This window comes from Brevundimonas intermedia, assembly GCF_004614235.1.
GTDB lineage: Bacteria > Pseudomonadota > Alphaproteobacteria > Caulobacterales > Caulobacteraceae > Brevundimonas > Brevundimonas intermedia_A.
Genome location: NZ_SPVH01000006.1, coordinates 168,482 through 224,670 on the forward strand (window position 1 = coordinate 168,482; position 56,189 = coordinate 224,670).

51 protein-coding genes, 4 tRNA genes and 3 rRNA genes (2 of these 58 running past the window's edge) are annotated in these 56,189 nt (G+C 65.4%); 37 read left to right on the forward strand and 21 right to left on the reverse strand.

All coding sequences use genetic code 11. The features are described 5' to 3' along the window. Positions 1-1,418, forward strand: the 3' portion of a protein-coding gene (locus EGY25_RS07170; protein ID WP_135194336.1) for a PLP-dependent aminotransferase family protein. It extends 37 nt beyond the left edge of the window; the window shows 1,418 of its 1,455 coding nt (coding positions 38-1,455); its start codon lies beyond the left edge, outside the window; the stop codon is at positions 1,416-1,418. 3 nt (positions 1,419-1,421) lie between these two features. Here EGY25_RS07170 and xth read toward each other — a convergent pair whose 3' ends face one another. The 4 genes from xth to EGY25_RS07190 all read right to left on the reverse strand — a co-directional run bounded on the left by xth (position 1,422) and on the right by EGY25_RS07190 (position 5,090). Continuing rightward, a complete protein-coding gene (gene xth / locus EGY25_RS07175; RefSeq protein ID WP_135194337.1) occupies positions 1,422-2,219 on the reverse strand; it encodes an exodeoxyribonuclease III in 798 nt (265 codons plus the stop codon). A gap of 217 nt (positions 2,220-2,436) precedes the next feature. After that, positions 2,437-2,940: a hypothetical protein gene (locus EGY25_RS07180; protein ID WP_135194338.1), complete on the reverse strand. Its 504-nt coding sequence runs from the start codon at positions 2,938-2,940 to the stop codon at positions 2,437-2,439. A gap of 48 nt (positions 2,941-2,988) precedes the next feature. Then, positions 2,989-3,921, reverse strand: coding sequence for a Gfo/Idh/MocA family protein (locus tag EGY25_RS07185; protein ID WP_135194339.1), 933 nt, complete (start codon positions 3,919-3,921; stop codon positions 2,989-2,991). A 5-nt stretch (positions 3,922-3,926) separates the two neighbouring features. Then, positions 3,927-5,090 carry a DegT/DnrJ/EryC1/StrS family aminotransferase gene (locus EGY25_RS07190; RefSeq protein ID WP_135194340.1) on the reverse strand — a complete coding sequence of 388 codons (1,164 nt, stop codon included), beginning with the start codon at positions 5,088-5,090 and terminating at the stop codon, positions 3,927-3,929. Between the two features lie 175 nt (positions 5,091-5,265). On the opposite strand from EGY25_RS07190, the gene EGY25_RS07195 reads away from it, so the two are divergent. The 3 genes from EGY25_RS07195 to EGY25_RS07205 all read left to right on the forward strand — a co-directional run bounded on the left by EGY25_RS07195 (position 5,266) and on the right by EGY25_RS07205 (position 7,803). Beyond that, entirely contained in the window at positions 5,266-6,351 is a 1,086-nt protein-coding gene (locus EGY25_RS07195) for an AGE family epimerase/isomerase (protein ID WP_135194341.1), read from the forward strand. After that, on the forward strand, positions 6,348-6,857 hold the full coding sequence (locus EGY25_RS07200; protein WP_135194342.1) for a D-glycero-alpha-D-manno-heptose-1,7-bisphosphate 7-phosphatase: 510 nt from the start codon (positions 6,348-6,350) through the stop codon (positions 6,855-6,857). The genes EGY25_RS07195 and EGY25_RS07200 overlap by 4 nt, the downstream gene beginning before the upstream one ends. A 64-nt stretch (positions 6,858-6,921) precedes the next feature. Further along, positions 6,922-7,803: an alpha/beta fold hydrolase gene (locus EGY25_RS07205; protein WP_135194343.1), complete on the forward strand. Its 882-nt coding sequence runs from the start codon at positions 6,922-6,924 to the stop codon at positions 7,801-7,803. On the opposite strand, the gene EGY25_RS07210 is transcribed toward EGY25_RS07205, so the two are convergent. Continuing rightward, the gene (locus EGY25_RS07210; protein ID WP_135194344.1) at positions 7,800-8,774 is read right to left on the reverse strand and encodes an ABC transporter ATP-binding protein; all 975 of its coding nucleotides are present in this window, start codon (positions 8,772-8,774) and stop codon (positions 7,800-7,802) included. The genes EGY25_RS07205 and EGY25_RS07210 overlap by 4 nt on opposite strands. A gap of 186 nt (positions 8,775-8,960) precedes the next feature. Between EGY25_RS07210 and EGY25_RS07215 the strand changes: the two genes are divergently transcribed. From EGY25_RS07215 to polA, 5 genes are all read left to right on the forward strand, one after another. After that, positions 8,961-9,254, forward strand: a complete 294-nt coding sequence (locus EGY25_RS07215; protein WP_135194345.1) for a hypothetical protein — start codon at positions 8,961-8,963, stop codon at positions 9,252-9,254. A 55-nt stretch (positions 9,255-9,309) separates the two neighbouring features. Next, positions 9,310-9,549: a zinc-finger domain-containing protein gene (locus tag EGY25_RS07220; RefSeq protein ID WP_135194346.1), complete on the forward strand. Its 240-nt coding sequence runs from the start codon at positions 9,310-9,312 to the stop codon at positions 9,547-9,549. Between the two features lie 97 nt (positions 9,550-9,646). Further along, complete coding sequence (locus EGY25_RS07225) at positions 9,647-10,087, forward strand: VOC family protein (RefSeq protein WP_135194347.1); 441 nt, start codon at positions 9,647-9,649, stop codon at positions 10,085-10,087. Further along, on the forward strand, positions 10,087-10,704 hold the full coding sequence (locus EGY25_RS07230) for a DUF6655 family protein (RefSeq protein ID WP_245159387.1): 618 nt from the start codon (positions 10,087-10,089) through the stop codon (positions 10,702-10,704). Before EGY25_RS07225 ends, EGY25_RS07230 begins: the two co-directional genes overlap by 1 nt. A gap of 37 nt (positions 10,705-10,741) precedes the next feature. Continuing rightward, positions 10,742-13,678, forward strand: a complete 2,937-nt coding sequence (gene polA, locus EGY25_RS07235) for a DNA polymerase I (RefSeq protein WP_135194349.1) — start codon at positions 10,742-10,744, stop codon at positions 13,676-13,678. Positions 13,679-13,685: 7 nt separating this feature from the next. On the opposite strand, the gene EGY25_RS07240 is transcribed toward polA, so the two are convergent. The 3 genes from EGY25_RS07240 to EGY25_RS07250 all read right to left on the reverse strand — a co-directional run bounded on the left by EGY25_RS07240 (position 13,686) and on the right by EGY25_RS07250 (position 18,267). After that, complete coding sequence (locus tag EGY25_RS07240; protein ID WP_135194350.1) at positions 13,686-14,753, reverse strand: type I restriction endonuclease; 1,068 nt, start codon at positions 14,751-14,753, stop codon at positions 13,686-13,688. Positions 14,754-14,837: 84 nt separating this feature from the next. After that, positions 14,838-15,989, reverse strand: coding sequence for a hypothetical protein (locus EGY25_RS07245; protein WP_135194351.1), 1,152 nt, complete (start codon positions 15,987-15,989; stop codon positions 14,838-14,840). Positions 15,990-16,095: 106 nt separating this feature from the next. Further along, positions 16,096-18,267, reverse strand: a complete 2,172-nt coding sequence (locus EGY25_RS07250) for a TonB-dependent receptor domain-containing protein (protein WP_135194352.1) — start codon at positions 18,265-18,267, stop codon at positions 16,096-16,098. Between the two features lie 159 nt (positions 18,268-18,426). Between EGY25_RS07250 and EGY25_RS07255 the strand changes: the two genes are divergently transcribed. Together EGY25_RS07255 and EGY25_RS07260 are read left to right on the forward strand one after the other, a co-directional pair. Beyond that, on the forward strand, positions 18,427-18,630 hold the full coding sequence (locus EGY25_RS07255; protein ID WP_135194353.1) for a twin transmembrane helix small protein: 204 nt from the start codon (positions 18,427-18,429) through the stop codon (positions 18,628-18,630). Between the two features lie 2 nt (positions 18,631-18,632). Beyond that, entirely contained in the window at positions 18,633-19,205 is a 573-nt protein-coding gene (locus EGY25_RS07260) for a cob(I)yrinic acid a,c-diamide adenosyltransferase (RefSeq protein ID WP_135194354.1), read from the forward strand. A 3-nt stretch (positions 19,206-19,208) separates the two neighbouring features. Here the strand turns inward: EGY25_RS07260 and EGY25_RS07265 are convergent, their stop codons facing one another. Then, positions 19,209-19,553: a hypothetical protein gene (locus EGY25_RS07265; protein WP_135194355.1), complete on the reverse strand. Its 345-nt coding sequence runs from the start codon at positions 19,551-19,553 to the stop codon at positions 19,209-19,211. Between the two features lie 116 nt (positions 19,554-19,669). Here EGY25_RS07265 and EGY25_RS07270 point away from each other — a divergent pair, with 116 nt between their 5' ends. The 10 genes from EGY25_RS07270 (at position 19,670) to EGY25_RS07315 (ending at position 27,999) form a co-directional block, all read left to right on the forward strand. Continuing rightward, positions 19,670-20,434, forward strand: coding sequence for an electron transfer flavoprotein subunit beta/FixA family protein (locus EGY25_RS07270; protein WP_135194356.1), 765 nt, complete (start codon positions 19,670-19,672; stop codon positions 20,432-20,434). A 1-nt stretch (position 20,435) separates the two neighbouring features. Continuing rightward, on the forward strand, positions 20,436-21,365 hold the full coding sequence (locus EGY25_RS07275; protein ID WP_135194357.1) for an electron transfer flavoprotein subunit alpha/FixB family protein: 930 nt from the start codon (positions 20,436-20,438) through the stop codon (positions 21,363-21,365). A gap of 75 nt (positions 21,366-21,440) precedes the next feature. Then, a complete protein-coding gene (locus EGY25_RS07280; protein WP_135194358.1) occupies positions 21,441-21,731 on the forward strand; it encodes a DUF167 domain-containing protein in 291 nt (96 codons plus the stop codon). A 50-nt stretch (positions 21,732-21,781) separates the two neighbouring features. Continuing rightward, positions 21,782-21,982 (forward strand): hypothetical protein, encoded by a 201-nt coding sequence (locus EGY25_RS07285; RefSeq protein ID WP_135194359.1) that lies wholly within the window; start codon positions 21,782-21,784, stop codon positions 21,980-21,982. Between the two features lie 674 nt (positions 21,983-22,656). After that, a 16S ribosomal RNA gene (locus tag EGY25_RS07290) occupies positions 22,657-24,117 on the forward strand. Between the two features lie 207 nt (positions 24,118-24,324). Then, positions 24,325-24,401 (forward strand) — tRNA-Ile (locus EGY25_RS07295). Positions 24,402-24,482: 81 nt separating this feature from the next. Next, positions 24,483-24,558, forward strand: a tRNA-Ala gene (locus EGY25_RS07300). Between the two features lie 200 nt (positions 24,559-24,758). Further along, a 23S ribosomal RNA gene (locus tag EGY25_RS07305) occupies positions 24,759-27,544 on the forward strand. 171 nt (positions 27,545-27,715) lie between these two features. Continuing rightward, positions 27,716-27,830 (forward strand): 5S ribosomal RNA (rrf, locus tag EGY25_RS07310). Together the 16S, 23S and 5S rRNA genes with 3 tRNA genes alongside form the textbook arrangement of a ribosomal RNA operon. A 92-nt stretch (positions 27,831-27,922) precedes the next feature. Further along, positions 27,923-27,999 (forward strand) — tRNA-Met (locus EGY25_RS07315). A gap of 483 nt (positions 28,000-28,482) precedes the next feature. On the opposite strand, the gene EGY25_RS07320 is transcribed toward EGY25_RS07315, so the two are convergent. Continuing rightward, positions 28,483-29,892 (reverse strand): SLC13 family permease, encoded by a 1,410-nt coding sequence (locus EGY25_RS07320; RefSeq protein ID WP_135194360.1) that lies wholly within the window; start codon positions 29,890-29,892, stop codon positions 28,483-28,485. Between the two features lie 89 nt (positions 29,893-29,981). On the opposite strand from EGY25_RS07320, the gene EGY25_RS07325 reads away from it, so the two are divergent. Next, entirely contained in the window at positions 29,982-30,809 is an 828-nt protein-coding gene (locus EGY25_RS07325) for a hypothetical protein (RefSeq protein ID WP_135194361.1), read from the forward strand. A gap of 3 nt (positions 30,810-30,812) precedes the next feature. Here EGY25_RS07325 and EGY25_RS07330 read toward each other — a convergent pair whose 3' ends face one another. After that, complete coding sequence (locus tag EGY25_RS07330) at positions 30,813-31,337, reverse strand: MarR family winged helix-turn-helix transcriptional regulator (protein WP_135194200.1); 525 nt, start codon at positions 31,335-31,337, stop codon at positions 30,813-30,815. A 64-nt stretch (positions 31,338-31,401) separates the two neighbouring features. Between EGY25_RS07330 and EGY25_RS07335 the strand changes: the two genes are divergently transcribed. The 3 genes from EGY25_RS07335 to EGY25_RS07345 are packed head-to-tail and all read left to right on the forward strand — an operon-like array spanning position 31,402 to position 36,071. Beyond that, the gene (locus EGY25_RS07335; protein WP_135194201.1) at positions 31,402-33,177 is read left to right on the forward strand and encodes an N-acetylglutaminylglutamine amidotransferase; all 1,776 of its coding nucleotides are present in this window, start codon (positions 31,402-31,404) and stop codon (positions 33,175-33,177) included. Then, entirely contained in the window at positions 33,167-34,936 is a 1,770-nt protein-coding gene (gene ngg / locus EGY25_RS07340; RefSeq protein WP_135194362.1) for an N-acetylglutaminylglutamine synthetase, read from the forward strand. The genes EGY25_RS07335 and ngg overlap by 11 nt, the downstream gene beginning before the upstream one ends. Positions 34,937-34,946: 10 nt before the next feature. Beyond that, the gene (locus EGY25_RS07345) at positions 34,947-36,071 is read left to right on the forward strand and encodes an osmoprotectant NAGGN system M42 family peptidase (RefSeq protein ID WP_135194363.1); all 1,125 of its coding nucleotides are present in this window, start codon (positions 34,947-34,949) and stop codon (positions 36,069-36,071) included. 271 nt (positions 36,072-36,342) lie between these two features. Here the strand turns inward: EGY25_RS07345 and EGY25_RS16505 are convergent, their stop codons facing one another. Beyond that, the gene (locus tag EGY25_RS16505; RefSeq protein ID WP_167762509.1) at positions 36,343-36,504 is read right to left on the reverse strand and encodes a hypothetical protein; all 162 of its coding nucleotides are present in this window, start codon (positions 36,502-36,504) and stop codon (positions 36,343-36,345) included. Positions 36,505-36,818: 314 nt separating this feature from the next. On the opposite strand from EGY25_RS16505, the gene EGY25_RS16510 reads away from it, so the two are divergent. After that, on the forward strand, positions 36,819-36,959 hold the full coding sequence (locus EGY25_RS16510; protein ID WP_167762510.1) for a hypothetical protein: 141 nt from the start codon (positions 36,819-36,821) through the stop codon (positions 36,957-36,959). A 145-nt stretch (positions 36,960-37,104) separates the two neighbouring features. On the opposite strand, the gene EGY25_RS07350 is transcribed toward EGY25_RS16510, so the two are convergent. The 4 genes from EGY25_RS07350 to EGY25_RS07365 form a co-directional block, all read right to left on the reverse strand. Continuing rightward, positions 37,105-39,138 (reverse strand): TonB-dependent receptor, encoded by a 2,034-nt coding sequence (locus EGY25_RS07350; RefSeq protein WP_135194364.1) that lies wholly within the window; start codon positions 39,136-39,138, stop codon positions 37,105-37,107. A gap of 179 nt (positions 39,139-39,317) precedes the next feature. Continuing rightward, positions 39,318-39,394 (reverse strand) — tRNA-Arg (locus EGY25_RS07355). A 175-nt stretch (positions 39,395-39,569) separates the two neighbouring features. Next, complete coding sequence (locus tag EGY25_RS07360; protein WP_135194365.1) at positions 39,570-40,364, reverse strand: SDR family oxidoreductase; 795 nt, start codon at positions 40,362-40,364, stop codon at positions 39,570-39,572. Next, entirely contained in the window at positions 40,361-40,666 is a 306-nt protein-coding gene (locus EGY25_RS07365; RefSeq protein ID WP_135194366.1) for a 4a-hydroxytetrahydrobiopterin dehydratase, read from the reverse strand. Before EGY25_RS07365 ends, EGY25_RS07360 begins: the two co-directional genes overlap by 4 nt. Positions 40,667-40,814: 148 nt before the next feature. Here EGY25_RS07365 and EGY25_RS07370 point away from each other — a divergent pair, with 148 nt between their 5' ends. From EGY25_RS07370 to EGY25_RS07385, 4 genes are read left to right on the forward strand one after another with little or no spacing between them, the layout of a single operon-like run. Beyond that, positions 40,815-41,516: a Crp/Fnr family transcriptional regulator gene (locus EGY25_RS07370; RefSeq protein ID WP_135194367.1), complete on the forward strand. Its 702-nt coding sequence runs from the start codon at positions 40,815-40,817 to the stop codon at positions 41,514-41,516. A gap of 51 nt (positions 41,517-41,567) precedes the next feature. Then, entirely contained in the window at positions 41,568-42,356 is a 789-nt protein-coding gene (locus EGY25_RS07375; protein WP_135194368.1) for a class I SAM-dependent methyltransferase, read from the forward strand. Next, positions 42,344-43,924, forward strand: coding sequence for a 2-polyprenylphenol 6-hydroxylase (gene ubiB / locus EGY25_RS07380; RefSeq protein WP_135194369.1), 1,581 nt, complete (start codon positions 42,344-42,346; stop codon positions 43,922-43,924). Before EGY25_RS07375 ends, ubiB begins: the two co-directional genes overlap by 13 nt. Positions 43,925-43,938: 14 nt before the next feature. After that, positions 43,939-44,415, forward strand: coding sequence for a hypothetical protein (locus tag EGY25_RS07385; RefSeq protein ID WP_135194370.1), 477 nt, complete (start codon positions 43,939-43,941; stop codon positions 44,413-44,415). A gap of 4 nt (positions 44,416-44,419) precedes the next feature. Here the strand turns inward: EGY25_RS07385 and EGY25_RS07390 are convergent, their stop codons facing one another. From EGY25_RS07390 to EGY25_RS07410, 5 genes are all read right to left on the reverse strand, one after another. Then, positions 44,420-45,004 carry a hypothetical protein gene (locus EGY25_RS07390; RefSeq protein ID WP_135194371.1) on the reverse strand — a complete coding sequence of 195 codons (585 nt, stop codon included), beginning with the start codon at positions 45,002-45,004 and terminating at the stop codon, positions 44,420-44,422. Positions 45,005-45,087: 83 nt separating this feature from the next. Then, a complete protein-coding gene (gene arfB, locus EGY25_RS07395; RefSeq protein ID WP_135194372.1) occupies positions 45,088-45,495 on the reverse strand; it encodes an alternative ribosome rescue aminoacyl-tRNA hydrolase ArfB in 408 nt (135 codons plus the stop codon). Then, entirely contained in the window at positions 45,492-45,950 is a 459-nt protein-coding gene (locus tag EGY25_RS07400; protein WP_135194373.1) for a YaiI/YqxD family protein, read from the reverse strand. Before EGY25_RS07400 ends, arfB begins: the two co-directional genes overlap by 4 nt. Before the next feature lie 84 nt (positions 45,951-46,034). Next, entirely contained in the window at positions 46,035-47,375 is a 1,341-nt protein-coding gene (locus EGY25_RS07405; RefSeq protein WP_135194374.1) for an amidohydrolase family protein, read from the reverse strand. Next, positions 47,375-48,853, reverse strand: a complete 1,479-nt coding sequence (locus tag EGY25_RS07410; protein WP_135194375.1) for an amidohydrolase — start codon at positions 48,851-48,853, stop codon at positions 47,375-47,377. The genes EGY25_RS07405 and EGY25_RS07410 overlap by 1 nt, the downstream gene beginning before the upstream one ends. A gap of 151 nt (positions 48,854-49,004) precedes the next feature. Between EGY25_RS07410 and trmB the strand changes: the two genes are divergently transcribed. The 7 genes from trmB to infB form a co-directional block, all read left to right on the forward strand. Then, the gene (gene trmB, locus EGY25_RS07415) at positions 49,005-49,721 is read left to right on the forward strand and encodes a tRNA (guanosine(46)-N7)-methyltransferase TrmB (protein ID WP_135194376.1); all 717 of its coding nucleotides are present in this window, start codon (positions 49,005-49,007) and stop codon (positions 49,719-49,721) included. A 98-nt stretch (positions 49,722-49,819) separates the two neighbouring features. Further along, positions 49,820-51,760: a methyl-accepting chemotaxis protein gene (locus tag EGY25_RS07420; RefSeq protein ID WP_135194377.1), complete on the forward strand. Its 1,941-nt coding sequence runs from the start codon at positions 49,820-49,822 to the stop codon at positions 51,758-51,760. A 71-nt stretch (positions 51,761-51,831) separates the two neighbouring features. Then, complete coding sequence (locus tag EGY25_RS07425; RefSeq protein WP_135194378.1) at positions 51,832-52,335, forward strand: DUF1993 domain-containing protein; 504 nt, start codon at positions 51,832-51,834, stop codon at positions 52,333-52,335. Positions 52,336-52,485: 150 nt separating this feature from the next. Further along, the gene (gene rimP, locus EGY25_RS07430; RefSeq protein WP_135194379.1) at positions 52,486-53,085 is read left to right on the forward strand and encodes a ribosome maturation factor RimP; all 600 of its coding nucleotides are present in this window, start codon (positions 52,486-52,488) and stop codon (positions 53,083-53,085) included. Continuing rightward, the gene (gene nusA, locus EGY25_RS07435) at positions 53,085-54,839 is read left to right on the forward strand and encodes a transcription termination factor NusA (RefSeq protein ID WP_135194380.1); all 1,755 of its coding nucleotides are present in this window, start codon (positions 53,085-53,087) and stop codon (positions 54,837-54,839) included. Before rimP ends, nusA begins: the two co-directional genes overlap by 1 nt. A 30-nt stretch (positions 54,840-54,869) precedes the next feature. Further along, complete coding sequence (locus EGY25_RS07440; protein ID WP_135194381.1) at positions 54,870-55,529, forward strand: RNA-binding protein; 660 nt, start codon at positions 54,870-54,872, stop codon at positions 55,527-55,529. 107 nt (positions 55,530-55,636) lie between these two features. Next, positions 55,637-56,189, forward strand: the 5' portion of a protein-coding gene (gene infB, locus EGY25_RS07445) for a translation initiation factor IF-2 (RefSeq protein WP_135194382.1). It continues 2,480 nt past the right edge of the window; 553 of the gene's 3,033 nt are visible here — the first part of the coding sequence; the start codon lies at positions 55,637-55,639; its stop codon lies off the right edge, out of view.

Below are 56,189 nucleotides of genomic sequence, written 5' to 3' on the forward strand. Positions count from 1 at the left end.
GCCATCTCGGCGCCTGGCGCGCGCCGGGCGCCGGGGCCGCCTATCGCCAGCTGGCGGAGGCGGTACGACTGCTGATCCTGGACGGTCGACTGCCTTTGGCGGCGCGGTTGCCGGGCGAGCGCGAACTGGCGCAGGCGCTGGGTTTGAGCCGCACGACCGTGTCGGCCGCCTATGGACGACTGCGGGATGACGGCTTTCTGACGGGCGGGCAGGGGGCGGCGGCGCGCACAAGCCTGCCGGCCGGGCCGGGACCAGGGCGAGAGGCGGCCCCAGAAGTGTTCACCAAGTCGGGCCTGATCGATCTGACCGCCGCCGTCCTGCCGGCCGATCCGAATGTCCATGCCGCCTATGTGCGTGCGCTGGAGCGATTGCCGGCGAACCTGCCCGGTCACGGTTACGAGACGGCGGGACTGGAGGAGCTGCGCGAAGCGGTGGCGGCGGGATACCGGCGGCGCGGCCTGGCGACCTCGCCGGGGCAGATCCTGATCACCCACGGCGCCCACAACGGCCTGGTCCATCTGCTGCGGCTGACGACGCGGCCCGGCGCCCCGGTGGTGTTCGATCATCCCACCTATCCCCAGGCCATCGACGCCATGCTGGCGGCGGGCGGTCGCGCCGTGCCGGTGGCCTTGCCCGACGGCGAGAACGAGGAGGGCTGGGACGTCGAGGGGCTGATCTCGGCCTGTCGCAGCAGCGGCGCGGCGATGGCCTATCTGGTGCTGGACCACAACAATCCGACGGGACGGATGATGCGGGCGTCGGATCGGACGCGGCTGCTGGCGGGGTTGAAGGGGTCCGAAACCTTGCTGGTGCTGGACGAGACTCTCGTCGAACTGACCTTGAGCGGACCCCCGGCGCTCAGCGCCTCCGCCGTCGATGCGCCGCGCATGGTTCGGCTGGGCTCGATGTCCAAGAGCGTCTGGGGCGGCCTGCGAATCGGCTGGATCCGCGCCGACCGGGCGGTGATCCAGCGCCTGGCCCAGAGCCGCGCCAGTTTCGACCTGGGCGTGCCGATTCTGGAGCAGTTGGCGGCGGTCGAGCTGTTGAGCGACGGCGGAAAGGCGCTGGCCGTGCGACGGCCCCTGCTGCGGGCGCGACGTGATCATCTGCGCGCGCGGTTGGCCGAACGGTTGCCCGACTGGGCCTGCCCGCGACCGGCCGGCGGCCTGTCGCTATGGGCGCGGTTGCCTGCCCCGATCAGTTCTGCCCTGACGATCCGGGCCGAGGCCGAAGGCCTGCGCCTCGCCGCCGGTCCGCGATTCGGCGTCGACGGCGCCTTCGAACGCCGCCTGCGCCTGCCCTACACCTTGCCGGAAGACCAGCTGGACGAGGCGGTGACCCGCCTGGCCCGCGCGGCGAAGAAGGCCGGCCGAGGCGCAAAGACCGTAACGGCGACCAAGCCGGTCGCCGTCTATTAGGGATCAGACGCTGAGATCGACCGTCACGGGCGCATGGTCACTCGGCCGTTCCCATTCGCGGACGTCGTCGTGGATGCGGGCGGTGTCTTTGACTACGGCCGGCGTCAGACCGGGCGAGGTCCAGATGTGGTCAAGGCGCAGGCCGCGGTTGGACTTGCGGAAGTCGGCGGCGCGATAGCTCCACCAGCTGGCCAGTTTCTGCGGCTCTGGGAAACGGTCGCGCAGGACGTCTGCGAAACCGCCCGTTTCCTGAAGCCGGTTCAGGGTTTCGACCTCCAGCGGGGTGTGGCTGACAATCTTGGACATGTAGCGGTGGTTCCACACGTCGCCCTCGCCCGGCGCGATGTTGAAATCGCCGGCCATGACCAGGGGGCGGGACTTGTCCTGCTTGGCCACGATGGCGGTCAGCTGTTCGTAGAAGTCCATCTTGTGATCGAACTTGGGGTTCAGCGCGCGGTCGGGCACGTCGCCGCCGGCGGGGATGTAGAAGTTCTGGACATCGATCCCCGCGACGCGGGCGGACACACAGCGGGCGTGGCCCAGCTTGCAGACCTGGAAGGTGTCGCTGTCCTCAAGCGGCAGGCGGCTGGCGATGGCCACGCCGTGCCAGCCCTTCTGGCCCGCGACGCGCAGATGGGGCATGCCCATGTCCTCGAAGGCGCCGCGCGGAAACTGGTCCGTGGTGCATTTGATCTCCTGCAGCATCAGGACATCGGGCGCGCGCTCTTCGACGAAGCGCGCGACCTGGTCGATGCGCAGGCGGACGGAGTTGATGTTCCAGGTGGCGAGGCGAAGGGTCATCCCTCCGTCTAGCAGGCGCGCGGCGTAAAAAAAGCCCGGCCGCAACGGGCCGGGCTATGGGAGGTTCGTCTCTCTCGCCGCCGGGGAGGGGATATTGTCCGTGGCGGTAGAACGGCCGCCGCCGTTCATGTGCCCAAAGTGTCACTCGCGAACATAAAAGTCAAACCGTCACAGTCAACGCTTGCGCGTGCCCATTATGAAACAGTCCGAGGTCGGATCAGTCCGGCGTGTTGCGCGTCAGAGGGGCCGTCGCCCATTCTCCACGCCATTCGTAGGTCAAGGTCACGCAATGGCGATAGGCGCCGTCCGACCACCGTCCGACCGCCTGCATGGTTAAAGGGCGCGGCGCCCGCACCCGGCTCATGATCAGCCAGACTTCGTCGGAGCCGGGGCACAGGGCGCGAGCCAGCCCGCGGCCGTCGCCGTCCTGATCCACGCCATAGATGTCGTTCTCCTCGGCGCCCGGCGGCAGGGCGCGTCTCGCCGCATCGGGGCCGCCACGCGTGAAGCCGGCCGTGCCGCGCGCCGAGGTGGAATAAAGCTTTTCGACCTGGACCGCGCCGAACAGGCCGCGCCGGACCTCCAACGTCACGCCCTTGGTCAGGGCCTGGGTGATACGGTCCGACGCATTGTAGGACAGGAACCGGGTGTCGGCCTGAGCCGGCGCAGCGGCTGAAACCACTGCGGCGAGAGCGAGGGCGGAGGCGATGAAACGGCGCATGCGTCCCTCTTCGTCAGGCTTTGCGGCGAGAACTAGGCTTCGCCCCGATCAGTGCTCGCCAAGGCAGCGCAGGGCGACTTCCAGATTGCGCAGGCCGTCCTCGCCGGTGACCGCCGGTGTTTCGCCTGTCTTGATGGCGTGGGCGAAGGCTTCCAGTTCCTTGCGAAGGGGCTCGGCCGGCCAACTGTTCAGCATCCGGGTGGAATAGGAGCCGTCGGGCTGCTGTCCGAAATATTCGGTGACCTGGCGGGTGATCAGGTCGGCGACGATGAATTTGGTCTTGGTCGCGACCTGAAGCGTGCGGGTCTTGTAGGGGGTGACCCAGTTGGTGGTGATGTGGGCGATCACCCCATTGTCCAGCCGGAACTGCAGCAGGGCCGTGTCCTCGCGGTCGGCGCGGGTGCGGGCCAGTTGCGGCTGGACCTCGACGATTTCGGAGCCGGTCAGGTGGCGGATGATGTCGATGTCGTGGACCGCCAGGTCGATGACAACCCCGACCTCGCCCATGCGCGGCGGGAAGGGGCCGACGCGGGTGATCTGGATCGAGATGATCTCGTCGTCGGCGACGGCGCGCTTGACCGTCTCGACCGCCGGATTGAACCGCTCGACCTGGCCGACCATCAGGACGCGGTCGTTGGCTTTGGCGGCGTCGATCATGCGCTGGGCGTCAGCGACGCTGGCGGCGATCGGTTTCTCAACCAGGACGTGGACGCCCTTTTCCAGCAGGGCCACGCCGATCTCGGCATGGAAGCGGTTGGGCGTGGCCACGATGGCGGCGTCGAGACCGGCGTCGACGAAGGCTTGGGCCGTCGTGACCGCGTTCGCCTCATAGGCGGCGGCGACGCCCTCGGCGGTCACCGCGTCGGGATCGAAGACGGTGGTCAGGTCGAACTCGCGCATCTCCGAGGCGACGCGCGCATGGTTGCGGCCCATGACGCCGACGCCGGCGACGCCGATCTTGAGGGCGGGAGTGTTCGGCATCAGGTTCAACCCTTGTAGCTGGAGACGGCGGCGATGACCTTGTCCTGGGTCGCCTCGTCCAGATCGGCGTGCATCGGCAGGCTGATGACCCGGTCCTTGAGCCGTTCGGTTACGGGAAGGCCGCCCTCGCCGCGCGGGAAGCGCTGATAGGCCGGCTGAAGATGCATGGGCACCGGATAATAGACGGCGGTGGGCACGCCCTGATCCTTGAGGTGGGCCGCCAGACCGTCCCGATCCTCATGCTCGACCGTATATTGGGCCCAGATCGAAACGCCGCCGTCGATCACATGGGGCACGGCCGCGACGTGGGGCGCCAGCTTCTCGTTGTAGCGCGCGGCGATCCGGTTGCGCCATTCGATCTCCTGTCCGAAGACGTTCAGCTTCTCGATCAGGATGGCGGCCTGGATGGTGTCCAGGCGGCTGTTCATGCCGATGCGCATGGCCAGGTATTTGGGGTCGTGGGCGAACGCTGCGGCGCCCGCCTGAAGGTCCTTGGCGACGACCTTGCCGTGGACGCGCAGCGAATCCATCTCCTGCGCCAGGTCGTCGTCGTCGGTCAGCACCGCCCCGCCGTCGCCATAGCAACCCAAGGGCTTGGCCGGAAAGAAGCTGGTCGTGGTGACGTCGGCCCATTTCAGCGGGTGGTCGCCGTTCAAGGTGCAGCCGAAGCCCTGTGCCGAATCCGAGATCAGCTTCAATCCGTGGCGGTCGCAGATCGCGCGGATGGCGGGATAGTCGGCTGGTTGGCCGAACAGATCGACGGCGATGACCACCTTGGGCGTCAGGCGACCCTCGGCCTTGACCGCCGCGATGGCGGCTTCCAGGTGCGCGGGGTCCATATTGTAGGTGCGCGGATCGACATCCACGAACACGGGCGAGGCGCCCAGCCAAGGCACGACCTCGGCCGTGGCGGTGAAGGTGAAGCTGGGGCAGAAGACCGCGTCGCCCGTCCTTATGCCCCAGGCGATCAGGGGCAGGATCAGGGCGTCCGTGCCGTTGCCGCAGCCCAGGGCGTGTTTGGCCTGACCGAAGGCGGCGAGGTCGGATTCGAACTGGCGGACCTGCGGGCCCATGACCCAGGCGCCGCCGACGACGGCCTCCTGAACGGCGGCCTCGATCTTGCCGGCGAGACGCAGGCGCTGGGCCTGAAGGTCGATGAAGGGGATCATGAGGGACGCTCTCCACGGGGGATCGGGCGGCGGCTCGACAAGGACGGGCCGCGAATGTCGGGCCGTCCTAGCAAGATCGCGCGCAGGGGCCAAATCGCGCGGCGTCACATCGCGTTGCCCTTTGCTACCGCTTCATACCCTTGGCGCCCGCCCGGTTGCGCCTTAAGCCGACACAATGATCACGCTCGCCGCCGCCCGGATCAGGGTCTCGAACTGGCTGTTCGACCATGCCTTGCCGCTGTGGGCCGACAAGGGCGTGGACGCGCAAGGCCGCTTCTTCGAGCAGCTTCACTTCGACGGTCGACCCGTCACGGGCGTGCGCCGCCGCACCCGCGTTCAGGCCCGCCAGATCTATGTCTTCTGCGAAGCGGCCGCCCTGGGTTGGGAGCAGGGACGAGCCCCGGCCCTGGCGGGGCTAGACTGTATGATCTCGACCTTTCGCAGGGACGACGGTCTCTGGGTCGCGGCGACCGACGACGCCGGCGCGGTGATCGATGAGACACCTGATCTCTATGACATGGCGTTTGTGCTGTTCGCCCTTGCGGCCTCGCATCGGGTGCTGGGCGATCCGCGTGCGTGGCCGTTGGCGCTGGAGACCGTGACGGCGATCAATTTCAAGATGGCGTCGCCGCATGGCGGTTGGGAGGAGGGCCTGCCGCCGCGCCTGCCGCGCCGCCAGAACCCGCATATGCACATGCTGGAGGCCATGCTGGCCTGGCAGGCGACTGCGCCCGATCCGGCGTTCGAGGCGGCGGCCCAGGTTTCGCTTGATCTCTGTCGGCGTCATTTCCTGATCGACGGGGCGGTCCGGGAGTATTTCACCGACGATTGGCTGGTGGACCCCAAAGAGGGTCACGTCATCGAGCCGGGCCATCTGCAAGAATGGGCTTGGCTCTTTAAGCAGGCGGGTGATCTCGGCCCAGGTGCAGGCGTGGCCGAAGGGCTTCATCGCCGCGCGGTGGCGCAAGGCCGTTGCGATGGTTTCACCATCCGCGAGATCGACCCGTCCGGCGCGCCTCTGGACGCCGGTCGTCGGCTGTGGGCCCAGACCGAAGCCATTCGCACAGGCCTGAGTTTTGGCGACGCCGCCACCCCGGTCCTGATCGCCAAGGTCTTCGAGACCCATCTGGCCACCGACGTTCCGGGCCTGTGGGTGGACAGTTATGATGCTGACGGTCGGTCGCATGACCAGGCCGTACCGGCGTCCAGCCTGTACCACCTGATGACGGCCTTTTCCGAAGTCCTGAGATACGAAGCATGAACCGTATTCCCGCCGCCTTTCTGGATCGGGACGGCGTGCTGATCGAGGACAGCGGCTATCCGCATCGGCCCGAGCATCTGAAGCTGATCCCCGGCGCGGCGGCGGCTGTGCGACGCATGAAGCAGGGCGGCTATCGCACCGTCATCGTCACCAATCAGTCGGGCGTGGCGCGGGGTCTGTTCAGCGAGGCTCAGATGAACGCCTTCAATGACTTGCTGGTCGCCCGGCTGGCCCAGGACGGCGCCGTCATCGATGCGGTCTATGCCGCGCCCTTCCACCCCGATGCGGTCGAGGCGCGTTATCGCCATCCCGATCATCCCGACCGCAAGCCTAACCCCGGCATGTTGCTGCGCGCCATCGCCGAGCAGGATCTGGACCCGCCGCGATCCTTCATCATCGGCGACCAGAAGCGCGATCTGCAGGCGGGCGAGCGGGCAGGCGTGGCGGGGTTCCTGTTCGAGGGCGGCGATCTGGACGCCTTCGTGCGCGATGTGGTGGGTCTCTAAAGACCGGGCGTCGCATTTCCTTGCCCGGTGAATTACTCTGATCGAAAATCGGAGGAGATCGCCAATGAACGCGCCTTATCCATTCGTCGAACGGCGCTGGACCTCGCCGGATGGTCTCAGCCTGTTCGCGCGCGACTATGCGCCCGGTCCCGGCGTCGCGCGTCCGCCGGTCATCGCCATCCACGGCCTGACCCGCAACAGCGCCGATTTCGAAGCCATTGCGCCCTTATTGGCCCAGAGCGGGCGGCGGGTGCTGGCGGTGGACGTGCGCGGGCGCGCCCGGTCGGATCGTGCGCCCGACCCCATGACCTATATGCCCGATGTCTATGCGAAGGATGTGTTGGCCCTGATGGAGCAGTCGGGGATCGACCGTGCGATCTTCCTTGGCACCTCCATGGGCGGACTGATCACCATGGCGCTGGCGGCTATGAAGCCCAAGGCGGTGGTTGCGGCGATCCTGAACGACATCGGGCCGGAAGTGGCGCCGGAAGGGTTGGCGCGCATCGCCGCCTATAGCGGTCAGCCGGTCGAGATCGGGTCGTGGGCCGATGCGGCGGCCTATGCGAAGCGGATCAATGCGGTCGCCTTTCCGCACTATTCGGAAGCGGACTGGGACGCCTTTGCCCGGCGCGTCTTCCGCCAGCAGCCGGATGGGGAGATCGGGCTGGACTACGACCCGGACATCGCCGTGCCGATCCGCGCGGCGGGGGCCAAGGCGCTGGTTCCCAACCTGTGGCCCATGTTCCGGCGGCTGGCGCGCAAGAGGCCGACCCTGCTGGTGCGCGGCGCCAACTCGGACCTGCTGAGCGCCGACATCGCCGGGCGGATGAAGAAGGCCGCGCCATCCATGGCCTATGTCGAGGTTCCCGGCATCGGCCACGCCCCCATGCTGGACGAGCCGGAGGCCCGGGCGGCGATCTTCGAGTTCCTGTCCGAAGTCGATTAGTCCTTGGTGGGATCGACCTGCGACGCATCCCCATAGGTCAGGGCCAGGAAGACGTCCTCCAGGTCCGGATCCTCGGTGGTGATGTCGGCGATGGTGACGCCGGCGGCGCGGACGGCGTTGATCACCTGTTCCACCGACGACTGACCCTTCTTGTAGGTCACGGCGAAGGCGCCGCCCGGACGAGGCGTGACCTGGAAGCCGTCAAGGATCGGCGGAGTCATCTGCGGCGTCTCTGGGGTCACGACCACATTGCGGCTGTCCAGACGACGCAGAAGCTGCGGCGTCGGTTCGCAGGCCACGACCTCGCCCCGGTTGACGATGGCGATGGTGTCGCAGAGCTCCTGCGCCTCTTCCAGGTAGTGGGTGGTCAGGACGATGGTCACGCCCTCGGCGTTGATCTGGCGAACATAGGCCCACAGCTGGCGGCGCAGTTCGACGTCCACGCCGGCCGTCGGTTCGTCCAGGATCAGGATCGGCGGATTGTGGACCAGGGCCTTGGCCACCATCAGGCGACGCTTCATGCCGCCGGACAGGGCGCGGACATAGGCGTTGGCCTTGTCCGACAGACCCAGTGCCGCCAGCAGTTCGTCCGACCGGCGCTCGTTCTTGGGCACGCCATAAAAGCCGGCCTGGACCTCCAGCGACTCGCGCGGGGTGAAGAAGACGTCGGCGACGATCTCCTGCGGCACGACGCCCAGGGCGGCGGCGGCGTCGCGCGGCTCCTTGTCGATGTCGCGACCCCAGATTTTCACCGAGCCTTCCGACTTTTTCACCACCCCGGCCAGGATGTTGATCAGGGTGGACTTGCCGGCGCCGTTCGGCCCCAGTAGGCCGAAGACCGAGCCGCGCGGAATGACCAGATCGACCCCGCGCAGGGCCGTCTTGGGCGCGGCCTTCTTGGAGCCGGCATAGGTCTTTTTCAGCCCGTGTACCTCAATGGCGTTGTCGGGCAGGGCGGGGGTCTCTGACATGATCGGCTATTCACTCGGGCGGGACGGCGAGCGGCATAGGTAGGGCGCGCGGCCGCATTCGCCAACCTGTCCCACGGCGATGATGCGACAAGTGTGCCTGTCCTTGTGTCAATGATGCTTGACTAACTAGAAATCGATGTCTAGGTTGCTTGTCATAAAGACAACCTAGCTTGATGGAGACAGCCAATGACAACCGTTCAAAAAGCCAAGACGCCCCTGACCCGCACCCGCCTGATCGGCTTCGTCGCCATGGCCGTCTGCGCCATCGGCTACGTCGGCGGGGGACTGGCGCTGCTGGCGGGCAAGACCGGTCAGATCGAGATGACGCATGCCGCCATCGCCGGAGCCGCCTTGTTGGTCATCGGCGAAATCGGCCTGTGGGTCGGCGCCGCCTGCCTGGGTCTGACCCTGTTCAAGAAGCGCAAGGCGATGCTGAACCGTCTTCTGGGCCGTCGCCCGGCGGCGCCCACCGAGGTTTGACCTTCGGGGCCGGTCCGCCTAGGAAGCCCGCAAGCCTTCCACACCGGACCGCATCATGCCCCCCCGCCATTCCGACGCCATCATCCCGCCGCCCGAAGAGATCGTGGTCTCCACCAAGCGCGTGGCCTGCGACGGTGGCGGTGGTGCGCTGGGTCACCCGCTGGTCTATATGGACATGGGCGAGGACGACTTCATCGAGTGCGGCTATTGCGACCGGCGTTTCGTCCTGTCGGCCCATCCGCAAGACGAGAACGAATATCTGAGCCCGGCGGCCCGCGCGCCCGAGGCCCACTGAGCCCGAGGCCTACTGAGTTCGTAACCTCAGTTCAGTCGCGGTGTGACGGCGTCTGGGTCTATAGAGCGCTAACACGCTGTTCGGACGGAGACGAGCCTTGCGCTATCTGCACACCATGGTCCGGGTAAAGGACATCGACGCCTCGCTGCATTTCTACTGCGACCTGTTGGGTCTACAGGAGGTGCGGCGCACCGAGAACGAGGCGGGGCGGTTCACCCTGGTCTTCCTCGCCGCGCCCAAGAACCTGGCGCAATCGGCGGCGGAACGCTGTCCTGAAGTCGAGCTGACCTTCAACTGGGACCCGGAAGAGTACCAGGGCGGCCGCAACTTCGGCCATCTGGCCTACAAGGTCGATGACATCTACGCTGCCTGCCAGACGCTGATGGACGGCGGGGTGACGATCAACCGCCCGCCGCGCGACGGCAACATGGCCTTCGTTCGCTCGCCCGACGGCATTTCCATCGAACTGCTGCAGGAAGGCGCGCCGCTGGCGCCGGCCGAGCCCTGGGTCTCGATGCCCAATACCGGAGCATGGTGATGCGTGCGGGGCTATCGCTGGCCTTGGCGGGGTTGGCCCTGACCCTGTCGGCCTGCGCCTCGACCACCGAGAGCAATACGGGCCGCACGGCGACGGAGCAGCTTCTTCTGGCGCGGGCGTCGGACAAGGCGGTCGAAGGCCTGGTCTTGCCGCTGCCGCTCGGCGCCTCGGTCTTCGTCGATGACGCCTATTTCCAGGGCGAGGGCACGCGCTACGCCGTCAGCGCCATTCGCAGCGGCATCTCCGACGCCGGTTTCAGCCTGGCCCGCAACAAGGACGAGGCGAATGCGGTGTTCGAGATCCGCGCGGGCGCCCTGTCGCTGGAGCAGATGCGGCGCGTGTTCGGCATTCCCGAGATGCGGATCCCGATCAATGAGACGCTGAACGTCGTCTCCCTGCCGGAACTGTCGGTCTACAGCCACCGCGACCGGGTCGGCGTCGCCGAGTTTTCGGGCTTCCTCTACGAGGCCAAGACGGGCGCGCCGCTGGGCGCCGTGGTGCCGATGATCGGGACCTATCGCATCCGCAGCCACAAGGCCTTCATGGTGGTGGCCTGGGGCCAGCAGCAGGCTCAGCCGGGTCAGCGCGATCCCGGATCGAGCTGGACCGAATTCTGACGCTGACGCGGGGGCTTTCGACCCCTATGTTCCGGCCATGACCGAGACCGCTGCGCCCGAAACGACCGAGACCGAACATCCCCAAGATCGGGCCCTGACGCAGGACGGCCCCGCGTTGCGGCTGTGGATGATCGACGCCTCGGCCTATATTTTCCGCGCCTATCACGCCCTGCCGCCGCTGACGCGTAAGTCCGACGGCCTGCCAGTGGGCGCGGTTCAGGGCTACTGCAACATGTTGTGGAAGCTGCTGCAGGACATGAAGGGGGCGGATGGCCCGACCCATTTGGTTGCGATTTTTGACCATTCGGAGAAGACGTTCCGCAACACCCTGTACGACCAATACAAGGCCCACCGTCCGCCGCCGCCCGAGGATCTGATCCCGCAGTTTCCGCTGGTGCGCGAGGCGACGGCGGCGTTCGGGGTGCATTGTGTGGAACTGCCGGGCTACGAGGCCGACGACCTGATCGCCACATACGCCTGCAAGGCGCGCGATGCGGGCGGCGAGGCGGTGATCGTCTCGTCCGACAAGGATCTGATGCAGCTGATCGGCGGCGGCGTCGTGATGTGGGATCCGATGAAGGACCGGCGTCTGGCCGAAGCCGAGGTGTTCGAGAAGTTCGGGGTCGGGCCCGAGAAGATGGTCGATTTGCAGGCCCTGATCGGCGACAGCGTCGACAACGTGCCCGGAGCCCCCGGCATCGGGCCGAAGACGGCGGCCCAGCTGCTGGACGAATACGGCGATCTGGACACACTTCTGGCCCGTGCAGGCGAGATCAAACAGCCCAAGCGGCGCGAGACCCTGATCGCCTTCGCCGATCAGATCCGTCTGTCGCGCGAACTGGTGCGCCTGACCTGCGATGCGCCGGCGCCCGAGCTGATCGACGACTTCGCCGTGCGCGATCCCGATCCCGAAATCCTGTCGGCCTTTCTGGAGACGATGGAGTTCCGCTCGCTTCAGCGCCGCGTCGGTGACGGCAAGGCCGGCCCCAGCGACGTCTCGGCCTTTGCGCCCAAGCGCGCGCCGAACTTGAACGCCCCCGTCGCCACGCCGCGTTACGGACAGGTCGTGGAAGGCCCGGCCGAGGTCCAGACCTTCGATCTCGCCGTCTATGAATGCGTCCAGACCGAAGAAGCGCTGGACCGTTGGATCGCGCGGGCGACCGAGGTCGGCGTCGTCGGCTTCGACACCGAGACCGACGCCCTGTCGGCGACCCATGCGGGCCTGTGCGGCGTGTCGTTGGCCGTGGGGCCGAACGAGGCCTGCTACATCCCCCTGACGCACGAGCACGAGCCGCAGGCGAACGACGGCGGCCTGTTCGGTGAACCGGAAGAGGCGCGCGAGCCGATCCATCAGCTGGAAAAGCCCACGACCCTGGCGAAACTGAAGACGCTGCTGGAAGACCCGTCGGTTCTGAAGGTGTTGCAGAACGCCAAATACGACATCGCCGTCATGGCGCGCCGGGGCATTCGCGTCGCGCCCTATGACGACACCATGCTGATCTCCTACGTTTTGGAGGGCGGGCTGCACGGGCATGGGATGGACGAGCTGTCGCGCCTGCACCTGGGCCACGAGCCGATTCCGTTCAAGCGGGTGGCGGGGACCGGCAAGAACCAGAAATCCTTCAAGCACGTCGCCCTGAAACCAGCGGCGGAATATGCGGCCGAGGATGCGGACGTGACGCTGCGGCTCTGGCGCATCCTCAAGCCCCGATTGGCGCGCGAGGGACTGTCCACGGTCTATGAGACGCTGGAACGCGGCATGCCGACCGTGCTGGCGGACATGGAGCTGAGCGGCGTCCGCATCGATCCCGATCGTCTGAAGCGGCTGTCCAGCGAGTTCGGCCTGCGCATGGCCGAGCTGGAGGCCCAGGCCCACGAGATCGCCGGACGGCCCTTCAACATCGGCTCGCCGCGTCAGATCGGCGAAATCCTGTTCGGCGAGCTGAACCTGCCGGGCGGCAAGAAGACCGCCTCGGGTCAATGGGGCACGGACGCCAGCGTGCTGGAGGAGCTGGCCCAAAACCCCGGCGTGGGCCACGATCTGCCGCGCGTCCTGCTGGACTGGCGCCAGCTGTCCAAGCTGAAGGGCACCTACACCGACGCCCTGACCGCCGCCGCCGACCCCAAGACTGACCGCGTCCACACCAGCTATCAACTGGCCGCCGCCACCACCGGCCGTCTGGCGTCCAGCGACCCCAATCTTCAGAACATCCCGATCCGCACCGAGACCGGCCGCGAAATCCGCCAGGCCTTTATCGCCGCGCCCGGCAACGTCCTGATCAGCGCCGACTACAGCCAGATCGAACTGCGCCTGCTGGCCCATATCGGCGACATTCCCGAGCTGAAGCGCGCCTTCAAGGCCGGGCTGGACATTCACGCCGCCACGGCCTCGGAGATGTTCGGCGTCCCCGTCGAGGGCATGCCGTCCGAGACCCGCCGCCGCGCCAAGGCGATCAATTTCGGCATCGTCTACGGCATTTCGGCCTTCGGCCTGGCCAACCAACTGGGCATCGATCAGGGAGAGGCCGGGGCCTATATCAAGACCTATTTCGAACGCTTCCCCGGCATCCGCGCCTACATGGACAAGACCAAGGCCGAGGTGCGCCAGGCCGGCTTCGTCTCCACCGTCTTCGGCCGCCGTATCCACATCCCCGCCATCCACTCGAAGTCGGGGGCCGAACGCCAGTTCGGCGAGCGCGCCGCGATCAACGCTCCGATCCAGGGCGCCGCCGCCGACATCATCCGCCGCGCCATGATCCGCATGCCCGCCGCCTTGACTGAGGCCGGCCTTTCCACGCGCATGCTGCTGCAGGTCCACGACGAACTGGTCTTCGAAGCCCCCGAAGCCGAAGCCGATCGCGCCATCGTCGTCATCAAACAGGTGATGGAAAACGCATCCGACCCGGCGGTGGCCCTGACCGTGCCGCTGGTGGTGGACGCACGCGCGGCGTCGAACTGGGACGCCGCGCACTGATGCGCCGCTAAGCGGGCGTGCTGCCTTCCAACTCCTTGATCCGCTTCTCGATCTGATCTGACAGTTGGTAGATGTCTGTCAGGTCGCCGATCAGGTGACGGGTTTCGCCCTTCTCCGCGAAGGTGCCGACATGCTTCTTGGTGACGCCGTTGAAGTGCAGGCGCGCGATGGTCTTGCGGTTGTTGTCGTCCAGCAGGATCGCGCAGTAGGACTGGGCGTCGCGCATGACGATGCGCTTGGGCTTCACCAGTTTCGAGGCGATGGCCTGGATGATGTGGAAGCCGGAAACCTCGTCCTCGGTGGTCACGATCATTTCCGGGTCGCTGGGTGGCGCTTCTTCCTGATCGGTCATCGAAGGGCCGGTGGCGTTCAGGGCGGTGGACAGGCGTTCGTTGACCTTGTCGCGGATGATCGAGGAGAATGTGGCCACGACCATCTTGCCGAAGTTCTCGCGCACCTGGGCGGTGACGCGACCCTCATGGACGCGGGCGGCCATCATGCGCACGAACTCTTCCGACGGTTCGGCCATCTCCTTTTCCAACTCCTTGCGGAGAAGGGACTGGAGCTTGAGCAGCCCCGCCTCCTGAACGATCTTTTCGATGTCGAACGAGAGTTTGGTGAACTTCTCCACCGTGCGGCCGTCGGTCGGTTTCAGCGCATCCATGCTGAAGGTGAAGAACGGCTTGTCGTCCATCTTGTTGGTGGCTTCGACATCCGAGTAGAATTGATAGACGACGCCGTTGGTCAGGATGGCGAGCCGCGCGTCCGTGACCGAGAAATAGCGGAAGAGCTGGCTGGCGTGGTTCAAGTTCAGCGCCACATTGCTGGGCTTGCACTCGATCAGGATGCGAACCTTGCCGCCATCGCAGATGGCGTAATCGACCTTCTCGCCTTTCTTGGTGCCGACGTCGGCCGTGTACTCCGGAATCACCTCTGACGGATTGAACACATCGTAGCCGAGAGCCTGAATGAAGGGCATGACCAGAGCCGTCTTGGCGGCCTCTTCGGTCAGCAGCACCTCGCGGTGCTCCATCGTGCGCTTCTGGAGTTCGGCGAGCTTCGTTTGAATGTCCAAGATTTCCCCCTAGGTGAATGGTGACAGCTAAGCCGCAACCATTGGGAGAGTCTACATATCTTATAGCGCGCAGGGCGGGCCTGGTCAGGCCGCCATCATGCCGATGTCGTCGGGGACTTCGCCGCGGCCCAGAAGGCCGGTTTCGAAGTCCATGAAGATGTCCATCAGCTCTTCGACGTTCACCGGGGCGGCGCCGGGGCCGAAGCGGAAGCGCCAGTAGCTGACGATGTGTTGGACGGCGCCCAGCTGGTCGCCCAGCTTGGCGAACATCGACGGGGCGTCCAGCAGGAAGTCGCGGAAGGCGGTGGGGCGGCCTTCCTGCGTCAGCTTGGCGTAGGCGTCGTCATAGATGCGAAGGGTGCGGCTGACTTCGTCGCAGGTCTTGATGATGCGGCCGCGCAGAACGTCGCGGCTGCGGGCCAGATATTCCTTGGCGGCGCGATCGGTCTTGCCGACGGGCTTGATGGTGCGCACGGCCTCGGCGACGGCGGCGACCTCGCCCAGCAGGGCCGCGAGCGTCCATTTGTAATAGAGGAAGCCCTTCCAGCAGAAGACGCCCTCCTGATACTGCTCCGGCGCCAGGCGCAGGGTCAGGCGCAGGGCCTCCAGTTGGTCGCCGGGCGTGTTGGACAGGATCTTGGCGGCCATACGCCCTGCCGAATCCGAACCCACGGCGATGGTGTCGCCCAGGCTGAGGGTGACCAGGGGTTCGATCTCGCTGCGCACGAAGGCCAGCATCCGCTGAAGATCGCTGTCGCTGATCGAGAAATAGCAGGGCGCCGGGTCCAGGCCGCCGCGACGCAGCTGTTCGCGCAGCAGGAAGGGATCCAGAGAGGGCAGTTTGTCGATCAGTCGCAGGGTCTCGATGTCCGGATGGGTCGCGGCGACGCCGAACGCCTCCATCATCATTCGCTCGAACCCGATCTGATTGACGAAGACATAGCGGCCGCCGGTCTTCAGATCCTCGTCGTCGATGGGGATGACGACCTTGGTGGCGACTTGGCGGCGGCCGGTGAACAGGTCGGTCTCGTTGCGACGCAGCCGGTGTTTGATGATCAGGGACCTGTTCAGAGCCGGGGTGCGGAAGATCGGACGCGCGGCCCAGTCGGGATTGCGCACGGCGCCGTCGGCGGAACTGTCGCCGTTCTCTTCCCACACGCGCAGCAGGTTGAGCACGCGGGCCGTGGAGGCGGAGGCCTTGAGATGTTCGAGATTGCGGACGGCGCGATCGGTCATGCCGCACAGATTGCACCGGCAATCGTGACCAAATGGCTTAGCTCGACCAGAAAAAGAACGGGGGTCGCCGAAGCGACCCCCGCTTGATGGCTTTCAGATTCAAGGATCAGAAGGCGGCGGTCACCGAGATCCACAGGCGGCGTGGCTCCTGATTGTTGGCGAACTCGGGGGCATAGGCGACCGGGCTGCCGTAGGGCAGCAGGCTGACGAAGTCCTTGTCGAAAAGGTTATAGACGACCGCATTGACCGTCAGATTGTCGTCGATGCGGTAGGCGCCGCCGAGATGAAACAGGCTGTAAGCCTCATAGTCGCCCAGCGCCGTCTGGGCCGCGCCTTCGCCGCGATAGCGGGCCGAGCGATACTCGCCGCGCAGCCACAGGTTCATCCGGTCCGTGGCGTTCCAGCGCAGGTTGGCGTTGACCATATGCTCGGGCGTGTCGGTCAGGGGCTGGCCGATGTCGGCGCCCGACTTCTGCTCGCTGTCGGTGAAGGTGTAGTTGCCCTGAAGCGTCCAGGCGTCGTTGAAGCGGTAACGCGCCGTAGCCTCGACCCCTTGCGTGACCGCCTCGTCGATATTGATGCTCTGGCCGAAGGTGGGGACGGTCGAGATATAGGCCGTATAGAAGCCCACGTCGAAGCAGCCTGACGTGTTGTAGCCGCCGGCGGCGTACTGGGCTGGCGTCAGGCCGAACAGGCAGTTGGCGATGGGCACGCCGGTGGCGATCTTGTCGTCGAACTGGTTGTGGAAGACGGTGATCCCTGCGCGCAGGCGGTCATGATCGTCATACAGAACGGCGAACTCGGTCGAGGTCGAGGTTTCCGGCATCAGACCCGGGCTACCCAGCAAGGGCAGGCGGCCCTGGGCGCCAAAACCATTGATGCCCGAGGCCAGCTGTTCCAGGCGCGGGGTCTTGAAGCCCTGGCTGACGCCGCCCTTTACGGTCCAGACATCGGTCGGGTTCCAGACCAGATAGGCGCGGGGGCTGAAGTGCGAGCCGAAGGTCGAGTGGTCGTCGTGACGGGCGCCGACCGTCAGGGCCAGGGTATCGGTGAACCGCCATTCGTCCTCGGCGAAGACGGCCCACTGGGTGTGGTTGAAGGTGCCGGAGACCACGCCGTCCGTCATCTCGGCTTCCCAATGCTGGCCGCCGACGGTGAAGGTGTGGTTGCGCCACTGCGAGAACAGCTTGGTGTCGAAGATGCGGTTCTCGCTCTCCAGATCGCGCGGGCTGCCGGCGCCGGCCACGCCATTGGGGATGATTCGGCCATTGGTTTCGGTCGTTGCGATCGAATAGTTGGATTCCAGCGTGCCGAACGGCAGGCGCCAGTTATGGGCGATGGCGATCTGGTCGCGATTGAACTCCAGGAACTTGTCGTAGCCGCCGGCGGTGGTGGCGGTGCCCATCTGGCCCTCGGCGTTGTCGTACCACTGGCGGCCGACGTCGGCGTCGATCCACAGGTCGTGGTCGGCGTGCAGGTTGAAGGCCAGGCGGGCGCCGGCCGACCAGATTTCGTTGGCGGTGGCGCTGCGGCCGAAACCGGTGACGGGGGTTTCCGCGCCGGCGACGTTTTCGAATGTCAGGCGCGACTGTTCGCGTTCCGAACGCGAGGCGCGGATCGACAGTCCGACGCGGTCCTTGATCAGCGGGCCGGCCAGATAGACATCGCCCCCGCGGATCGGGCCGAATTCGTCATCGCCCTGGATCGTGTAATGGGCGCTGGCCGAGCCGTGCCAGGCATCGCCGATCTTGCGGGTGATGATGTTGACCACGCCGCCCATGGCGTCGGAGCCATAGAGGGTCGAGACGGGGCCGCGCACGACCTCGACCCGTTCGATGGCCGAGACGGGGGGCAGGAAGCTGGTCGAGGTTTCGCCGAAACCGTTGGGGGTCACGCTGCCGGCCGTGTTCTGGCGGCGGCCGTCCATCAGGATAAGGGTGTAGTCCGAGCCCATTCCCCGGATGTTGATGGTCTGGCCGCCCGACTTGCCCACGGCGGCGCCGGTATCGACGCCTTCGACATTGTTCAGGATCTCTGCGAGCGAGACGGCGCGGACTTCCTCGATCTCGGCGCGGGGAATGACGCTGATCGAGGCGGGGGCCTGGTTGATCCGCTGTTCGAAGCCCGAGGCGGTGACGACGATCTCGCCCAGCTCGGCCGTCTGCGTCGCCTGTCCGGCCGTGACCGGCTGAAGGGGCTCCGCCAAAGCGGCGCCCGAGGTCAGGCCGAAAGCACAGGAAGCGCCGGCCAGCAGGCGTGCGCGGGTCGAGAAGGTCATGTTCGGATTAGCCCCAAATACTTGCGAGCGCCTCTCAACATCATTCGCAACAAGACTCCAAGGGGGGTGCGCCCATCCGTCGCAAGCGCCGCCGTATCGCCACAGGCTCTGATGGAGCGCCGCTGGCGTGTGACGGTGATCCGGGTCTAGAACGACGGCATGCAGATCTTCGACATCCTGATCATCGTCGCCATCGCCGCCGTGACGGTCACCCTGGGCTTTGGCCTCTATTCCCTGTTCCGGGGCGGGGACTATGCGCGGACCAATTCCAACAAGCTGATGCGGCTGAGGGTCGGGCTTCAGGCGCTGGCCGTGATCCTGCTGGTCGTCGGCATGATGTGGAAGGCGACGAAGGGGGCCTGATCATGGTGACGCTGAACAAGATCTATACCCGGACCGGTGACGATGGCCGCACACGGCTGGCGTCGGGCGCGCCGGTGTCCAAGAGTGACGCCCGTGTCGAAGCCTATGGCGCAGTGGATGAATTGAACGCCGTGATCGGTGTGGCGCGGCTGAACAGCGGCCAGAACGACCGCATCGACGCCATGCTTGGCCGTATCCAGAACGAGTTGTTCGACCTGGGCGCCGACCTGGCCACGCCGCTGGATCCGCCCCCGGCCTGGGAGGCCTTGCGGATCATCGACACCCAGGTGGCGCGGCTGGAGCAGGAAATCGACTGGATGAATGAGAGCCTCAAGGCGCTCGACAGCTTCATCCTGCCCGGCGGCGCCCCGCTGTCGGCGCATCTGCATGTGGCGCGCACCGTTTGCCGCCGCGCGGAACGCGAGGCCGTGCGTCTGGTCGAAAGCGGGGAGGCGGTGAATATCGAGGCGGTCAAATATCTGAACCGCCTGTCGGACCATCTGTTTGTGGCGAGCCGTCGCGCCAACGCCAACGGCGCCAGCGACATCAAGTGGAAGCCGGGCGCGACCCGATAGCCGTTACGCGGCCGGACGCGCAGCAGCCAGAGCCGCCTTCTGGCGTTCGACCTCGACGGCGCGAGCACGGTCCTGGGCAGCAAGCTCGTTCTCGATGCGGACCAGTTCTCGGTTCTTTTCGGCCGAGGCTTCCTCGCGCGAGACACCGTTGGGCCGGCCCGTGATCTGGGCGATGGAAATGGGCTGGGCGCAGATACGGCTCTCCATGTCGTACCACTTGCCTGCCGCCTCGCAGCGCTTGCCCGGCGCGACCCAATAGTCCTGCAGGATGAAAATCCCCACGGTGGCGACGCCGAACAGGGCGAAGAAAATCATCGCCAGGCGGGGAAAGGTCAGGAAACGCTTCATCTCGTGGTCCGTTGGGTGAGGGTCGCAGCCACAGCTTGACCCCGCGTTACGTTGACAGGCCTTCGCGACCGCTCCATGTCCTGCCCTCACATTCAGGCGATTTCACGGATAGACCCATGAAGGTACTCGTCCCCGTCAAACGGGTGATCGACTATAACGTCAAGGCCCGCGTGAAGGCGGACCAGTCAGGCGTCGATCTGGCCAACGTCAAGATGAGCATGAATCCCTTCGACGAAATCGCCGTCGAAGAGGCGGTTCGTCTGAAGGAAGGCAAGGAACATCACGCCGCCGGCACCGCGACCGAGATCGTCGTGGTCTCCATCGGCGTGACCCAGGCCCAGGAAACCATCCGCACCGCCCTGGCCATGGGCGCGGATCGGGGCATCCTGATCCAGTCGGATGCGGACCTGGAGCCTCTGGCGGTCGCCAAGCTGCTGAAGGCGGTGGTCGAGGAAGAAAAGCCCGACCTGGTGCTGATGGGCAAACAGTCGATCGACGGCGACAACAATGCGGTGGGCCAGATGCTGGCCGCCCTGCTGGACTGGCCCCAGGCGACCTTCGCCGGGAAACTGGTCATCGAAGGCGGCAAGGCCACGGTGACGCGCGAGGTCGACGGCGGTCTGCAGACCCTCGCCGCCGACATGCCGGCGGTGGTGACGGTGGACCTGCGGCTGAACACGCCGCGCTACGCCTCGCTGCCCAACATCATGAAGGCCAAGAAGAAGGAGATCGCCGTCAAGGCGGTCGCCGACTATGGCGTCGATGTCGCCGACCGTCTGAAGGTCCTGAAGGTCACCGAGCCGCCCAAGCGGTCGGCCGGCGTCAAGGTGGCCGATGCCGCCGAACTGGTTTCCAAGCTCAAGTCCGTGGGAGCGCTGTAATATGGCTGTCCTCGTCATCGCCGATCACGACGGTTCGACCGTTCGCGACACCACCCACAAGACCGTGACCGCCGCGCTCGGCCTGTCGTCCGACGTGGACGTTCTGGTCGTGGGTCAGGGCGCACAGGCCGCTGCTGATGCGGCTTCGAAAATCGCCGGCGTCCGTAAGGTGCTGCTGGCCGAGAGCGGCGGCCTGGGCCACGGTCTGGCCGAGGCGGTGACGGACACCGTCGTGCCCCTGGCCGCCGGCTACGACGCCATCCTGACGCCGGCCTCGACGGACGGGAAGAATTTCGCCCCCCGGATCGCCGCCAAGCTGGACGTCGCCCCGATCTCCGACATCATCGAGGTGGTGTCGGCCGATACGTTCGTGCGGCCGATCTACGCCGGCAACGCGCTTGAGACGGTCCAGTCGGCCGACGCCAAGAAGGTGATCACCGTGCGTCCGACGGCCTTCGCCGCCGCCGCTGAAGGCGGTTCGGCCTCGGTCGAGAGCGTCGCCGGCGCCGAGGCGACCAAGACGGCCTTCGTCTCCGAAGAAATGGTCAAGTCGGATCGCCCGGACTTGGGCGCCGCCAAGATCGTGGTCTCGGGCGGTCGCGCCCTGGGCTCGGCCGAGGAGTTCCACGCGGTTATGGAGCCCCTGGCCGACAAGCTGGGCGCCGCCATCGGCGCCTCGCGCGCGGCGGTCGACGCCGGCTATGCCCCGAACGACTATCAGGTCGGCCAGACCGGCAAGGTGGTGGCCCCGGCCCTGTACATCGCCATCGGCATCTCGGGGGCGATCCAGCACCTGGCGGGGATGAAGGACTCCAAGACCATCGTCGCCATCAACAAGGACCCCGACGCCCCGATCTTCCAGGTCGCGGACTACGGTCTGGTCGGCGACTACAAGACCATCGTTCCGGAACTGATGGCCGCCCTGGGCTAGGTTTGGGTTAGATCAATAGGAGGGGGCGCGGCGCCGAACGGAGCCGCGCCCTTTTTCTTGCCCGTAGAGGATCGGATGGCGAACCTGCCCATAAGGCTGCAGCCCGGCGCGGCGGTGGATCGCATCGAGGGCTGGGAGGCGGACGCACAGGGACGGCGCGCGCTCAAGGTGCGTGTCCGTGCCCGTCCCATAGATGGAGAGGCCAATGACGCCCTGATCCGGCTGCTGGCCAAAAGCCTCGGCGTGTCGAAGTCTTCCGTGACCGTAGTGCGCGGCGGCCAGTCCCGGTCGAAGATGCTTTTCGTTGACGGCCTGGATGACGAGACGCTGGGCGCGCGAATCGCAGAGGTCCTTTCCAGAGACTGAGAGCGACCGTTTCGCTGATTGGCGCGTTCTCCCCAAAGGAGAACAGACTCATGACCACGGACGCCCGTATCCTTCACGCCCGCAGCGGCGTCGTTCTTGAACAGAGGGGCGAAGACTACGCCGTCTCAAGCCTGCGCTTGTCGGAGCCTTTGACCTTCCCGGATGCATCCCAGGCGCAGCTCGCGTTCGAGAGCGAGGTCACGGCTTCCGAGCAGGACCCGGAGTTGATGTCCCGCTTAGGTGGGGCCTGAAGGCAGCCGAGTCGCCTCGAGTCTTCCCACTCACATGGCGATCTGACGGCGGGGTCGTTGCTGGCTGACCATGACTCTTTGAGAAAGTTTCGCGGTCTTGTCAGAATCCGCTTGCTGACAAATCGGGGTCTACGTATAGAGCCGCCTCGCTCGGAAACGGGCTGGCCGACGGGGCCGCGGGGGTCTTGATCCTCACGGTTTCACGGGAGGAGGGGTTGAAAAACTTCTTGCTTTCATCGGTTGGTTTCACTAGGTTCCGCGCTCCAATCGAATCGCCGACGGGTTTTTAGAGGTAAGCCTCGCTTTCCTCCGGTGGTTTCTTGCGGTCTGAAGGGTTCGCCTTTCTCTCCGAAAGATCTCTGAAAAGAGCGGTTGACATGAGGTTCGGCGGTCTCTAAATCCCCGCCTCCGCCGACGACACGGCGCTAAACAAGTCGGGCCGCTGATGCGGTTTTGGTCTTTGACATTGTTGATTTGGAAAGAGAAACGCAGGCGGCGGTGTTCTTGCGATGACCCTAGAAGGTCATCATACGACACTGACTATCTGCGGTCTTTTTGAAAAGATACCATGCGTCGGTCTTCGGATCGATGAATGGGAACTCGTCAATAAAATACGTAGAACTAATGCCAAGACGTCCTTCGGGATGTTCTTAAGCTTAGGTCAGAAGTCAACTCAACCTGAGAGTTTGATCCTGGCTCAGAGCGAACGCTGGCGGCAGGCCTAACACATGCAAGTCGAACGAACTCTTCGGAGTTAGTGGCGGACGGGTGAGTAACACGTGGGAACGTGCCTTTTGGTTCGGAATAACTCAGGGAAACTTGTGCTAATACCGAATGTGCCCTTCGGGGGAAAGATTTATCGCCATTAGAGCGGCCCGCGTCTGATTAGCTAGTTGGTGAGGTAAAGGCTCACCAAGGCGACGATCAGTAGCTGGTCTGAGAGGATGATCAGCCACATTGGGACTGAGACACGGCCCAAACTCCTACGGGAGGCAGCAGTGGGGAATCTTGCGCAATGGGCGAAAGCCTGACGCAGCCATGCCGCGTGAATGATGAAGGTCTTAGGATTGTAAAATTCTTTCACCGGGGACGATAATGACGGTACCCGGAGAAGAAGCCCCGGCTAACTTCGTGCCAGCAGCCGCGGTAATACGAAGGGGGCTAGCGTTGCTCGGAATTACTGGGCGTAAAGGGAGCGTAGGCGGACATTTAAGTCAGGGGTGAAATCCCGGGGCTCAACCTCGGAATTGCCTTTGATACTGGGTGTCTTGAGTATGAGAGAGGTATGTGGAACTCCGAGTGTAGAGGTGAAATTCGTAGATATTCGGAAGAACACCAGTGGCGAAGGCGACATACTGGCTCATTACTGACGCTGAGGCTCGAAAGCGTGGGGAGCAAACAGGATTAGATACCCTGGTAGTCCACGCCGTAAACGATGATTGCTAGTTGTCGGGATGCATGCATTTCGGTGACGCAGCTAACGCATTAAGCAATCCGCCTGGGGAGTACGGTCGCAAGATTAAAACTCAAAGGAATTGACGGGGGCCCGCACAAGCGGTGGAGCATGTGGTTTAATTCGAAGCAACGCGCAGAACCTTACCACCTTTTGACATGCCTGGACCGCCAGAGAGATCTGGCTTTCTCTTCGGAGACTAGGACACAGGTGCTGCATGGCTGTCGTCAGCTCGTGTCGTGAGATGTTGGGTTAAGTCCCGCAACGAGCGCAACCCTCGCCATTAGTTGCCATCATTTAGTTGGGAACTCTAATGGGACTGCCGGTGCTAAGCCGGAGGAAGGTGGGGATGACGTCAAGTCCTCATGGCCCTTACAGGGTGGGCTACACACGTGCTACAATGGCGACTACAGAGGGTTAATCCTTAAAAGTCGTCTCAGTTCGGATTGTCCTCTGCAACTCGAGGGCATGAAGTTGGAATCGCTAGTAATCGCGGATCAGCATGCCGCGGTGAATACGTTCCCGGGCCTTGTACACACCGCCCGTCACACCATGGGAGTTGGTTCTACCCGAAGGCGCTGCGCTGACCGCAAGGGGGCAGGCGACCACGGTAGGGTCAGCGACTGGGGTGAAGTCGTAACAAGGTAGCCGTAGGGGAACCTGCGGCTGGATCACCTCCTTTCTAAGGATGCTTCTCCAGGCTGTCTCTCACGAGGCTGTCTATTGAGGCTCCAATAGCGAAGCGCTTCACAGCGCCGAGCACAAACGGCGGAACGCCGCCGTCTCCGTTTCTCTTTCCACTTTCGTCATCGACGCATCGACCATTCGGGTCGTTGTACTGGTGACGCGATCGCGAGCCTGGGTCTTATAGCCCGGCTGTCGCTGCCATAGGCCCGTAGCTCAGGTGGTTAGAGCGTACGCCTGATAAGCGTAAGGTCGGCAGTTCGAGTCTGCCCGGGCCTACCAGGACTTCTGGTTCGCCGGGGTTCTCAGCCTCAAGACGGCATCGCCGACAGCTCTCCTGGGCTTCGCACTGTTCCTTGGAACGGGGCCATAGCTCAGTTGGTAGAGCGCCTGCTTTGCAAGCAGGATGTCGTCGGTTCGACTCCGTCTGGCTCCACCAGGATCTTGTGATCGCATTCAAGTTTGCCGTCAGCCGTAAGGTTGGCGTGCATTGAAATCGTAAAGGAAGAACGCAACCGGCTCCCCTGAGCTTTTAGGTTATGTTCGAGAAGAAGACATTGTCTGACAAATATCAGGCTTGGTCCCCCGGCAACTTTCCAGTCGGGCGGAATAAACCAAGCATGAGTTTTGCTGAGAAACGATCAAACGTTGAAGGGCTTCTGACGGATGCCTTGGCGTAGAGAGGCGATGAAGGACGTGGCAAGCTGCGATAAGAACCGGGGAGGCGCTAGCACCCTTTGATCCGGTTATTTCCGAATGGGGAAACCCACCTTTACAGTCTTCCAACTTCGTTCTGGTTTCGGCCAGGACGGCGATTGGCGGATTGTTGAAAGGTATAATGAACTGAATACATAGGTTCATTAAGCGAACCCGGGGAACTGAAACATCTCAGTACCCGGAGGAAAGGACATCAACCGAGACTCCCGTAGTAGTGGCGAGCGAACCGGGACCAGGCCAGTGCTCTTGTGAAATAAAGACGAACGATCTGGAAAGGTCGGCCATAGTGGGTGAAAGCCCCGTAGTCATCAAATAGCAAGAGACTCGAGTAGGGCGGGACACGTGAAATCCTGTCTGAACATGGGGGGACCACCCTCCAAGCCTAAGTACTCCTCTACGACCGATAGTGAACAAGTACCGTGAGGGAAAGGTGAAAAGCACCCCGACAAGGGGAGTGAAACAGATCCTGAAATCGGAAGCCTACAAGCAGTCGGAGCCCCCAAGCGGGGTGACGGCGTACCTTTTGTATAATGGGTCAGCGACTTCATGTGTCGAGCAAGCTTAAGCCGTTAGGTGTAGGCGCAGCGAAAGCGAGTCTGAATAGGGCGCTAAGTTCGACGTATGACGACCCGAAACCAGGTGATCTATCCATGAGCAGGTTGAAGGTTGGGTAACACCAACTGGAGGACCGAACCCGTGAATGTTGAAAAATTCTGGGATGACTTGTGGATAGGGGTGAAAGGCCAATCAAACCTGGACATAGCTGGTTCTCCGCGAAATCTATTTAGGTAGAGCGTCCGACGAATTCCTTGGGGGGTAGAGCACTGGATGGTTGCGGGCTGCGCGAGCGGTACCAATACTAACCAAACTCCGAATACCCAAGAGAACTATCGGGCAGACACACGGCGGGTGCTAACGTCCGTCGTGAAAAGGGAAACAACCCTAACCATCATCTAAGGCCCCCAAGTCACGGCTAAGTGGGAAACGATGTGGGATTGCTTTGACAATCAGGAGGTTGGCTTAGAAGCAGCCATCCTTTAAAGAAAGCGTAACAGCTCACTGATCAAGCGAACCTGCGCGGAAAATGTAACGGGGCTCAAGCCGTGCGCCGAAGATATGGGTTTGCAGTTTACTGCAAGCGGTAGCGGAGCGTTCCGTAGGCCGGTGAAGGTCAGGCGTGAGCCTGGCTGGAGGTATCGGAAGTGAGAATGCTGACATGAGTAACGATAGGAGTGTGAGAGACACTCCCGCCGAAAGACCAAGGGTTCCTGCGTAAAGCTAATCTGCGCAGGGTTAGTCGGCCCCTAAGGCGAGGCTGAAAAGCGTAGTCGATGGGAAGCAGGTAAATATTCCTGCACCAGCTGGAAGTGACGGATGGCTTAACTCGTACCCACTTATTGGATTGTGTGTGCGGGGGCGTTGTCCCAGGAAATAACTCCAGCAGAGACCGTACCCGAAACCGACACAGGTGGTCAGGTAGAGCATACCAAGGCGTTTGAGAGAACTATGCTGAAGGAACTCGGCAAATTGCACGCGTAACTTCGGAATAAGCGTGACTCACCCTGGGCAACCAGGACTGAGTGGCACAAGCCAGGGGGTAGCGACTGTTTAGCAAAAACACAGGGCTCTGCGAAGCAGCAATGCGACGTATAGGGTCTGACGCCTGCCCGGTGCCTGAAGGTTAAAGGGAGTTGTGAAAGCGACGAACTGAAGCCCAGGTAAACGGCGGCCGTAACTATAACGGTCCTAAGGTAGCGAAATTCCTTGTCGGGTAAGTTCCGACCTGCACGAATGGCGTAACGACTTCCCCACTGTCTCCAGCATAGGCTCAGTGAAATTGAATTCCCCGTGAAGATGCGGGGTTCCCGCGGTCAGACGGAAAGACCCTATGAACCTTTACTATAGCTTCGCCTTGGCGTTAGCGACCGTATGTGTAGGATAGGTGGGAGACTATGAAACCGGAGCGCCAGCTCTGGTGGAGTCGTCCTTGAAATACCACCCTTACTGTCGTTGACGTCTAACCGAGGGCCGTTATCCGGTCCCGGGACATGGCGTGGTGGGTAGTTTGACTGGGGCGGTCGCCTCCTAAAGTGTAACGGAGGCGCGCGATGGTGGGCTCAGACCGGTCGGAAATCGGTCGTCGAGTGCAATGGCATAAGCCCGCCTGACTGCGAGACTGACAAGTCGAGCAGAGACGAAAGTCGGCCATAGTGATCCGGTGGTCCCGAGTGGAAGGGCCATCGCTCAACGGATAAAAGGTACTCTAGGGATAACAGGCTGATTTTGCCCAAGAGTCCATATCGACGGCAAAGTTTGGCACCTCGATGTCGGCTCATCACATCCTGGGGCTGGAGCAGGTCCCAAGGGTATGGCTGTTCGCCATTTAAAGTGGTACGTGAGCTGGGTTCAGAACGTCGTGAGACAGTTTGGTCCCTATCTGCCGTGGGTGTTCGAAGCTTGAGAGGATCTGTCCCTAGTACGAGAGGACCGGGATGGACATACCTCTGGTGTACCTGTCATGGCGCCAGCTGTGCAGCAGGGTAGCTAAGTATGGAATAGATAACCGCTGAAAGCATCTAAGCGGGAAACTAACCTCAAAACAAGGCTTCGCTGAGGATCGTGGAAGACTACCACGTTGATAGGCCAGGTGTGGAAGTGGGGCGACCCATGAAGCTTACTGGTACTAATAATCCGATCGGTTTGATCGTTTCTCAGCAAAACTCATTCGATGATTGCTCCTTGACCGAAGCAATCTCAGACAATGTCTTCTTCTCACTCTTGCTTAAGCTACCGCGCTTCGCGCTGCTTGAGCTTGAGTGGTATCTGGCCTCAAGTAGGGCGAAAGCCCGATAGGCCAGAAATCATGTGTGCTTGGTTGACCTGGTGACTATGTCGGAGGTTCCCCACCCGATCCCATTCCGAACTCGGTCGTTAAGCCCTCCAGAGCCAATGGTACTTCGTCTCAAGGCGCGGGAGAGTAGGTCGTCGCCGGGTCTACCAAGCACACATGATTTACGCGCTAACGGCCTTCGGCCTACTTGAGCGCACTTCTCGAACCGTTCTTCCTTTTCGACACTACCGTTTGCCGCGGGATGGAGCAGCCCGGTAGCTCGTCAGGCTCATAACCTGAAGGTCGTAGGTTCAAATCCTACTCCCGCACCCAAACTATAAACAAAACCCCACAGTTCACACTGTGGGGTTTTGTGCATTCTCAATGACAAGCGTGAGGCTCTGGGGCTTCACGGCCGCGATTTTGCTTTTACGATCAACGCGAACTGGTCGCGCGCTTGCAGCGCTGCGACGATAACGGTTTTAATCAACTTGTGCACCAGATCCCGACCCGCCGCCGCATCCTCGGACTAGGACCGTCCGGTAGTGATTGACTACACGCTCCGGCCGCAGCGACGCAGGCGCTAACGCGTTTGAGCCAATCCTAGATTCAATATGCGTTATTCCCTTCCAGTCCTTCACGGCGGAGCCAGTAGGATGCCGTCCGCGAATTTGGTCTACGAGGCGCTTTGTTAGGCTCGCCTAGCTTAAAACGGCCCCAACAGGTGCCGGTCGCTTACAGCCCCGTACCAGCCTTGCAAAAGATCATCTTGCGATAGTCAGGCGAGTTATCGGCCTGCCACGGTGGCGGCAATCCTTAGAACGGGAAGAAGATCGGGATCGCCAGCATGGCCGCCACCCAGGTGACCAGATTCAGCGGCAATCCCACGCGGACGAAGTCCATGTAGCTGTAGCCGCCCATGTTGAAGACCAGCACATTGGTCTGATAGCCGAAGGGCGTCGCGAAGGCGGCGGAGGCGGCCATCATGACGCAGACCAGGAAGGGCCGGGGATCGACCCCCAAGCTTTCGGCCAGGGCCACGGCGATGGGCGTGATCAGCACCGCGACCGTGGCGTTGGACAGCAGTTCGGTGGCGAACAGGGTCACGCCGTAAAGCACGATCAGCGCGCCCAGCGATCCCATGGGTCGGATTACGCCGATCAGGCGCTCGGCGCCAGCCGAGGCCAGGCCGGTGACCTCGATGGCCGTGCCGACCACCACCATGCCGGCGATCAATAGCAGGATTTCGGGCCGCAGTCCGGCATAGGCTTCCTCGGGCGTGATGACCCTCAGCAGGATCAGCGCCACGGCGCCGGCGAAGGCCGAGGCGGCGATGGGCGCCCATCCCAAGGCCGCCGAAATGATCACCAGAACGAAGATGCCCAGCGAGATCAGCGCCGGCCGCAAGCGAAAGGGCCGGTCCGCCGCGCCATACAGTTCGACGTCGCCCAGGTGCGCATCGCCGGAGCCGTCGGCCTGGTTGCGAGAGCCGCCGATATGCGGCAGACCGAAGGGCAACAGGCGTTTGCGACGCGATATGGCCTCGGCTTCGGTGCGTCGGCGGGCGTCCTCCATCTCGGCCAGGCGCGCGGCCTCCGCCTCGTCCCTGGCGACGGATCGACCCAGTTGGCGGGCGCCGACGAAATAGAGCCACAAGCCGCCGACGACGGCAATGAAGAAGCCCACGGGCGTGATTTCGAACAGGCCGAAGACGGGCTGACCGGCGTTGCGCGCCATGTCGTTGACCAGCAGGTTGGTCGAGGTGCCGATCAGGGTCAGCAGCCCGCCCATGACCGTGACGTGGCTCAGCGGCATCAGGAAGCGTTTGGGCGACAGGCGCAGCGACTGGGCCACGTCCCGGATCACCGGGGCTGCCAACACCACCACCGGCGTATTGTTCAGGAAGCCGCCGACCGAGCCGCACAGGCCGATGACGATCCAGATGCCCCTCGCGCCGATCCGGGCGGCCAGTTGCGTCGCCTGACGGATCAGCCAACCCAATAGGCCGGACAACTCGATCGCATAGGCGATGACGAACAGGCCGGCCAGGGCGATGACGGCCGGACTGGCGAAGGCGCCCTGCACCTCGACGGGGCGCACGACGCCCAGCAGCAGAAGCACGGCGGCGCCGGTCAGGGCGACGACATCAGCGCGCACCTTGCCGTGGATCAGCACGCCGACGACGCCGACAAGCACCGCAAGGGCTGCGATCTGATCGAATGTCATGAGCCCGTGCAGACCGTCCCCCGTCGCTTGCGTCAACCTTTTTCGGTCGAACGCCTCCCCATCAGCGAGCGGCGTGCTAGTGTGGTTCCATGCTCGAACCGACCGTGTCGCCTTGTCCGTCGGTCGTCGCGCTTGCGGCGTCCCTTCTCCTCGTCAGCGCCTGCCAGCGCGAGGAGGCCGCGCCCGCGCCGGCCCCCGCGCCCGTCGCGGCGCCGACGCCCGTCGTCACCGTCGCCCCCTCGCCGACCCTGGATCGCGCAAGCCTGCTGCAGGCCATGGACCTCGCCGCCTCGGCCTTTGCGGCGGGGCGTGAGGTCGGGGGCGCGTCCCTGGCAGGCAGGCGGTTCGTCGTGCGCCAGGCCTTTGGCTGCGGCGGTCCAGCGCCATCGCCTGTCCAGGCGAACGCCAACGAAGGTCTGCCCGCTCTGACCTGGGGCGAGGGTCGTCAAAGTTTGAAGCTTAGCCTGGCGCCTGGCGACTGGTCGCAATCCGCCCTGATCGCGGACGACGCCGAGACCTGGGAGGCGGCCGAGGGCTTCTGGCTGGCGCGCCCCTGGCTACGGGCCGAGGGATGTCCGGCCGCGCAGGGCGATCCTCTGGCCCAGGGTCAGGCGTGGCCGCAGACCATGGGCCTGGCGGCGGTCTTCAAGGAGGGCGGCTCGCGGACCGGGCGCCGTAACGGACGCGCCTATGAGTTCACCGTGCGCGGCGAGGGCGACCAGCCGCCCGTCGCGCCGTCCCAGGGATATCGCTTGGTGCTGGAGGGCCGCATGGCCGCCTTCGCCGACGGCCGCGCCATTCGTTGCCGCGCCGCCAGCCCCGACCAACGGCCGGTCTGCATCGGTGCGGTTCAGCTAGACAGGGTCGCCTTCGAGGACGCCGACGGCAAAATGCTCAGCGAATGGCGCGGCGGCTAAGGTTCAGGCCGATATAGGCTGCGGCGCAGAGCCGTCGTCCACGTCCTGTTCCGAGGCCGGCGATGTCCGTACCTGCATCATTGTCGCCAGGCGATCCACGGCCATCGCCATGGCGGCCTGGTCGTCCAGCGACAGGCGGGCCAGGCCGGAGATGAAGCCGTCGCCGAGAAGGCCGGGCGAGGTGCTCAGCGCCTGTCGTCCCGCATCCGTCAGCCGCACATGGACCACGCGGCGGTCGATGGTGGAACGATAGCGGACGGCCATTCCCTTGGCCTCCAGCTTGTCCAGCACGGCGACCACCGTGGGGGGCGACATCGAGACGTCGCGCGAGATGGCGCTGGTGCTGACCTCGCCCAGGGCGCGGATGGATTGCAGCACCAGAAGCTGGGGCAGGGTCAGGCCCGTCAGGCGCGCGATCTCGCGTGACCGGACATCGATGGCCTGGGCGATGCGCCTGACCGAGCGGACTAGGGACGCCGTGGGATCGACCGGCGCATCGGCGGTCGGCGCGGTCGGAAAATCGCTCATCGGGTTGAACTCTTTCGTGTCCGAACCATTTGTACGCGCTGCTTCCACAATTCAAGGAGGACCCATGTGCGGTCTTAGCGGCGAGATCAATTTCGACGGACGACCGGCCGACGCGGGCGCCGTTCAACGCATGACCGATGCGCTCTCGCCCCGTGGACCGGACGGGTCCGGCATCGTGATGCGCGGCCCGGTGGGGCTGGGTCACCGACGCCTGAAGATCATCGATCTGTCGGAAAAGGCGCAGCAGCCGATGGTTGACGCCGACCTGGGCGTGACCTTGGCGTTCAACGGCTGCATCTACAACTATCCCGAGCTCCGCGAAGAGCTGCGGGGAATGGGGTTCCGCTTCTTCTCGCACGGCGACACCGAGGTCATCATCAAGGCCTGGAAGGCCTGGGGCGAGGCCTGCGTCGAGCGGTTCAAGGGCATGTTCGCCTTCGTCCTGCATGAACGCGACACCGGCCGTACAGTCATCGCCCGCGACCGGTTCGGCATCAAGCCGCTGTATCTGGCCGAACAGGGCAAGCGCCTGCGTTTCGCCTCGACCCTGCCGGCCCTGCTGGCGGCGGGCGATGTGGACAAGACCATCGATCCGGTCGGCCTGCACAATTACATGACCTTCCACGCCGTGGTGCCGCCGCCGCACACCATCCTGAAGGGCGTGAAGAAGTTTCCGCCGGCGACCATTCGCGTGATCGAGGCGGACGGAACGGCCAAGGACCGCCTCTACTGGCAGCCCGACATGACCCGCCATGCCGAGGACGCGTCCCTGACGGCAGAGGACTGGCGCGACCGGGTGCTGGACAGTCTGCGCGATGCGGTGAAGCGCAGGATGGTCGCGGACGTGCCGGTCGGCGTCCTGCTGTCGGGCGGAGTGGACTCCAGTCTGATCGTCGGACTGCTGGCGGAACTGGGACAGAAGGATCTGATGACCTTCTCGGTCGGCTTCGAAGAAGCCAATGGCGAGAAGGGCGACGAGTTCGTCTACTCCGACCTGATCGCCAAACACTACGGCACCAAGCACCACCAGATATTCGTGCCGCACCAGCGCCTGATGGAGGCCCTGCCGGGCACCATCGGCGCCATGTCGGAGCCGATGGTCTCCTACGACAACGTCGGCTTCTATCTGCTGAGCCAGGAAGTATCGAAACACATCAAGGTGGTGCAGTCGGGCCAGGGCGCCGACGAGGTGTTCGCCGGCTATCACTGGTATCCGCCGATGCTGGGCGCGACCGACCCGGTCGAGACCTACGCCAAGGCCTTCTTCGACCGCAGCCACGCCACGCTGAAGACCCAGCTGAACGGCGCCTATATGGCCGACACCGACGTCAGCCGCGCCCTGGTCGAGGCTCATTTCGCCCAAGGTCGCGCGGCGACGCCGGTCGATCAGGCTCTGCGTCTGGACAGCCAAGTGATGCTGGTCGACGATCCGGTGAAGCGGGTCGATAACATGACGATGGCCTGGGGTCTGGAGGCGCGCGTCCCCTTCCTCGACCACGAGCTGGTCGAGCTGGCGGGGCGCATCCCGCCCGAGCACAAGCTGTCTCAGGGCGGCAAGGGCGTGCTGAAGGAGGCCGCCCGCCTTGTGATCCCGTCCGAGGTGATCGACCGCAAGAAGGGCTATTTCCCTGTGCCTGCGCTGAAATACATCCAGGGGCCATATCTGGAGATGGTGCGCGAGGCCCTGACCAATCAGGCGGCGCGCGACCGCGGCCTGTTCGAGCCCGCCTATCTGGACACCCTGTTCGCTGATCCGACCGAGCACATCACGCCCTTGCGCGGGTCGGAGCTGTGGCAGGTCGCGGTCCTCGAAATGTGGATGCAGCAGCATGGCGTCTGACATCCGCCCCGAGCGGTCAAAGGCTCACCGGCTCAAACGCCTGCGCCACGAAGGCCTGAAGCCCCCGGTCCAGTCCGGCGATGGACCTGCGCCCGACGCCGTGCTGGATTGCGGCTGGGGGCGGCTGCTGTTCGCCCAGACCTTCGAGACGGCCGAGCCTCTGGTTGAGGCCCTGCGCGCCGAGGGGCCGGACCGGCGCGACATCGCCTTCTATGTCCGCAATCCGCATGTCCTGCTGGCCTCGGCGCCGCAGGAGCTGTTCCTGGATCCGTCGCACACCTTCCGTCTGGAACTGGCCACCTATCGCCCCAGCCGCCGCCAGCCGAGGGGCTTCACCGTCCGTCGCCTGACGTCGGAGATGGACGCCCAGGCGGTCAACGACATCTACACCAAACGCAAGATGGTGCCGGTTCCGCCCGACTTCTTCTGGTCCCACCGCGACGACCGGACCATCACCTATTTCGTCGCCGAGGATACGGCGACCGGCTTGGTCATCGGCACCGTGACGGGCGTCAACCACGCCCGCGCGTTCCAGGATCCCGAGTGCGGCTCGTCTCTCTGGTGTCTGGCGGTCGATCCCCAGGCGACCCAGCCCGGCGTCGGCGAGGCTCTGGTCCGACGTCTGGCCGAGCACTTCAAGACGCAAGGCCTGGCGCACATGGACCTGTCGGTCATGCACGACAACGAACAGGCCATCGCTCTGTATGAGAAGCTGGGTTTTCGCCGCGTCTCCTTCTTCGGGGTCAAGCGCAAGAACCCGATCAACGAGGCCCTGTTCGTCGGCCCGACCGACGATCATGACCTGAACCCCTATGCCCGGATCATCGTCGATGAGGCGCGTCGGCGCGGCATCCATGCCGAGATCATCGACGCCGAGGGCGGGCTGTTCCGCCTGAACTGGGGCGGTCGGTCGGTGCGGTGTCGCGAAAGCCTGTCGGAGCTAACCTCTGCGGTGGCGCTCAGCATCTGCGACGACAAGCGCATGACGCGCCGCATCGTCGAGGCGGCCGGGGTGCGCGTGCCCGAGCGGGTCGACCCCGAAAACCCCTCGGCCATAGACGCCGGGTTGGCCAAATTCGGCGCCCTGGTGGTCAAGCCCGCGCGCGGTGAACAGGGGCAGGGGGTCGCCGTCGGCCTGACGACGATGAACGAAGTCCAGACGGCCCTGACACGCGCGCGTCGCATCTGTTCCGAGGTTCTGATCGAGGAACAGGTCCAGGGCGAAGACCTGCGTCTGGTGGTGATCGACTACAAGGTCGTCGCCTGCGCTCTGCGTCGTCCGCCGCGCGTCATCGGCGACGGACGCTCGACCCTGCGCGCCCTGATCGAACACCAGAGCCGCCGTCGCGCCGCCGCCACCGGCGGGGAATCCACCATCCCCATCGACGGCGAGACCGAACGCACCCTGGCCGAGGCGGGTTATGGTCTCGACGACGTGGCGCCTGAGGGGGCCGAGGTCCTGGTGCGCAAGGCCGCCAACCTGCACCTGGGCGGCACCATCCACGATGTGACAGAAGAGGTGCATCCGACCCTGATCCGCGCCGCCATCGCCGCCGCCCGCGCCATCGACATTCCGGTCACCGGCATCGACCTGATGGTGAAGTCGCCGCGCGAGCCTGACTACGCCTTCATCGAGGCCAATGAACGCCCCGGCCTGGCCAATCACGAACCCCAGCCGACGGCCGAGCGTTTCGTTGACCTGCTGTTTCCCCTGTCCGCGCCGATCTCTGCGCGGACGGCCCCCCGATCCGAAGCCTGAAGGAGGCCCCTTGGCCCGCCCCGCAATAGACCTTGACTACCTGAAGGCCCGTCTCGCCGACTTGCTGAACACGCCCAGCCCGACCGGCTATACGGATGAAGCCGTCTGGCTGCTGTGCCGCGAGCTGGATCGCCTGGGTCTCGACTATGAAATGACCCGACGTGGCGCCATCCGTGCGCGGCTGCCGGGCAAGACCCCCAAGCCCGCGCGCGCCATCGTCGCCCACGTCGATACCCTGGGCGCTCAGGTCAAACAGGTCAAGGACAACGGCCGGCTGGAGCTGGTCGCTATCGGTCACTGGTCCTCGCGCTTCGCCGAGGGCGCGCGGGCGACGATCTTTTCCGAAGGCGGCGCCTATCGCGGGACCATCCTGCCGCTGAAGGCGTCGGGCCACACCTTCAACGAGGAGGTGGACACTCAGCCGGTGAACTGGCGCCAGGTCGAGCTGCGCATCGACGCCGTGACCCACGGCCGCGACGACACCCTGGCCCTCGGCGTGGACGTCGGCGACATCGTCGCCATCGACCCCCAGCCCGAGTTCATGGACACTGGCTTCATCGTCTCGCGCCATTTGGACGACAAGGCGGGCGTCGCCACCCTGTTGGCGGCGCTGGAATGCATGATCCGCGAGGACCGCACGCCGACGGTCGACACCTGGTGGCTGTTCACCATCGCCGAGGAAGTCGGCCTGGGCGCCTCGTCCGTGCTGATCCCGGACGTGGCCGCCATGGTCACGGTGGACAACGGCACGACCGCGCCGGGCCAGAACTCGTCCGAGTTCGGCGTCACCATCGCCATGGCCGACCAGACGGGGCCGTTCGACTGGCACCTGTCGCGCAAACTGGTCCAGCTGGCCCGCGATCACGATATCCCGCACCAGAAGGACGTGTTCCGCTACTATCGCTCGGACTCGGCCTCTGCGCTGGAGGCGGGCGCCGACATCCGCACGGCGCTTGTCACCTTCGGCATCGACGCCAGCCACGGCTATGAACGCATCCACGAAAGCGCGCTGGAGGACCTGTCGCGCCTGCTGATCGCCTATGCCGAAAGCGACGTCGAAATCGGCCGCGACGCCAAGCCCATGAGCGGCGTTAAAGGCTTCACCCACCAGCCGTTGGACGAGGAGCGGGACTAGCGTTCGCCGTCGCTCCCGCCCGAAAACGATCCTCCAACGCACGCGACAAAGGTCGCGTTTATCGCGAGATGTTCATGACCAATCCGCCCACCGCAAATACTGGCTTGGCGCCGAACGCCTGCTGATCGATGCCCCGTTCCTGGCGACCTATCTAACGCCGACCGAGCGGGGTGATCGAACGCGTCCGAGCGCTCCGATCCCGACAGGCTTTTTCTCACGTAGCGCGATCAGGGCAGGGAGGTCGCCTAAGCTTAGTCGGAAGACGACGGACTTAGATGCCGCCATTACGCATGACCACGATGGCTATGAGCCCCACGCACACCACGGCGGCGACCCCGATCGCCAGCGCGATCAGGCGAAATGCGCCCTTGGTTGGCTTGTCCGGCCCGTCTTCGTAGCCGATGGGCGTCTTTCGCGGTTCTCTTTGGGTCATGGAGCCCACAACGCACCAGTCGTCGGAAAGTCTGCTGAGTCTCAAGAATAAGGTGAGCGCGCGGAACCGTGAGTGGATTGAGCGGTCGTGCGATCCAACCTCGCGCGCTAGGTTCAAGATCAACATTTGAAGGTGTTGCATTGGTTATGGGACGCCCGATCTTTGTGACGTGCCTTAACCCGCGTTCAGCCTCCGCCTCCTCGAGATGGGTGCAGCGCGCGAGCAGAGGCCCGGCATACGCCCACGTGATCCGCGGACTTGAGCGATGCCCGGTCGGGTTGGCGCTCAGTTTGAGAATGAAGAAAATTTCGACGATGCGTTTCGCGCTCGTAAACTTGGCCGGCGCGCTGATCTGGACGGTGACCGTCCTCGGTCTGGGATTTGCGTTTGGGGCGGGGATTGAGCACCCCTTCGGACGCCTGCCCGTCCACATTCATCTGGTCGTATTCATCTGAGGGTGGTCGTCGCCGTTGCGGCCGTGCTGTTGGCCGGTGTCTGGCTTTGGCGAAGGATGCGGCGCGGCCGTATCGTCGAAATCGCCTGAATGTTCGAAAAGCCCGGTGGACGGGCAGAGCCGCCCACCGGAGCCCAGCCTTACGATCAGAAGCGGTAGGCGACGCCGACGCGCAGATTACGGCCGGGAAGCGGGGCGATGTCCTTGAGGAACGAGACGTGTTCGCGCGCTTCCTCGTCGGTCAGGTTCCGCGCCTCGGCGAACAGGGTGACGTTCTGCTGGGCGAAGGGACGGACCGCCAAGGAGGCGTTGACCAGGGTGTAGTCGTCGGTCGGCAGTTCGAAGGCGTTGGCGACGCGGTCCTGTTCGCCGACGTGACGAACCTCGCCGCTGACATCGAACTTGGTCGAGGTCCAGGCCAGACGGCCGGTGACGGAATAGGGCGGGATCCGTGCGGCTGGTCCGAAGTCCGTCTGGGCGCGGACATAGTCGGCGGCGCCTTCCAGCGACAGTTTGCGATCGCCGTCCTGCCACAGGGCATAGGCGCCCTCCAGCTCGAAGCCGTAGAATTTCGCGTCGGTCTGGACGAAGTGATAGACGGGGAAGGTCTCGTTCTCCTCCTCGAAGAGGAACTCCTCACCTGTCGGTCGCTCGTCGATGAAGCCGTCGTACCACGAGTGATAGACGTGCAGATCGCCGGTGAAGCGGCCGCGATCATAGTGGGCGGTGCCCTCCAGCGTCGTGACCTTTTCGGAGTCGAGATTCAGGTCGCCGGTCTCATAGGCCGCCGTGGCGATGTGGACGCCGTCGGCGAACAGTTCGACCTCGCTGGGCGCGCGTTCGTTGTGGGCCAGGCTGAGACCCAGGAACAGACCGGTCGCCGGGCGGATGAAGGCGGCGGCAGAGGCCGACCAGTTGTCGAACTCGCGGTTCACCTCGCTGGTCCCGCCGATAGGCGTGGCGCTCAGTTCGCGCCGGTCATAGCGCAGGCCGCCCTCGAAGCCGTGGTTGCCACGGTCCAGTCGCTGGACCGTGTAGATCCCCAGTTCGTCGATCTTGACGGTCGGGACGAAGGCTTCCTCGCCAATGGCCTCGAAGTTGCGCGACAGGGTTTGAACGCCGACGGCGCCGTTCCAGCCGTTGCGCTCGCGCTGAACTAGGTCGGCACGGCCTTCCCAGCCGTCCGAGTTGAAGATGGTGCCGGGCTCGCCCACGGCCTCGAACTCGGTGTGGGTGTAGTCGGCGTGACCGTAGGAGCCGCGCAGGGCGGCGAAGGGGCCGGCGTCGAACCGGTATTCGCCGCGCGCGTCCCAGCGCTTCTGGTTCAGTTTGATGAAGACGGACTCTTCCGCGACCGTGCCGTATTCGTTGTCGGTGTTCTTGTAGGACAGGCCGGCAAAGCCCTTGTCTCCGATGTAGGATCCGCCGACGCCCCAGGCCTCCAGGTCGCTATAGCTGTTGGGCTGGCTGCCGCCGTCGCCGCGCGCGATGCCTTCGGCGGCGGCGAGCCTGGCGGAAATGGCCGGGGCCGGAATGTCGTAGTCGTCGGTCTTGCGCTTCACCCCATCGACGTTGAAGGCGAAATGGCCGCTGCCGACCGTGACGCGGCCAAAGGCGCTGCGGCCGTCATCGACGCTGGAGGCCTGGGTCGAGACGACGCCTGAGAGGCCGCCCTCGGGGATTTCGGTCGGGATGCGGTTGTCCAGCACATTGACCACGCCGCCGATGGCCGATCCGCCATAGACCAGGGTGGCGGGGCCGCGAATGATCTCGATGCGGTTGGCTTCTGCCGGATCGGTCGCGACCGCGTGGTCGGGCGATACCGAGCTGGCGTCGATCAGGCCGATGCCGTTGGTCAGAACCTGAACGCGCGGTCCGCTCAGCCCGCGAATGACGGGACGGCTGGCGCCCGGCGCGAAATCGGTGGAGCGGATGCCGGGCCGGCCGTTCAGCAGGTCGCCCAGCGACGCGGCCGGCCCGGTGGCCAGGGTCTGTTCGTCAACCACGTCCGTCGCGATGACCAAGGCCCGCTGGCTAATGCCATAGGGCGCGCCGGTGACGACGATGTCGTCAAGCTCGGCCGGGGTGGTGTTCGTCGACTGGGCTGCGGCGGCGCCCGCCAGGACGGTGGAACCGACGGCCGCGAGAAGAAGCGAACGCGAAACGGAGGAGGGACGCATGACAGTGACCTTCGGGGGAGTGAAGTCGCTGTGTTATGAGATAACATCACGAGAGGTCAATAGGCCGCAGGCGAACGCTCCTTGATCGCCGCTCGCCTGTGACGCAGGCGAAACAGTTCTGGCGCGCCAATCGTCGTCTCGGTGAGCGACTGGCTTGCGATGCGGTCATGAAAAAGAAGTGGCGCACCCGACAGGATTCGAACCTGTGACCCCTGCCTTCGGAGGGCAGTACTCTATCCAGCTGAGCTACGGGTGCGCATGCGGCGTGACGCCGGAAGTGGCCGATTACAGCAAGGCGCGCGCGGCCTCAATCCCGAATGCGCGGATGACGACCGGATGGCCCCCCTCAATCACCGCCAAGGAAGGCCAACGGCCTCAAGCAGCGCGAAGCGCGATAGGCCCCAAAAGAATGCAGCAGGGCGCCGTCGCCCTTATTGCGCCGTCATGCCGCCGTCGATCTTGAACTCCGAGCCTGTGACGAACTTGGATTCGTCCGACGCTAGATACAGGACGCACCAGGCGACGTCGTCCGGCTCGCCGATCCGCTTCAGCGGGATGCCGCGCGCCAGGCGTTCGTGGGCCTTGTCCTCGTCGCCGCCGGCCATGGCGATGAAGGGATCCAGGATCGGGGTCTTGATGAAGACGGGGTGGACCGAGTTGCAGCGCACGTTCCAGTCCGCCTTGGCCGCTTCCAGCGCCAGGGTCTTGGTGTACATCCAGACGGCGGCCTTGGTGGCGTTATAGGCGCCCATGCCGGGGGCGGCGACCAGGCCGGCGATGGACGAGATGTTGATGATCGAGGCGGGAGCTGCGGCGCGCAGGTGCGGCATGGCGTGTTTGGCGCCCAGCATGATCGAACGGAGATTGATCTCGTACTGGCGCTGCCAGTTGTCGACCGTGTCCTGTTCGACGAAGGCCAGGGGCCCGCCGACGCCGGCGTTGTTGACCAGCACCGAAAGACCGCCCAGGTCGGCGACGGCGGCGGTCACGACCCGCTCCCAGTCGGCTTCGCTGGCGACATCATGGGCATAGGCGAAGGCGGCGCCGGGATGCTCTTCATTGATGCGGCGGGTCAGGGCGGCGGCGCGATCGCCATCGATGTCGGTGACGGCGACGCGGGCGCCTTCGCGGGCCAGCATCAAGGCCATGGCTTCGCCCAATCCGCCGGCCGCGCCGGTGATCAGGACGGTCTTTCCTGCGACGCGGCCGGGGCGGGGGGCGCTCACGGCTTCACGCCCATGTCGGTGGCGGCCTTGTCGATAAAGCGCGCCAGGGTCACGTCCTTGTCGGTTACGCCGTCGGCGTCGTGGGTAGTCAGAAGTACTTCGACCCGGTCATAGACGTTGGACCATTCGGGGTGGTGGTCCATCTTGTCGGCCATCAGGGCGACGCGGGTCATGAAGCCGAAGGCGGCGTTGAAGTCGGCGAACTTCAGCGTCCGTGCGATGGCCGGACGGTCGCCGTCATGAGCGCGCCAGGCCGGAAAATCCTTAAGCGTTTCCGCTACGTCAAGACGAGTGTCGGTCATCGCGTTTCCTCTTTTCATCCGGCGTAAGGCGCCCGACGGATCGCGGCAAGCGGCGAGGCCGCTCTCGGAACTCATGGTCAAGCTTTCGCGTTTCAGATCCTGTGGAGACGCCGCCTTCGGGCATCTTCCGATCGTCAGCGGGGTTAGGATGGACAATCTCTGGATCGCCGCGCTGGACGCGGCCGACCGCAAGCGGATCGAACCTCATCTGAAGCAGGGCGAGATCGCGCGCGGCCAGATGCTCTATGACGCCGGCGAGGCGGTCAACCACGTCTGGTTTCCGATCAAGGGGGTGGTGTCGCTGATGACCATCCTCCCCGACGACAAGATGGTAGAGACCGCCGCCATCGGCCGTGAAGGTCTGATCGGCGTCACTTGCGGGCCGTTCAACGCCCGCGCCGCCAGCCGGGCGATCTCGCAACGTGACGGCGTCGCCGCCTACTGCTCAGCTGAGGTGTTCGGCGAGGCGCTGGACGAAAGCGAGAGCCTGCGCCTGGCCCTGTCGCGCTTTACAGAGGGGCTGATGGCCCAGGTCCAGCAGGTCGCCGCCTGCAACGCCCAGCACCGGCTGGACGAGCGGCTGGCGCGCTGGCTGCTGATGCTGCACGACCGGGCCGAGGACGACCGCATCGATCTGACCCAGGCCGATATCGCCGGCATGCTGGGCGTGCGCCGCGCCACCGTGTCCGAGGTCGGGACGGTGCTGGAGGGCAAGAACCTGATCCAGCGCGGACGCGGCTGGGTCAAGGTGCTGGACCGCGACGGCCTGGAGAAGGCGTCGTGCGGCTGTTACGGCCTGATGCGTGAAGTGACGAAGGATCTGAAATTGCCGCAGCCGGAAGCCGCCTGATCCGGCGTGTGATCGGGTGACGGCGGCGCGGCGACGCGTTAGACGGTGACCATGACCGACGCCTCCTCTCACGGCCCGCATTCGTCGGGCGACCGTTCCTCCTTCGGCTTCCGCGACGTGGACGCGCGCGAAAAGGTAAAGATGGTGCGCGGCGTCTTCGATTCCGTCGCCTCCAGCTACGACGTGATGAACGACCTGATGAGCGTGGGCGTCCACCGCATCTGGAAGGACATGGCCGCCGCCAAGCTGAACCCCCGTCCGGGCGAGACCATACTGGATGTGGCTGGCGGCACCGGCGACATGGCGCGACGCTATTCCAAGATGGCGCGCGCGGCCCAGGAACGGCGCGGCGGCGAAGACGCCAATGTGATCGTGCTGGATTATAACGCCGAGATGATCCTGGCCGGGGTCCACAAGGGCGGCGAGCCCGAGATGATCTGGTCGGTCGGGGACGCGATGAACCTGCCCCTGCCGGACGCCTCGGTCGACGCCTATTCGATCAGCTTCGGCATCCGCAACGTGGCCCATATCGACAAGGCCCTGTCGGAAGCGCGGCGCGTGCTGAAACCGGGCGGGCGGTTCCTGTGCCTGGAGTTCTCGCGTCCGACGACCAGCCCGATCCGCAAGGTCTATGACGCCTGGTCCTTCCACGCCATTCCGCGCATCGGCGGCTGGGTCGCCAAGGATCGTGAGAGCTATCAGTATCTGGTCGAAAGCATCCGCCGCTTTCCCGACCAGGCGGCCTTCAAAGGATTGATCGAAGACGCCGGGTTCAAACGCGTTTCGGTGACCAATCTGTCGGGCGGGATCGCCGCCATCCACCACGGGTGGGCGATCTGACCAGCCGGATTTATCGCACGGCCCCGCCGCCGCCCGCCACTGTGGCGGTGCAGAACCCGGTCGCGGCCTTTCTGCGCCTGCTGGGCTGGCTGTGGGTGTTGGCGCGTCATGATGCGTTGATCCCGCGCGAGGCCAATCCCCTGCTGCCCGTCTGGGCCCGGCCCTTCGCCCGCGCCGTGCAGATGCTGTCCGGCCGCGACGGCCGTCAGGGCCGGCCGGGTCAGAGGCTGGGCAAGGCGTTCGAACATCTGGGGCCGGTGGCGATCAAACTGGGCCAGGTGCTGGCCACCCGCGCCGACATTTTCGGCCTGCAGTTCGCGCGCGACCTGGGCCGGTTGAAGGACGCCTTGCCGCCCTTTCCGCTGGAGGAGGCGCGGCGCGAGATCGAGAAGTCGCTGGGCCGATCGGTCGAGAGCCTGTTCACCGATCTCAGCCCGCCGGTCGCTGCCGCCTCCCTGGCCCAGGCGCACCGGGCGACCCTGGCCGACGGTCGGGCGGTGGCGGTCAAGGTGCTGCGGCCAGGGGTCGAGCGCCGGGTCGCCGACGGCCTGGACGCCATGCGGCTGGGCGCCGCCCTGGTGTATCGGCTGGTTCCCCTGTCGCGCCGGCTGGAGCCCCAGGCCTTCGTCGAGACCATCGCCAACTCCATGGATCTGGAGCTGGACATGCGGCTGGAAGCCGCCGCCGCCAGCGAAATGGCCGATGTCATGGCCAAGGACGGCTATATGTCCGCCCCGGCCGTCATCTGGGACGGGGTGGGCAAGCGGGTGCTGACCCTGGAATGGGCGCAGGGCGTGCCCATGACCGATCCGGCCCTGGCGGACCTGCCGGGCCTCGACACCGATCTGCTGGCCGACAATGTGGTGCGCGCCTTTCTGGTCCAGGCCCTGGACCATGGGGTGTTTCACGCCGACCTGCACGAGGGCAATCTGTTCGCCAGCGCGCCCGCCCATCTGACGGCCATCGATTTCGGCATCGTCGGACGGCTGGGGCCGGCCGAGCGGCGCTATCTGGCCGAGATCCTGTGGGGCTTCATCAGCCGCGACTATGACCGGATCGCCCGGGTCCATTTCGAGGCCGGCTATGTGCCCGCCCACCATTCGGTCGAGACCTTCGCCCAGGCCCTGCGCGCCGTGGGCGAGCCGGTGATCGGCCGCGCCGCCAGCCAGGTGTCGATGGGCCGGCTGCTGGGCCAGCTGTTCGAGATCACCGCCCTGTTCGACATGCGTCTGAGGCCCGAGCTGATCCTGCTGCAAAAGACCATGGTCTCGGTCGAGGGGGTGGCGCGTCGGCTTCAGCCGGACCACGACCTGTGGAAGGCCGCCCAGCCGGTGGTCGAGCGCTGGATCCGCCGCGAGCTGGGGCCCCAGGCCCAGGCCCGCGACGCCCTGAACGAGATGATCGCGGCGGCCCGCGCCATCTCGCGTCTGGTGCAGGAGCCGCCGCGTCCGGCGGCGGTGGTCATCGAAAAGTCGGGAACTCCGGCTTGGCTGACGGCTTCAGTCACGGTCGCGGTTCTCGCGGCTCTGACGGCCTTGGGCCTCTCGCTCTGGCCCTATCTGTCCTGACCGGAGCTTTCGCTATGAAGCCGACCCTTATGAAGACCGCCCTGGCGGCAGCCTTTCTGCTGGCGCCCGTTCCCGCCTTCGCCCAGGCCGCAGCCGGCGCCGTGCCCAACGCCTTCGATCGGCCCGCGCAGTCGGCGACCACTCAGGCGCGTCCCGCTCCTGCTGCACCCGCGCCTACGGCTGCGGCCCAGGCGCCCGACATCGCCCGGTCGGAGGAGGCGTTGCGCGCCGTGATCGCTGCGGCCCAGGGGACCGGGTTCGACTATTCGGACTTCACGACCAATCTGGGAACCCAGATCCGCCAGCAGGAGGCCCAGGTCATCCCGCTGATCAAGGGCTTTGGCGCGGTCAAGACCGTCGAATACGTCAAGCAGGAAGGCGAGGCCCAGATGTTCAAGGTCACCTTCGACAACCAGGTCACCGAATGGCTGATAGGCTTCGACGCCGACGACAAGATCGCCGCCCTGCTGTTCCGCCCAGCCGAAAGCTGATCCGTCAGGTCTCTGTCGCGGGCGGCGCATCGTCGTCCGGGATGGGGCCGGTCTGGTGATACAGACGCGCCGCCGCATAGCAGGGCGCCACCGTGCAGGTCTTCATGACCAGGCGCGCGGTGTAGGCCCCGTTGGCGGGTGGGCGAATATTGATGACGGGCGCCGAGTCCGGCAGGGTGTCGCGTTCGACGATCTTGCCGGCGGGATCGACCAGTTCCATGTCGAGATCCGAGCATTCCGAGTCGCATTCGGCGATGATGCGATAGGTCTCGGTTCGCTTGAGATCCAGCTTCCAGGCATGAACCTCGGTGGGCTGCATGGCGACGACGACGTCCTCGACGCCTGAGACGGGCGAAAAGCCCTTGGCGAGTTCCTTGGCGGCTTCGTCCAGATAACCGCGCGCGACGCCCCGGATTTCCTGCCTGTCCTTTTCGGACAGCGACACCTGCGGCGTGGCGGCGATGATGGCCTTGTCCTGTTCGGACTGGGCCGGCGCCTGAGGTCCGGGATCGGCGCTTTCCTTCTTTCGGACTTCGTACTGGCCGCAAGCGCCGAGGCCGCCCGTCGCCAGCATCAACCCGATCGTCATCGCCCGAAATCGCCGCATGCGCGCCTCGCTCAACCGTTGCTGTGGAAGCTGAACGATAGCGGCTGCAAAGACGTTCCTGCGTCTCAGTCGTCCTGACGGGGTTTTCCTCTGCCGGACTTGATCGTGGACCGTGTGGTCTTGGCCTTCAGCCGCCGCTCCTTCGACGCCTTGGTCGGGCGGGTCGGCACGCGATAGACGGGTCGGATCGAGGCCTCGTCCACCATGGCCTGAAGCCGTTCCATGGCGTCGGCGCGGTTGCGTTCCTGGGTGCGGTGGCGGACGGCGGTGATCAGGATCACCCCTTCCAGCGTCAGCCGACTGCCGGCCAGTTTCATCAGCCGCGCCTTGACCGGCTCGGTCAGGGAGGGGGAGTTCTTGACGTCGAACCGCATCTGGACGGCGGTCGAGACCTTGTTGACGTTCTGGCCGCCCGGCCCGCCGGCGCGGTAGAAGTGAAATTCCAACTCGTCCTCGGGGATGACGGTGGTCATGTCGCCGCCTTGCGCGACTTGACCACAGCCTGATCCAGGGCCTGGAGGAAGCGCGACCGGTCGGCGGCCGAAAACGGCGGCGGGCCGGACGTGGCCACGCCCATCGACCGCAGATGCTCGCCCACCATCCGCCCGGCCAGGGCCGAACCGATCGAGTCCGGGGTGAAGGGCTGACCGTTGGACTTCAGCGCCTGGGCGCCGGCCTTCAGACACCGGTCCGCCAATGGAATGTCGGCGGTGATGACCACATCGCCCACACCCGCCCGCTCGGCGATCCAGTCGTCGGCGATGTCGGGGCCGGCGTCCACCACCACCTGTTCGACCAGCGGCTCGCGCGCGACCTGCATCCAGGTGTTGGAGACCACATAGGTCTTCAGCCCATAGCGGCGGGCGACGCGATAGACCTCTTCCTTCACCGGGCAGGCGTCAGCGTCGATGTAGATGACCGTAGGCATGGGCGTGACCTAGCGCGGACGGCGCAAATGAAAAAGGGCGGGACCGTGCGGCCCCGCCCTTTTCCCTTCAGACCGTGAAGGCCGTCAGTTGCGATAGGCCGGCGGCATCGGCGTCTGCTGACGGTAGCGGTCGCGCAGCAGCAGGGCGCGGCTGGTCAGGGGTTGTTCGACGCCGTCGATGAAGATGGCCGAGGGCTGGCTGAGCGGCTCCAGCGGGTCGCCGGACCAGACCACCACGTCGGCGGCGGCGCCCGGCGCGATCTGGCCGAACTGGCCGGCCATGCCGAAGATCCTGGCCGGATTGACCGTCAGGGCGGCGATGGCGGCGCCATAGGGCAGGCCGTGCGAGACGGCGTTGCCGGCGTTGTAGCGGGCCTCGCGGGCGCGGTGGGTCGAGCCCTCATTGCCCTTGATGGCGATGACGACGCCGGCCGCATTCAGGGCCGCCGCATTCTCCATCCGCGCCGCCCGCATCTCGAAATCGGCGGGCAGATTGGAGATGGGGTTCAGCAGGACGGGCACGCCCGCCGCGGCGATGTCGCCGGCGACCAGCCAGCCTTCTTCGGCGCCGTCCAGGATCAGCTTGATCCCTTCCTCGCGCGCCAGACGCAGCACCTGCTGGATGTCGGACGCCCGGTGGACGCTGACGATCAGGGGCATGGAGCCGTTCGCGACCGGGATCAGGGCCTCCAGATCCGCGCGCGACAGGCTGAGGTCGCGCAGGCCCGCCCGCTCATAGGCGGACTTGTTGCGGGCGTAGAGGCGGACCTCGGCCATCGTCTCCTTGAACAGGACGAACTGGGCCCCGCGCGCGCCGCCGGCGATGTCGGCCCCGGCCTCGCCGAACGGCGCGACCATGGCCACGCGCGGCTTGACCAGGATGTCGCCGCCCTGGCCCAGATTGATGATCGCCGTCTGGCCTGCGAACAGGCCCGGCGTCTGATAGCCGCCGTCGCCGGCGCCGGCCGTCTCGTCCTCATGGACATGGCCGCCGGACGAGCCGGGATGCTGGGGCACGACCACGGCGCGGGTGATACCGCCCAGGCGCGCCACCGGCAGGGTGAAGGACCAGGGGTCCAGGCCGTAGGAGATGTCGAAGGCGGCGCTGAGGGTGTTGGCGCTGTTGCGCAGTTCGTTGGTGCCGCTGACGGCGCCGACCTCGGTCCCGGCCAGACCGGAATCGACGGCGACGAAGCCGGGGGCGACCGTCTTTCCGGTCGCGTCGATGACGCGGGCTCCGGACGGGGCGCTGCCTGAGCCGACCGAAACGATCTTGCCGTCGCGAATGACGACCGTGCCGTTCTCGATGACGGAGGTTCCGGTCAGGATGCGGCCGCCGACGATGGCGACCGTGTCCTGCGCCAGGGCAGGCGCGGCGAGAGACAGGGCCGCGACGGCGCCCGCGAGGATGTGGGGCAGACGCATCAGCGGGCTCCTTCCGTGACGTTGGCGGCGGTCAGGCCATAGCCCGGCTGGCCCAGCTCGAAGTCGCTGGTCGGCTGATAGGCGGGGTTGGTCCGGTCGAAGGTCAGGGCGCCGTCGATGAAGACCTGATCCGCGCGGGCGTAGATCGAGAAGGGATCGGCGCTCCAGATCACCACGTCGGCGCGCTTTCCGGCCTCCAGCGAGCCGGTCTGGTCGGCGATGCCGATGGCCTTGGCGGCGTTGGAGGTGATCCAGCCGATGGCGTGTTCCTCAGAGATGTCCAGGCCGGCGCGACGGCCGGCCGACAGGGCGGCGGCGGCCTCCTGGTTCAGGCGCTGGGTCAGTTCGGCGTCGTCGGAGTGGATGACGGCGCACGAGCCCTGGGGCGCGTCCACCAGGGCGGCGTTCTCCTCGATGGCGTCCAGGGCCTCCATCTTGAAGCCCCACCAGCCGGTCCAGACGGCGGCGCAGATGCCGTTGGCCGCCAGTTGCGGGGCCAGCTTGTAGGCCTCGGTGGCGTGGTGGAAGGTGGTGATCCGGTAGCCGAACTCCTTGGCCATATCGATCATCATGGCCATCTCGTCAGCGCGGTAGCAGTGGTTCTGGATCAGGATCGATCCGTCCAGCACCCCGACCAGGGTCTCGTTCTGCAGGTTGCGGGTCGGGGCCGCGCCCTCGCCGTCCTCACGCCACTTGTCCCATTTGGCCTTGTAGTCGCGAGCGGCGATGAAGGCGGCGCGATAGCCGGCCATATTGCCCATGCCGGTCGCCGGGCTCTGGTTGCGGCCGCCATAGACCCGCGACGGGTTCTCGCCGCAGGCCATCTTGACCGTATAGGGGGCGTCCGGGAACTTCATGCCCTGCATGGTGATCGAGGGCGTGTTGCGGATCGTCACGCCGCGACCGCCGAACAGGTTGGCCGAGCCGGGCAGGATGTGAAGCGTGGTGACGCCGCCGGCGCGGGCGGTGTTGAAGCCCGGATCCTGGGGCCACAGCGAATGTTCGGCCCAGACCTGGGCGGTGTTCGGGCTGGTGGCCTCGTTGCCGTCGCTCATGCCCTGCACGCCGGGCGACGGATAGACGCCCAGGTGGCTGTGGACGTCGATGACGCCGGGGGTGACATAACGGCCGCGCGCCTCGATGACGCGGTAGCCGGCGGGAACGGGGGTGGAGGCGTCGCCGACGGCGGCGATCTTGCCGTCCGTGACCACGACCACGCCGTTCTCGATCTTGCGGTCCGTGCCGGTCAGGACGGTCGCGCCGATCACGGCGAAATTCTCGCGCGGCAGGGGCTGATAGGTGGACGGATAGGGGTTCAGCGTGGTCGCCGGATCCAGCCCCGCGGCCAGGGTCTTGTCCTTCGACGGTTTCGCGGCGGTCTCTTCCGTACCTTGGCCGGTGGTGGCGCAGGCCGACAGGCCCAGCACAGCGCATGTGATGGCCGCGAGGCTGACGCCCCGCAGATGATGTCCGATCATCGAAATCCCTCTCCCCGCGAATGCGTCAGCCCCGACGCCGCTTGCAGCCGTCATAGAAGGGCGTTCGGTCGCGACCGTCAAAAGGTTTCGACGTTCGTTCTGGACGCGCTTGTTGTGGACGCCTCGCCCTGCGACGGCTAACGGCAGGATCATGAGCTCCGACGACCGTCCCGAGGACGAAAACCCGCATCTCGACCGCCCGCTGCGGTCATTCGGCCGCATCAAGGCCCGCCCGATCAAGCCCCGCCAGGCGGCGCTGATGGAGACCCTGCTGCCGCAAATCGCCGTGCCCGATCCCAAGGCCGGTCCGCTGGACCCCAGGACGATGATGCCCGAGGCCATCGAGGTCTGGCTGGAGATCGGCTTCGGCGGCGGTGAGCACATGGCGGCCCAGGCGGCGACGCGGCCGGACGCCCTGGTCATTGGTTGCGAGCCCTTCCTGAACGGGGTCGCCTCGGCCTTGCGTCATGTGGAGGAGGGCGGGTTGGAGAATGTCCGCATCCACGCCGACGACGCGCGAGACCTGGTCGACGCCCTGCCGGACGCCTCGGTCGACCGGGTGCTGATCCTCTTCCCCGACCCCTGGCATAAGGCCCGGCACAACAAGCGCCGCCTGTTGCAGGACGAGACGGCCCAGGCCTTCGCCCGCATCCTGAAACCGGGCGGCACGCTGCGGTTCGTCACCGACTGGCGCGACTATGCCGAATGGACGCTGGAGCGGCTGGAACGGACGCCGGGGCTGAAACGGATCGGGGCGGCGGATCAGGACTGGTTCGTCCCTCCGGCGGACCATGTGGTCACCCGCTATGAGGAGAAGAAGCTGGGCGACACCGTTCCGGTCTTCCTGGAGTTTCGAAGGACGAAATGACGCAGGGCTTGCGTACTCTTACGCACCCGGCCCTTTCGCGGATATTTAACGAACCTCGTTAGTAGTGTCCCAAACGATGAGATTTGGGGACGGGGCATATGAAGGCGTTGACGATCGGCGGGCGGATCAATCTGCTCGCTCTGGTGACCATGGCGGGGCTTCTGGTCATCACGGGTCTGTCGTTGATGCGGTTGGACGCCGCCATGCGCGCCGACATCGCCGACCGCACCAAGGCCTCCGTCGAGATCGCCTACAGCGTCGTCGCCCACTATCAGGCTGAGGAACAGGCGGGCCGCCTTTCCCGTGTCCAGGCCCAGGACGCCGCCAAAGCCGCCGTCGGCGCCATGCGCTACGGAAACGACGACTATTTCTGGATCAACGACATGCATCCCACCATGGTGATGCACCCGATGAAGCCGGCCCTGAACGGCACGGATCTGAGCGAGAACAAGGACGCCGACGGCGTGCTGATGTTCAAGGAGTTCGTCAGCGTCGTTCAGCAGAAGGGCGAAGGCTTCGTCGACTATCAATGGGCCAAGCCCAACCAGGAAGAGGCGGCCCCGAAGATCTCCTATGTGAAGGGCTTCGCCCCCTGGGGCTGGGTCATCGGCTCGGGCGTCTATACCGATCAGATCGCCGCCGCCGTCGGCAAGGCGGCCATGACGCTGGGCGCCATGGCGCTGGCGGTCGCGCTGGCGATCGGGGCGACCGGCTGGTTCATCGGACGCTCGGTGTCCAGGCCGGTGGTGGCCCTGGGTCGGCGCATGCGCGGCCTGGCCGACGGTGACAAGACCACGGAAATTCCCGGCGTGGCGCGCGGCGACGAGATCGGCCAGATGGCCGCCGCCCTGGCCATCTTCCGCGAAGCCGCCATCGAAAAGGACCGGCTGGAGGGCGAGGCCCTGTCGCAACGCTCGATGAGCGAACAGGAACGCGCCGCTCGCGAAGCCGAAAAGGCGCGCGAGGCCGAAGAGGACCGCGTCACCATCACCGCCCTGGGCCAGGGCCTGTCGGCCATGGCCGACGGCGACCTGACCTATCGGATCGAGGCCGAGTTCGCGCCCAAGGCCGCCCAGCTGAAAACCGACTTCAACGCCGCCATCGCCCAGTTGCAGCAGGCCGTCTCGGTCGTGGTCGCCAATATCGCGGGCATCCGGTCGGGCGCCGGTGAGATTTCACAGGCCGCCGACGATCTGTCGCGCCGGACCGAGCAACAGGCGGCAGGGCTGGAGGAAACCGCCGCTGCGCTCGATGAAATTACCGCCACGGTCAACAAGACGGCGTCCGGCGCAAGTCAGGCTTCCGATGTCGTTCAAGCCGCCAAGGGCGACGCCGAGACCTCGGGCGTCATCGTTCGCGACGCGGTGTCGGCCATGCAGGCTATCGAAGGGTCATCGTCGCAAATCAGCCAGATCATCGGCGTGATCGACGAGATCGCCTTCCAGACCAATCTGCTGGCCTTGAACGCCGGCGTCGAAGCCGCGCGTGCAGGCGAGGCCGGTCGCGGTTTCGCCGTGGTCGCCTCCGAAGTGCGCGCCCTGGCCCAGCGTTCGGCCGAGGCGGCGAAAGAGATCAAGACGCTGATCTCGACCTCGACCACCCAGGTCGGATCGGGGGTGAAACTGGTCGGTCAGACCGGCGAGGCCCTGCAGCGGATCGTTGACCGGGTCGCCGAGATCGATGGCTTGGTGTCCGAAATCGCCGCCTCGGCCCAGGAACAGGCCGTCGGCCTGGCCCAGGTCAACACCGCCGTGAACCAGATGGACCAGGTCACCCAGCAAAATGCTGCGATGGTCGAGCAATCGACCGCCGCCAGCCACTCGCTGGCCCAGGAGGCGCAAAGCCTGCAGGCCTCGGTCGCCCAGTTCCGCGTCGGCTCGACCGTCGCGCCAGCCCCTGCTCCACGCAGGGCGTCTTCGACTGCCGCCCCGCCGGCGCGCTCGCCCCATCTCGCCGCCGCGCTGAAGACGGTCGGCCGAGGCGGCGCCGCGCCAAGGGTCGCCGCGATGGCGGCCGAGGATGGCTGGGAAGAGTTTTGAGCCGTGCGGTCTGAAAGGGCTGGCGCTTCGACGAGGCGCCGCCCAGCTAAGGCTCCAACCGGAGCCATAAGATGACCTTTTCGATCTACGACGCCGCCTCGCCGATCTTCGTGCGCGGCCTGACCAATCTGTCGGGCTGGCTGGACAAGGCGTCGGCGGAGGGGTTCGACGAAGCCGCCCTGATTCAAGCCCGGCTCCATGAGGACATGCGGCCGCTGGCGTCGCAGGTTCAACTGGCGTCGGACTCGGCCAAGGGCGCCGTCGCGCGGCTCGGCGGCGTGGACAATCCGTCGATGGCCGACACCGAGAACACCTTCGCCGAGCTGAAGGACCGCATCGCCCGCACCGTGGCTTTCATCGAGAGCGTGGAGCCCGCCGCCTTCGTCGGCGCCGAGACCCGGCCGATCGTGGTCAAGACGCCGAACCGCGAGCTGCACTTCGACGGCGCCGGCTATCTGACCAGCTTCGTCCTGCCCAACTTCCACTTCCACCTCACGACCGCCTACGCCATCCTGCGCAAGGAAGGCGTGCCGCTGGGCAAGATGGATTATCTGGGTCAGCTGGCGCTGATTTGACCCCCGACTTCGCCCGAAGCTGACGAAGAGGGCTGACAAGCGATCGTGAACAGCCTATATGGCCCCTCACATCGTTAGACCGGCGTCCAACGGCGTCGTTCCAAGCGGCGGCCCGGACGGACCGCCGCTTTTGTTTTGGATATTCGTCGCTTGCGCGCAAGAACCGCCCAGGATCGCCAACTGCTGGAGCTGATTGACCCCATCGCGGAGTCGCTCGGTCTGGAAGTCGTGCGTGTCCGCCTGATGACCGGCTCCAAGCGCCAGCGCCTACAGGTCATGGCCGAGCGCCCGTCCGACCACGACATCTCGGTCGAACAGTGCGCCAAGCTGAGCCGCGCGGTGTCCGAGGTGTTCGACGCCGCCGACCCCATCGCCGGCGAATATATGCTGGAAGTCTCGTCGCCCGGCATCGACCGGCCCCTGACCCGTCCCATCGACTTCGACCTGTTCGAGGGCGAGGAGGCGCGTCTGGAGACCGACCGGATGATCGAGGGCCGCAAGCGCTTCAAGGGCGTTCTGGCCGGCTATGAGGACGGCAACGTCCTGATCGATCTGGACGGCGAGGAAGAGACCGCCCTGATCCCCTTCGACTGGCTGAGCGACGCCAAGCTGGTCCTGACCGACGCCCTGATGAAACGGGGCGCCGCCATTCGCGCCGCACGCGGCGAACCCGAAGACGACGGCCTGCCCGAAGGGGAAGCCGAAGACACGACAACCGACACCACGACCCCTTCTGAGGACAACGCCTGATGGCCGTCACCGGTATTTCCGCCAACCGCCTCGAACTGCTGCAGATCGCCAATGCGGTCGCGCAAGAGAAGAACATCGAGCGCGAGGTCGTCATCGAGGCGATCGAAGAAGCCATCCAGAAAGGCGCCAAGTCGCGTTACGGCGCCCATCACGACATCCGCGCCAAGATCGACCACAAGACCGGCGAACTGTCCCTGACCCGTCACGTCACCATCGTCGAGGACGACTGGATGCCGGAAGACGAGCTGGAAGAGTTCAACGACAGCGCCATGGTGCGCCTGACTGACGCCTCCAAGCGTGATCCGGAAGCCGTCGTCGGCAAGGAATATGTCGAGACCCTGCCGCCGTTCGAGTTCGGCCGCGTCCAGACCCAGATGGCCCGCCAGGTCGTGACCGGTAAGGTCCGCGAGGCCGAGCGCGCCAACCAGTACGAAGAGTTCAAGGATCGCGTCGGCGAGATCGTCAACGGCACGGTCAAGCGCGTCGAATACGGCAACACCATCGTCGATCTGGGCCGGGGCGAGGGCGTCATGCGCCGCGACCAGTCCATCCCACGCGAAGTGTTCAACATCGGCGACCGGATCCGCACCTACATCTACGACGTCCGGCCCGAGGCCAAGGGCCCGCAGGTCATGCTGTCGCGCGCCCATCCGGGCTTCATGGCCAAGCTGTTCGCCCAGGAAGTGCCTGAAGTGTACGACGGCGTGATCGAGATCCGCGCTGCGGCGCGTGACTCGGGCTCGCGCGCCAAGATGGCCGTGTTGTCTAACGACAGCTCGATCGACCCCGTCGGCGCCTGCGTCGGCATGCGCGGCTCGCGCGTTCAGGCGGTCGTCGCCGAACTGCAGGGCGAGAAGATCGACATCATCCAGTGGAACCCGGACGAGCCGACCTTCATCGTCAACGCCCTGGCCCCCGCCGAAGTCTCCAAGGTCGTGCTCGACGAAGAAGCCGGCCGCGTGGAAGTGGTCGTGCCCGACGAACAGCTGTCGCTGGCTATCGGCCGTCGCGGCCAGAACGTGCGCCTGGCCTCGCAACTGACCGGCTGGCAGATCGACATCATCACCGAGGCCCAGGATTCTGAGCGTCGTCAGCGCGAGTTCGCCGAGCGCACCGGCCTGTTCCAGGAAGCCCTGGACGTGGACGAAGTCATCGCCCAGCTGCTGGTGACCGAAGGCTTCGCCACGGTGGAAGACCTGGCCTATGCCGATCCCTATGAAGTCTCGGAGATCGAAGGCTTCGACGAGGAGACCGCCGAGGAACTGCAGGCCCGCGCCCGCGAATTCCTGGACAAGAAGGCCGCCGAGCTGGACGCCAAGCGCGTCGAGCTGGGCGTCGAGGACGGCGTGCTTCAGGTGCCGGGCGTGACCCTGCCCATCGCCGTCGCCCTGGGCGAAGGCGGCGTGAAGACGGTCGAGGATCTGGCCGACCTGGCGACCGACGAAATCCGCGGCGGCTATGAAGTGAAGAACGGCGAACGGGTCAAGGTCCCCGGCGTGCTGGAAAGCTTCAACCTGGCCCAGGAAGAGGCCGAACTGCTGATCCTGCAGGCTCGCGTCGCCGCCGGCTGGATCGATGCTTCGGAACTGCCGCAGCCCGAGCCGGAAGAGTTCGAGGAAGGCGAGTTCGCCGAGGGCGAATACGACCCGGACCAGGTGTTCGGCGATGCGCCTGCCGAGGCTGACGCTTCCGACGACGCTTCTGACGACACGGGGGTCCTCGCCGAGGACGACTCCGAACCGTCGAACGCGTGATGGGAGCGTCGGGAAGAATTTGGGCCGCATATGAGCTTGCGCGACGCAACGATCGATAGGGAACGCCGGGATCTCGTCACTCACGAGGTCATGGACGAATCTCGCCTGATCCGTTTCGTCGCCGGGCCCGATGGCCAGGTGGTTCCCGACCTGGGCAGGAAACTGCCCGGACGCGGCCTGTGGGTCGAAGCCAGCCGCGCCTCGATCGAGACGGCGGTCAAGAAGAACGGCTTCACCCGCGCCGCCAAGACCAAGCTGACTGCCACGGCTGACCTCGCCGATGTCGTCGAACGGCTGCTTGTCAGGCGCTGTCTCGATCAGCTGGGTCTTGCCCGGCGCGAAGGCGTGCTTATCTCTGGCTTCGAGAAATCCGCTGCGAACCTGCGGGCCGGCAAGGTCGCCTGGGTGGTGGAAGCCGCCGACGGCTCGGCCGACGGGCGCGGAAAGATCCTCGCTCTGGCCCGCCATCAGACCGCGAAAGTCTGCGGCGCGTTCACTGTGGACGATTTGAGTTTGGCCCTTGGGCTGGAAAATGCGATACACGCCGTCCTGCTTGCGGGCGGACGCGCCGATCGGTGGACCGTAGAGGTCGAACGACTGGCTGGATTTCGGCCGCTTCGCCCCCCTCACTGGGAGGTTTTCAGTGTCGAGGGCGGATCGGCGGGAGCAAACCCTTCAGGGGCGAGTTAGGATTTTGGCGGCCGAGGGCCTGTCTCCAAGGGCGGAGACGGGCTCACGGTCGTTCATGGGTATTAGATGAGGACGGCGGGCCTTTCCGCCCCGAGTAAAGCGACCGGATGAGCGACGAAAACGACAAGACCAACGAAGGCCAGGGCGCAACGGGCGGCACGCCGTCCCAGACGGGGCCGCGCGCTCCGCTGAGCCTGAAGCCGCGCGTTGTGGGATCGGTCCCGACCGGGACCGTGAAACAGAGCTTCAGCCATGGCCGATCCAAGACGGTGGTGGTCGAGACCAAGCGCCGTGCGGGCGCCGGCGGACCGCAACGTCCGCAGGGCTTCGATGTCGCACGTCCGCAACAGGCCTCTCAGGCGCCGCGTCCGCAAGGTCAGCGTTCGCCGCAACCCGCCGGCGGCGCCCTGTCGCCCGAGGAGCAGGAAGCGCGCCGTCGCGCCATCGCCATGGCGACCCAGGCCAACGCCGCCAAGGCTGACGCCGCCGCCGCCGCCAAGGCCGCCGCCGACGCCGCTGCTCGCGACCAGGCCGCCGCCACCGAACGCGCCGCCCAGGCTGCACGGGACGAAGCCGCCGCCGCACAGGCCGCTGCCGAAGCCGCCCGCGCCGAGGCCGCCAAGCTGACGGCCGCCGCGCCTCAGCCCGCCAAGCCTGCGC

Coding starts and splice junctions, on each gene's coding strand:
- EGY25_RS07385 (WP_135194370.1), top strand. CDS start 43,939: ATGAAGCCGACCCTTATGAAGACCGCCCTGGCGGCAGCCTTTCTGCTG.
- EGY25_RS07375 (WP_135194368.1), top strand. CDS start 41,568: ATGACCGACGCCTCCTCTCACGGCCCGCATTCGTCGGGCGACCGTTCC.
- EGY25_RS07205 (WP_135194343.1), top strand. CDS start 6,922: ATGAACGCGCCTTATCCATTCGTCGAACGGCGCTGGACCTCGCCGGAT.
- EGY25_RS07320 (WP_135194360.1), bottom strand. CDS start 29,892: ATGACATTCGATCAGATCGCAGCCCTTGCGGTGCTTGTCGGCGTCGTC.
- EGY25_RS07200 (WP_135194342.1), top strand. CDS start 6,348: ATGAACCGTATTCCCGCCGCCTTTCTGGATCGGGACGGCGTGCTGATC.
- EGY25_RS07215 (WP_135194345.1), top strand. CDS start 8,961: ATGACAACCGTTCAAAAAGCCAAGACGCCCCTGACCCGCACCCGCCTG.
- EGY25_RS07275 (WP_135194357.1), top strand. CDS start 20,436: ATGGCTGTCCTCGTCATCGCCGATCACGACGGTTCGACCGTTCGCGAC.
- nusA (WP_135194380.1), top strand. CDS start 53,085: ATGGCCGTCACCGGTATTTCCGCCAACCGCCTCGAACTGCTGCAGATC.
- EGY25_RS16510 (WP_167762510.1), top strand. CDS start 36,819: ATGCGTTTCGCGCTCGTAAACTTGGCCGGCGCGCTGATCTGGACGGTG.
- EGY25_RS07285 (WP_135194359.1), top strand. CDS start 21,782: ATGACCACGGACGCCCGTATCCTTCACGCCCGCAGCGGCGTCGTTCTT.
- EGY25_RS07265 (WP_135194355.1), bottom strand. CDS start 19,553: ATGAAGCGTTTCCTGACCTTTCCCCGCCTGGCGATGATTTTCTTCGCC.
- EGY25_RS07325 (WP_135194361.1), top strand. CDS start 29,982: ATGCTCGAACCGACCGTGTCGCCTTGTCCGTCGGTCGTCGCGCTTGCG.
- arfB (WP_135194372.1), bottom strand. CDS start 45,495: ATGACCACCGTCATCCCCGAGGACGAGTTGGAATTTCACTTCTACCGC.
- trmB (WP_135194376.1), top strand. CDS start 49,005: ATGAGCTCCGACGACCGTCCCGAGGACGAAAACCCGCATCTCGACCGC.
- EGY25_RS07425 (WP_135194378.1), top strand. CDS start 51,832: ATGACCTTTTCGATCTACGACGCCGCCTCGCCGATCTTCGTGCGCGGC.
- EGY25_RS07220 (WP_135194346.1), top strand. CDS start 9,310: ATGCCCCCCCGCCATTCCGACGCCATCATCCCGCCGCCCGAAGAGATC.
- polA (WP_135194349.1), top strand. CDS start 10,742: ATGACCGAGACCGCTGCGCCCGAAACGACCGAGACCGAACATCCCCAA.
- EGY25_RS07180 (WP_135194338.1), bottom strand. CDS start 2,940: ATGCGCCGTTTCATCGCCTCCGCCCTCGCTCTCGCCGCAGTGGTTTCA.
- EGY25_RS07405 (WP_135194374.1), bottom strand. CDS start 47,375: ATGCGTCTGCCCCACATCCTCGCGGGCGCCGTCGCGGCCCTGTCTCTC.
- EGY25_RS07350 (WP_135194364.1), bottom strand. CDS start 39,138: ATGCGTCCCTCCTCCGTTTCGCGTTCGCTTCTTCTCGCGGCCGTCGGT.
- EGY25_RS07270 (WP_135194356.1), top strand. CDS start 19,670: ATGAAGGTACTCGTCCCCGTCAAACGGGTGATCGACTATAACGTCAAG.
- EGY25_RS07255 (WP_135194353.1), top strand. CDS start 18,427: ATGCAGATCTTCGACATCCTGATCATCGTCGCCATCGCCGCCGTGACG.
- EGY25_RS07280 (WP_135194358.1), top strand. CDS start 21,441: ATGGCGAACCTGCCCATAAGGCTGCAGCCCGGCGCGGCGGTGGATCGC.
- EGY25_RS07410 (WP_135194375.1), bottom strand. CDS start 48,853: ATGATCGGACATCATCTGCGGGGCGTCAGCCTCGCGGCCATCACATGC.
- EGY25_RS07210 (WP_135194344.1), bottom strand. CDS start 8,774: ATGTCAGAGACCCCCGCCCTGCCCGACAACGCCATTGAGGTACACGGG.
- EGY25_RS16505 (WP_167762509.1), bottom strand. CDS start 36,504: ATGACCCAAAGAGAACCGCGAAAGACGCCCATCGGCTACGAAGACGGG.
- EGY25_RS07330 (WP_135194200.1), bottom strand. CDS start 31,337: ATGAGCGATTTTCCGACCGCGCCGACCGCCGATGCGCCGGTCGATCCC.
- EGY25_RS07245 (WP_135194351.1), bottom strand. CDS start 15,989: ATGACCGATCGCGCCGTCCGCAATCTCGAACATCTCAAGGCCTCCGCC.
- EGY25_RS07185 (WP_135194339.1), bottom strand. CDS start 3,921: ATGCCGAACACTCCCGCCCTCAAGATCGGCGTCGCCGGCGTCGGCGTC.
- xth (WP_135194337.1), bottom strand. CDS start 2,219: ATGACCCTTCGCCTCGCCACCTGGAACATCAACTCCGTCCGCCTGCGC.
- EGY25_RS07250 (WP_135194352.1), bottom strand. CDS start 18,267: ATGACCTTCTCGACCCGCGCACGCCTGCTGGCCGGCGCTTCCTGTGCT.
- EGY25_RS07365 (WP_135194366.1), bottom strand. CDS start 40,666: ATGACCGACACTCGTCTTGACGTAGCGGAAACGCTTAAGGATTTTCCG.
- EGY25_RS07190 (WP_135194340.1), bottom strand. CDS start 5,090: ATGATCCCCTTCATCGACCTTCAGGCCCAGCGCCTGCGTCTCGCCGGC.
- EGY25_RS07195 (WP_135194341.1), top strand. CDS start 5,266: ATGATCACGCTCGCCGCCGCCCGGATCAGGGTCTCGAACTGGCTGTTC.
- EGY25_RS07335 (WP_135194201.1), top strand. CDS start 31,402: ATGTGCGGTCTTAGCGGCGAGATCAATTTCGACGGACGACCGGCCGAC.
- EGY25_RS07440 (WP_135194381.1), top strand. CDS start 54,870: ATGAGCTTGCGCGACGCAACGATCGATAGGGAACGCCGGGATCTCGTC.
- EGY25_RS07400 (WP_135194373.1), bottom strand. CDS start 45,950: ATGCCTACGGTCATCTACATCGACGCTGACGCCTGCCCGGTGAAGGAA.
- ngg (WP_135194362.1), top strand. CDS start 33,167: ATGGCGTCTGACATCCGCCCCGAGCGGTCAAAGGCTCACCGGCTCAAA.
- EGY25_RS07370 (WP_135194367.1), top strand. CDS start 40,815: ATGGACAATCTCTGGATCGCCGCGCTGGACGCGGCCGACCGCAAGCGG.
- EGY25_RS07420 (WP_135194377.1), top strand. CDS start 49,820: ATGAAGGCGTTGACGATCGGCGGGCGGATCAATCTGCTCGCTCTGGTG.
- EGY25_RS07260 (WP_135194354.1), top strand. CDS start 18,633: ATGGTGACGCTGAACAAGATCTATACCCGGACCGGTGACGATGGCCGC.
- EGY25_RS07390 (WP_135194371.1), bottom strand. CDS start 45,004: ATGACGATCGGGTTGATGCTGGCGACGGGCGGCCTCGGCGCTTGCGGC.
- EGY25_RS07230 (WP_245159387.1), top strand. CDS start 10,087: ATGCGTGCGGGGCTATCGCTGGCCTTGGCGGGGTTGGCCCTGACCCTG.